Genomic DNA, 43197 nt, shown 5'->3' on the forward strand with positions numbered 1-43197 from the left:
TTAACGACTTCGGATGCCAATTCTTGGTGAGTCCATTCATTGATTGGCCGCTGACTTTGTGAGGGATGTTCACAGGCCACTGCCACAATTTGGACAATATCATCTACCGTAAATCTGGCGGGCTTACCGGAACGAGGTTGATCACTTAAAATATCTACAATCAGTTGAATTAATTTTTGATCGCTAGTTGCGGAGGTTTCGGCGGACGCTAGAGTAGCTGAGGCATCAGCCCATCGTGCCCGCCACATCCGCACTTGATTCCCGTTAATTAGACATCTCCAAAAATTACAAGACCTGCTATAATAAGAGTGACTTGTATTTTTGTCCTGCCATGAGCGTCATTCTAAAATATATTGAAGAACACCCCGATTTAACCCCGAGACTTATAGGAATAACTTATAAGCAGTTCCAAGATTTGTGGAGGGAAGCGGACATTGTACACCTCCAAAAAAAAGCGGAGGCCGAGCGGTTAAAAACCACCAAGAATGTCAAAAGGGCAGGCCGGAAAATCACGTTACCGATTCAAGAACAAATTCTTCTAACTTTGTTGTATCTTTACCAATATCCTTCCTTTTTGTATGTGGGGGCTCAATTTGGAGTTTGTGAATCTACAGCTAACACCATTTTTCGGTATTGGTTACCAATTTTAACTGAGTTATTACCCCCCAGTATTTTAGAAAAAGTCAAAAAAAAAGTGGGAGACGAAGAAGTAGTTAAAGAAATACTCACTCTTCATGAGTTAACAGTAGATAGCACTGAACAGCCCATAGAACGGCCAACTGACAACGAAGAGCAAAAAGAGTATTTTTCAGGAAAAAAGAAAAATCATACTCTTAAAAACCAGTTAATTGTCCTCCCCAAAGGTGAAGATATTGTGGATATAAAAATCGGAGAAAAAGGACCCGTTAGTGATATCAAAATATTTAAGGAGCAGCAAAAAAAGTTTGACCCTAATCAAAAGTTTAAAGGGGACAAAGCTTATGTGGGAGGAGTCCAAATCTCTACTCCTCATAAAAAGCCTAAAAATCAAGAACTAAGTCTTGAACAAAAAGAAGAAAATAAAGTCTTGGGAGCTAACCGAATCTTTGTAGAACATTTAATTAGAAGACTAAAAAACTTTCGGATTGCTGCCGAAAGATTTAGGCTTATACGCTCAAATTACGAGTCGATAATTTCCACCGTGTGTGTGTGGTTTGGTAAGATGACGAATAGGAGCCTTAATTTTACCTAATTAAAACTTAGAAGTTCTCAACTGCATATACCGACTAATAAGCGAGAAGGATTTGGTAATTTTCAGCTCAAATCTCCTTAAAACCCTATATTCTCGTCAAAATTAAATGCAGATGAAAAGTAACCCCTAATCCTAGAATCATTGCCAGCTAATATTTTAGGATTTTTGGAGACGTCTATTTCCAACCGATTGGAGATTTCGGTATTATTGATTCCATCAGCAGCCAACAAGACTAACTTGGCTCTTTCTACTAACCGATGGGGATTAGTTGCCTTGCGCGATATTTGTTCTAATAACTGATGCTGCCTGTCCGATACTGTACAGACTTTAGCTTTTGGAGTAGGCATGATTGATTACGTCGAGATAGAAGCGTGAGGCGAGGGCCCTGATAGGGGTCCCTCTGCCTCTTCGTCTCATTATAGCTGATTATCTTCTTTTGCACATCTGCACTAGAGTGACAGAAGAGGGCTATTCATTCCTCTGACTTCCCCCTTCTTAAGGAGGACGGGAGGGGGATCTAAGAGGGACGGCTGCACCCTTGCACCCTTGCACCCTTGCACCCTTGCACCCTTGCACCCTTGCACCCTTGCACCCAATCCCCCTCAGCAGCGATCGCGGGTTTGGGTGGGATTGTGATCGCGTGGGTACGTTCAGGTACGGGTGAGTGGCCCCTGAGCCTGGACCCCATTAACTTGAGGAGAAAGACAAGGCGATGCCTTGTTATAAAACAGTATTGAATGTTCCAGTCGATCATTCGGATTTCCCTGACTCCGGTTATCGGTTGGGAGGCAGCCGTACTGATCATTCCGCCCAATATTTCACTCCAGAGTAACATCTATTCACTAGGAGAACGGGTGAATCGTTGATCTATCTCAAGAGTGAGATATTTTATCTATCTCATGTAGCATTCCCAATTTTCTCTTTTAAAATGCGTGATTAGCTTACGGGAGAACTAAGCCAATTAAATGTAACCTTAGAAAGATGAAAAGTATCTCCCTATTAGATAGGATTAGAGCATAAGTTACTCCAATCTGGTTCACGAATTTAGAGGTATCCCATGTAAATCATCTAACTCTTGATGATACCTAGTAAAAAAGTGGTGAATTACCACCCTTTCCCCGGAAAATTTTCCGATTTTTATCTGCCCGTGTTAGCGGTGTAATATTCCAAGCAGCACTGATAATTCATTGAGCAGGGATAAAGAATCGATAAAGAAACGAGGGATTGCATCACGTTAGTTCCAGATTTTTTCCAAAATTGGTGGAAACTTCCACTGTTTTTTCCATTAATAAGAAAGTTCAAGCAAGAAAACAAAGAGGTTTTATGAGCGAGTACAAGAGTATTGACAAAAGACGGACTGCTAATCCAGGCGATCGCATTGCCGATGAAGAGCAAACCATTGAAGAAAAAGCTAAACAACTGGCGGTAGATTCTCCCGATATTACCGGAGACCATATTCAGGTTCCTACCTATTTTATCGTGGAAGATGAAGAGGGGAATCAGGAAGCCCTTCATCATGTCAAAGATGCAGAAGAAATTTCTGATGTCATTCGACAAGCACGAACCGATGATGATGGGAATCGGAAGTGGTGGTAAACTGATTGGATTCTAAAACTAGGATATTTTCAGCATTCCTGCTGAACACCAGACGTACCTGAATGGTACCTCTGGTGAGGTATCTCTTCTAACAGAGGAGATGAATAATCTTTAAAGTCCAAATCAGCGCTTTGCTCCCTTACTTCCATCCACAAAATATCGTATTCTCCCTTCGTCTCAAGAGGGGAGAGTTAGGAAGGAGGTTCGGGAAAACTCCTTCCTTCCAACCCTATTTCTTGGGGAGGTAACCCGATCGCGATGTAGGAGGAGCAGTCTCTATACTGCTCCTCCTCTCAACGGAGAGGGATAACTCCTACATCATGGAGATTCCTTCTCAAGAATCAGAAAATTGTGCCTCGGGAACTCTTTTTAAGTCATCACTTCTTCATTGCTACAGTAATCCGGACATTCTGTCGCTTCTGTACGAAGAACTTTATCCGGTTGGACGGCACATTTTAGATAAGGATTATTTTTAAAATATTTACAATTAGTACAGGGTAATTGGCTCACGGGTGGTAAGTTAGAGAGGCGACTCCGGACTGACTTCCAAAAATTAAAATGCATAACAAATAGCACAACCCAGACGACTGCGGCAAAGGAAAGCGGCACTAATAACAAGTCGCCGGTAGAAAAGCTTTGCTGGGGTCTCATGGGAGACTGATAGGCTGGAATTTCTATTTGTTCTGAAGCCTTGAGCTCCTGCGACCCTACGCGAGAGAGGGTGACGCGAGTTGGGGTGTCCTGATAGTTTGAAATCTGATTCATCTTTTTTAACTCTGTATGTTTAGGAGGGTTTAGGCAAATATATCTGTCTTGAAACCTTTAAGAAAATTTTTTCTAAAAGCCAGCGGATCTCTAGCTAGGGACTCTCCGGATGGGTTCGGGAAGAGTCTAGCCAATTTCACAGAAATGAGGGACAAGAGTGGGATTCACTCTCACCCCTAAATTCTTCCCCTGAGTCCCCTTGCTCTCCATCTTGTAGGGCTTTAGTTTCCCTAAACTTCACCTTTTTGTCACCAATTCTTTCTCTCAGGTAATCCTTCCAGAAAACTGGGATGCTGATTGGGCGTAAGGGGATTTAGGAGAATCCTTGATGGACTTCATCCCAAGGATAACGCGATCAAGACTTATAAAAAAGAAAGCGCGTTCACTGGGTTAATCAAAATATAACTCAGGAACAAATCCGCTGATCTCTTTCTCTGGTTGGGTTTATCTCTTCCTCTCAATATACCCCTAGACTGAAGTTGAGTTTTTAGCCGATCGCCGGAATTTTTATGCGATTAAATTGAGGAGATAATTTACCCGATAGATTCCTCGAACTCCCCTTAATCTGAGTGTCTTTTAAGGTAAAGCTAATGAGCAATTTAATACCTGGACTGGGATAACATTCCGATAAATTTCTCTAGGGGTTTGTAGGGGATACCGGGAAAGTTGAGCCGATCGCCCCAGGAGTAATGTTGTGGGGACTTGACCTGGGTACAGGGGGTCAACTGCCTCACCGAACTTGTATTCTCGTAGTTTATCCCGAGGGTCAACCGCCAGAATCCCTCTGAGGATAGATTTAAAACCCCTCTTCCCAGAGGTAGTAGGGGAGGGATATTTTTCCCGGGAATTAGGGGGCTAAAATGGCATTGAGCAATTTCTCGGGTCCGAACCGCACCGGATCCGTGCAAGGGAGTCCGGTTTCGGCTTCAATTTGCTGAATCGTCTTGCGGGAAGCTGCCTCATCCAAATCCCGAGAATTGAGGGCGACTGCTACCACCCGGGAGGGAGTCAAAGCCCCCGCCGCACTCGCCACTTGTTCATACAAGGCGATCGCCTCCGGCAATCCGGGAATCGGCACATGGGGATGATTTTTAATGTGAGTTTGTCCCGCCCGATGCACTAAAACTAAGTGAGTTGGCTGACTGCCCCGCAACAGGGGTAAAGTCGCCGTAGAACCGGGATGAAACAAAGACCCCTGTCCCTCGACTAAAATCAAGTCACAATCTGTTGCACATTGCATCACCGCTTGTTCCACCGCCCCAGCGGCAAAGTCTACACGCACCGCATCCAGGGCGACCCCGGTACCGGCAATCATCAACCCCGCTTGACCCGTTGCCACAAATTGCGACTGCAACCCCCGCTGTTGGGCGAGGCGATGAATTTCCAAACAAGTAGACATTTTCCCGATCGCCATATCGGTTCCCACGGTCAATACTCGGGGACAAGTCAGTTGTCGCGCCTGAGCACTACCGATTTTGAGTCCTGTGGGTTCTTGTCGGACATCCCAAATCCACTGTCCTTCCCGCAACGGAAATGGCAGTTCTGGATGATGATTTAACGGGGTATGCAACCCATTCACAATGGATAATCCCGCCGAAACAGCAAGACGGAGTTCCTCAACCCACTCCGCAGGAACCGCACCTCCAGGGGGTGCAATTCCGATCGCCAGGACATCCGGATTCATGGCGAGGGCAGCATCCACCGAGGCAACAATGGGCACATCCCGGGCAATTCCCGTAAGTTCTTGTAGCGACTGTCCCGCAGATTCGCGATCGATGACGGCAACCATATTGCCTTCGCTGTATCTCAACAAGGTTAACCCGGTTTTGCCAATCGAGCCTAGAATGCCTTGATGTTGCAGAATGGCGACGCGATGATTAGCTGTGATACGCACGGCGTTGTACTCCTAAACCCGGTAGATTATTCGGCAGCAACCGTCCTTCTTGGACGATCGCCCCCGTAAACGGATCGTCAATTAAATTCAGATGACTATCTAAATCCAGATAATCCGCTAAAGGTGAGAGGTGAGACAGGGCAGTATTTGCCACCACACTATCGGAATAACACCCAAACATCACCTGCAATCCGCAGGCATTGGCGGTGTGAATCATCCGCATGGCTTCTGTTAATCCCCCACATTTCATTAGTTTAATATTAATTCCATGAACGCGATCGGCTAAGGGGATAATATCAGCCCGGGTAAAGCAGCTTTCATCCACAAAAATCGGTAACGGAGATTCCCGATAGAGATGCTGTAATTCCTCTTGTGCTGCCACTGGGAGGGGTTGTTCTAAATAATTAACCCCGCGATCGCTCAACCAGTGACTCATAGTGATTGCGTCTTCTAGGGTCCATCCGCCATTGGCATCAACGCTAAACCCTGAACCGGGTGGGGCTTCCTCTTGGACCACCAAGAACATAGCGCGATCGGCAGCAATTCCAGCAGGATTGCCCAATTTCACCTTAATCGCACAACCTTGGGTGGAGGGGATTGCCTCAGTTTCCAGACTGTCTGAGTCTAAATTAAACCAATGTCGGACCCGGGTTCGGGCCGCCTCTGGACTACTAATGCCAATGGTGAGGGAAGTAGGGACAATTCGATTGCGATCGAGTCCCCACAATTGCCATAAAGGGAGTCCGACTTTTTTCCCTAACCAATCCTGTAACGCCGTATCTAAAGCGGCTTGGGCAGCAGAGGGAAAGTTACCCTCGGTTGTGAGAGTCTTCAAAAACCCTTCTATTTCCTGGCGATCGAGGGGACTAAACCTTTCCAATTGTGGGGCAATAGTCTGTAATGCGGCCACAATTTCCGGCGTGGTTTGAGGCGTTCCCCCAGCAGAAAACGGCGATGCTTCCCCCCATCCCGTTATCCCTTCAGCTTCTACTTTAACTAAAACATTCGTACTTTGAGCGGTCGTTCCGCGACTAATTGTTAGGGCAAATCGTTTATGAACTGTAAAAGTTTCAATCTGAATTTTCATAAGTGTTTAGTCACAATTTCATATAAAATCTGGTCCTGATAATTCTATAAAAACCCGCAGCGTCAAGGGTGGGGCTATACGGACCGAGCCTCTCCGGCGCGGGCTAATAGATAAACACTACTTTTGATAACGCGATTGAGTATCAGTTGGTCTCAATTGTTCGTAGTCATGACTTCAGTCGTTTTCAATTGTTCGCAGTAACACCCAATCGGGTTATCAGAAGTCAGTTTTCTCTTCAGCCTGCGCAGGCAGGCTTTGTCCCTGATTCCGTATAACATCTCCTAGCCTGCGACTGACTGGGGATAACGACTAAAGTCGTGACTACAAACTTTCTAATTGATTGCGGCTGAAATTACCGCAATCCTAACCAGGTAAACAGGTCTTGATGGGTGACGGCTTCGAGTAAGAGCAAGGCGAGAAAAGCAATCATAGCAACTCGTCCATTCATGCGTTCTGCATATTCGGTCCATCCAAAAGCCGGTTCAGGTTCGGCGGGTAAATCTTGAACGGGGGGTTGAGTTGGGGTTATTTTTGGCTGAGTCATCGGGGTTATTTTTTAGGAGCTTTCGAGGATTTAGATTCGAGTTCTTGAACAGATTCAATCAGCGATCGCACTTCTTTTGTGCCTTCGGAGGGTTCAAAGGTTACAGGCATTTTACCCCGTTTGATGGACTGAAATCCCACCGGAGCAAGGCTTAATAATCCTTTGATATCCCGGAAGAAATTACCAACGACCATCACAGCAAATTTCCGTTCATCGACCCATCCGCCTTTTTTGACTAAATCAATTAAGACTTTGCGATGACGAATGGAACGACTAGCTTGATCATCGTTGCGTTCGAGAATTTCATCCTTAATTTTACCAATTTTATCCAGGGGTTCGACGCCCATTGGACAAACGGAATTACAGTAAAAGCAGCGGGTGCAACTCCAGACTCCGGAGTTAGCTTGGTTATAGTTTTGTAAGCGGGATTCGGTTTGGTCGTCGCGATCGTCTTCCACCATGCGATAAGCTTTGGCGAGGGCATGGGGACCGACAAAGTTGGGGTTGACTTCTACGGCATTACATTCAGAATAACAGGCACCGCAGAGGATACAATTGCCGCTTTCCTCTAGGCGCGATCGCTCCTCGGGAGTTTGCAGAAATTCTCGTTCTGGGATTTTTCGGGCACTATTACTCACATAAGGATCAACGGCTTCGAGATTGTTCCAAAACCGCTGCATATCTACCACCAAATCTTTGACAACGGGCATATTTCCCATTGGCGCAATGGTAATTTCTGGAATGGCTCCCGGTGCAGTCGCCCTGGGAGGTGCGCCCGGTAAGGCATTCAGTGCCGAGTTTTCGGTTTTTTGGCGATCTTGGGAGGCGGACTCGGTTTCGATACTCTGTTCCGCAATTTGGTTCAATCGCGCCACTTCAGCACCGATATTCTCTTTGCAGGCGAGGGCGGAACGGCCATTAATCCGCATTGAGCAACTGCCGCAAATGGTATTACGGCAATTTTTACGAAAGGCGAGGGTTCCGTCTTGCTCCCATTTAATTCGATTCAGACAATCGAGGATGGTATTCCCCGGTTCTACATCAAGTTGATAGGTCTGGATCCGAGGGCCAGTATTTTGGCTTTGTCGAACGATTTTAAATAAAACTTGCATGATGGCTACCCAATCCCGTCAGGGAACTGCTTCGATTATATATTGTACGCTGATTTGTGGGGATCAGGAGCAGGGATTTTCTCTCCCGGTTCGGATGCGGGGTTCAAGGGTTTGTGGGGGTGGGAATTCGGGGGACCCGATGGAGGATTCAGAATCTTTAGAGTATGGGTTTTTCATCACCCCAGGGACCCGACTGCACCCGGTTTCCGACAAAAGGAGGACTATGTTTCGCGGGTGTATGGGTTCTATTTGGGTGGATCTGGGCGACATTGAATGGGCAGTTGAAGGGTAAACGTTGTTCCAGTTCCGGGCAAACTTTCACAATCGAGGGTTCCCCCATGTCCTTCTACGACAATTTGGTAAGAAATGGATAATCCTAATCCGGTGCCATATCCGACCTGTTTTGTGGTAAAAAATGGGTCAAAGACTTGCTGTTGTAATTCCGGTGTCATTCCAGGACCATTATCGGCAATGGAGATAGTAACAGTGTTTTCCGTAGACTGTGCAGTGTTAATCCAGATGGTGCGGGAAGGAAGTTCGGGACCGATCGCTTCTGGGTTATGGTTATTCGGGAGGGAGTGGGGATGGCGATCGCCCGACTCTAAAGCATCGATCGCATTGGTGAGTAGATTCATAAAAACTTGATTCAGTTGCGCGGCATAGCACCGGACGAGGGGGAGTTGAGTATAGTTTTTAATGACCGTAATTCCGGGGCGATCGCCACTCTGTTCTAGGCGATGCCCTAACATCATTAATGTACTCTCCAATCCTTCATGAAGGTCTACGGATTTCAGTTCTGCTTCATCCAGTCTGGAAAAATTGCGCAGAGATTCCACAATTGTGCGGATCCGTTCGGCTCCCCCTTGCATGGACATGACCAATTTGGGGAAATCTTCTACGAGAAAATCCAGCTCAATTTCTTCTTCCAATTCTTGGATTTCGTCGGGAATTGAGCCTAATACCTGCCGATACTCCTGAATTAACCCTAATAATTGTTTCACATAAGTTTTGACATAAACTAAATTACCGGAAATGAAATTAACGGGATTATTGATTTCATGGCAAAGTCCCGCGACTAATTGACCGAGACTGACCATTTTTTCATTTTGAATCAGGTGACTTTGAACCTGTTTTAGGTCGGTTAAGGTCTGTTCTAATACTCGATTTTTGTCCACCAGTTCGATTTGGAGCGATCGCAATTTTAATTGATGCTCCACGCGGACTAAAACTTCGGCCTCTTGAAACGGTTTAGTAATATAATCATTTCCTCCCACTTCAAACGCTTTGATTTTATCAAAAACATCATCAAGGGCACTAATAAAAATAATGGGAATTTCCTGGGTTTTAGGGTTAGCCTTCAGCTTGGAACAGACCTCATAACCATTCATTCCTGGCATATTAATATCCAGCAAAATTAGGTGAGGTAAACTTAGCTCTACAGCATTGAGTGCTAGTTCAGGGGTAAGGGCTTTACGAACCCGATACCCTTGACGGGTGAGAATAATGGACAAAAGTCGCAGATTAGCTGGGGTATCGTCAACCAGGAGAATATCTGAAGGTTCGAGGCGAGTGTTATTTTGATTCATCAGATGCTAAAGGCTCAGTCAATTAATAAAATTTCAAAAACTTGATGCGCTTCAGTTTATCAAACTTTAAAGAGTTTGTCTAGGAAATTATCCTCAATTCTTTCCCCTGACCTGAACGAGAAGATGACCGAATTTCTGGCTCAAGTTATAGGGGGCAAACTTGTCAAAATAACTAGCAATTGGGATATTTATTTAAGCTGTAAATTAACAATCTAGTCTGGCATTTTTTTAGAAAACCCATATTGATAATTTTCACATTGAAAGGCTTCCCCTTCCGGTTGATGGAGGTAGGTACAATAGCAATTTCTACCAGCTTGTTTGGCTTGATAAAGGGCTTTGTCTGCGCTTAAAATGAGGGCATCAATGGACTCTTGTCCCGTGGGAATCAGGGTACAAATTCCGAGGCTAATGGTCACGATATCGCAGACATCAGATGCACAATGCTTGATATCTAGCTGCTGGATTTGCCGCTGAATTTTGCGGGCGACGGACAAGGCCCCCGTAGAATTCGTATGGGGGAGGATAGCGGCAAATTCTTCGCCGCCATAGCGGGCGACTAAATCTGCCGGACGTTTGACAGCCTGACAAATGGCTTGGGCGACCTGTTTTAAACACTCATCTCCAGCGGGATGACCATAAGTATCGTTATAGGCTTTAAAATAGTCAATATCGCATAAAATTAAGGATAAAGGATTATGTTGACGCCCTAAACGGACCCATTCTTGTTGGAGATGTTCATCAAATTTGCGCCGGTTTGAAACTTGGGTCAACCCATCAATACAAGCGAGTTGCTGTAATTTTTCATTGGCTTTTTGTAAATCGCTTTCTGCTCTTTTGCGGTGGTCAATCTCTTGCACAAGGAGGATATTTTTTTCTTCTAAAATTCGATTTTTCTCTTGTAGTTCCGCTTGGAGTCGTTTAATTTTAAGTTGATTTTCAATGCGGGCAAGGACTTCTTCTAGCTGAAATGGTTTGGTGATATAATCAATTCCACCTACTTGGAAAGCTTTGACTTTATCCAAGACATCATCTAAAACACTGATAAAAATAATGGGAATATTTTGAGTTTTTTCGGATTGTTTTAAGGCGGTACAGACTTCATAACCATTCATATAGGGCATATTAATATCCATGAGAATTAAATCGGGGATTAAGGCATGAGCAGCGGTAATTGCCATTTCTCCATTTAAGGCTTTACGAAGATGATAGCCATGCTTCGTCAAAATTGAGGATAAGACCCGCAAATTATCCGGGGTATCATCCACGAGCAAAATGTTTCCTTTACCGGGGGTATCCAATCCTTCAATCATAATCTGTACATCCTTTTTATGATTCAAACTCCCCAGAAATGAGCGGGTTGAGCGCGGATGTAGATTGTTTGAGATCTGTGAAATTGAAGGGGACTGGGATAGATTGAGCCGGTGATAGCATACCCCTGAATGTTGTTGTTTTTATCATGTTGGCTATCTCCCCATTTTTAAAATATTGATTGGTCTAGGTGATAGACTTAAAAAGTCATCAGTCTTAAAAGGTTTAAAAGGATAGCATTTGAATAGTTAATCAACCAATGGATGAGAATCATTTCGGATAGAACCTGAACAATCACCCTTGTCCGTTCAAGATATTAGGGCCGGGAGGGTAAAATAAAAGGTGGTCCCTTCTCCTTTGATGGAACTAAACCAGAGTTTTCCGCCGTGACGTTCGATGATTTTTTTGCAGAGGGTTAATCCAATGCCAGTCCCGGGATATTCATCGTAGGAATGCAACCGATAAAATGCGTCAAAGATGCGATCGCCTTGATCCGGGTCGATGCCAATGCCATTATCCTGGATTTCAAACTGCCATTCTTCTGGATGATTCAGATTACAGGAAATTTCAATTTTGGGGGAAACCTCGGGTAGTCTAAACTTAATGGCGTTAGCCATCATGTTTTGAAAAAGCTGCATTAATTGAATTTCATTACCGCTAATGGTGGGGAGGTGGGAATGGGTAATAATTGCCCCACTTTTAGCAATTTCTCCACTTAAATTAGCCAGGGCTTCTTCTAAGATAAAGTTGCAATCAATCGATGTAAAATTAGGGGTAGGAACGCCGAGTTTGGAGTAGGTGAGTAAATCCTGAATCAGGTGGGTCATTCTCCCAGAAGCTTGGATAATATTGGTGAGATAGCGATCGCCATCGGGACCGAGTTGGTTTTCATATTTCCAGGTGAGCAAATCGGCATTGCCAATAATCACTTGGAGGGGAGATTGTAAATCATGGGATGCAACCTGAGCAAATTGCTCCAGTTCAAGATTAGATTGCACCAATTGAGCATTTAAGGCTTGCAATTCAGCATTTTGAACTTTGAGTTGATATTGGAGGGTTTGAAGGGTGAGGTGATGTTTAACTCGGGCGAGGACCTCTTCAATCTGAAAGGGTTTGGTAATGTAGTCTGACCCCCCACTTTTAAACGCTTTAACTTTATCCCATTCATCTTCCAGGGCACTGATAAAAATCACGGGAATATCCTGAGTTTTGGGGTCAGCTTTTAGTCGTTGACAAACCTCATAGCCATCCATTTCCGGCATCATAATATCTAGTAAAATGACATCGGGTAAAACATTTTGACAAGCGGTCAGAGCAATTTGACCATTTAAGGCTTTGCGGACTTTATAGCCGCGATCGCTCAGAATTTTAGCCAGAACTCGCAGATTGATGGGGGTATCGTCAACAATCAAAATATCTTTATGGATCCGATCAAGGGGGTCACAATTCATAATTTCTCCTGTTGCGTCAGTGCCATTACCGTTTCAAATTGAAAGTTATTTGCCAGTTCCATGAGTGCCTTCGCGAACAGCTCATTCCCCGGGGGAATTTCCTCAATTAACTCCAAAATCATATCATCACTACATTGGCAGGCTGCATCATAAACGCGGACCACCCAATCGCGGGGCATGAGTTGGAAAGATTGAGCATCCAGGATAAAGGCAGAATCCTCCATTAAACCTTGAATCCTGTTGTCAGAGTCTGATTCTATTGGCTCATCATAAATATATCGTACCCCTATATGCTCGCCCACCTTGGAGAGCAAAACTTCTTCCCGAAAAGGCTTGTGAATAAAATCATTACATCCCGCAGCAAGTACCAGTTGGCGGTCTTCTTCAAAGGCATTCGCCGTTAAAGCAATCACCACTGTGTTTTGACCCTTTGGAGTGGCTTTAATCAGTCGAGTGGCTTGAAATCCATCTATGTCCGGCATCCTCATATCCATCCAAATTAAATGGGGATCCCAGCTTTCCCAAATTTCCAGGGCTTCGCGACCCGTAGCCGCACCCCGGACAGAAAACCCTAATCCAGAGAATAGGGTAATCAGCAGCAGACGGCTTTCAAAGGCATCATCAACGGCTAAGATTCGATATTCCGGTTGATTGGGTGCTAAAGCGATCGCCCGGGGTTTAGTCTGTCGCTGAGGACTCTTTACGGGTTCCCCTGGACCCGGGGTCAGGTCAAAGGAAAACACGCTTCCTTGATGGGGGATACTCCGAACCTGAATTTCTCCCCCCATCAGTTGGACAAATTTCTGACTAATAGGTAACCCCAATCCCGTGCCTTGTCCAGATTTCATCCCGGTTTCGGTTTGTCCAAAGGGTTCAAACAGCCGGTGCATTTCGTGGGCGGCAATGCCTGGGCCCGTGTCTTCGATTTCAAAGTAAAGTTTTGGGAGGCGATCGCCTAGAACGGTTTCCCCCGGTTCTGTCCCCTCGTCGGTAGCGAGTCGGACCCGCAGAAAAATCCCCCCAGTTTGGGTAAATTTAATGGCATTTCCCAGAATATTAAGTAACACCTGCCGCAGTTTTCCTTCATCGGTACTGATAAACTGGGGCACTTGGGGAGCAATCTCAAAATCAAGCTGTAACCCTTTAGATTTAGCCTTGAGTCGCAACATGGTTTCTAGGTTCTCTAGCAAATCTAAGAGGTCGAAATTGGTTTCATGAAAAGCGGTGCGGCCTGCTTCAATTTTAGACATTTCCAAAATGTCATTAATTAAATCCAACAAATGTTCTCCGGCGCGATTAATAATCCGTAATTGTTCCGCCTGTTGGCTATTCAAGGAGCGATCGCGGGTCATCACCTGGGAAAAGCCAAGGATAGCATTCAGGGGAGTCCGCAATTCATGACTCATATTAGCTAAAAATTCGCTTTTAGCCCGGTTAGCAGTATCAGCGGCGATCGCGGCTTTTTGCAGGGCCTGGGCTTGCTGTTGCATCCGTTCCAACAGTTGCGCTTGCTGCAAAGCTACCCCTAGTTGGGTGGCAATTTGGATGGCAATATTCACATCCGCTTGTTTCCAATCCCGGGGACCGCTATTTTGATAAATTGCCAAGAGTCCCCAGAGTTGATTATGGGCAAAAATCGGGACGATCAGATACCCTTGCACTTGCAATTGATAGAGATGGGGCAGTTCTTCGGGGTTTAAATGGGCTTGCTGGACATTCGGGATCACCAGGTAAGGCAAATCCGACGGGTGGGGATAGAGGGGGTCCGGTGGGCGATCGCGCTGGTCCAGGGATTCTAAGGTCAATGTCCAGGCACTCAGGGCCGATTGAGCATCCTTCAATCCTTGATCTCGCAGATGTTTCCTCGGGGGTTTCCCCTCCGGTGCCGCCATCAGGGGAAGCCATTCGGGACCGACGGACTCCCAGATAGAGTTCAGATCCGGTTCCGGAGGGCATCGATAGACGACAACGCGATCGCTTTCTAGGAGTTGTCGTAAATCCTCCGTCGTCGCCGCGAAAATCTGGTCTAGTTCCAAGGTTTGGCGCATCCGTTGGAACAGGGTAAAAATGGCCCGATCGCGTTCTGACCGTTCTAAGAGGTCATTTTCTGCCAGTTTGCGATCGCTGATATCGGAAATGGTGCCGATGTATCCTTTCAGAGTTCCATCACCGTTGAGTTCCGCGATCGCCTGACCGATGACCCAGGTAATTTTGCCATCGGGACGCAAAAACCGATATTCGGACTTAAACGGGACTTGATTTCTTGAGGCTGTATGACACTCCTGAATGACCCGTTCGCGGTCTTCGGGATGTAAGGTTTTCATCCATTCGGGTCCGATGGATTCCCCCGGGGACAGGCCGGTAATTTCACTCCAGCGTTGATTCACATAGAGACAATTGCCTTCGGCATCCGTATGAAAAATCCCCACGGGAGAGGCTTCAGCGAGGGTTTGATAGCGGCGCTGACTGGTTTGGAATGCCTCTTGTGCGATTTTACGTTCCGTGATATCGATCCAATACCCCACGCACTCCCGGGCATTGCCGGTTTCATCCCAGACTAATCTCATGCGATCGTCAAACCAGCGATAGGTCCCGTCCGCATGGAGAAACCGATATTCCCCGCTGAAACTGCCTTGAGAGAACAGGTTGGGGAGTTTTTTGAAGAGGCGATCGCGGTCTTCGGGATGAATCCGATCGTACCAAAAATAGGGGTCTTCTAAAAATTCCCTCGCTTCGTATCCCAGGATCATCTGGATGTTTTCACTCATAAAAGTGGCGCGGTAGGGTCCGACAATTTCCGCACTATAGATAATAGCGGGACTGGAACTGAGCAAGTATTGCAGGCGTTCTGTGGTATGTTGTAACTGGACTTGAGCCTCAACGCGATCGCTGATGTCTCGTCCTTCGGGGATGATCAAGATAACTTTTCCCTGTTCGTCGAGGACGGGTTTGAGGGAAAAGTCCAAGGTAAGAGTCATCCCTTGAATCCCGGTCGCTTCGACTTGATAGCGGATAAATTCCCCTTGGGATGCCTGGGATATGGCGGCGATCAATTGCTGTTGCAGGGCTGTTGACCGATTCCACCAAGGCAGTTGCCAGAAGGGTTGACCGACCACTTGGGTTTGTTCTAAGCCGATAAAATCTAGGGCGGTTTGATTCAGTTCCAAGATGGTGCCATCGGGGTTGAGGAGGCCGATAAATTGGAACATGGAGTTGAAAATGGCCCGGAATCGTTGCTCACTTTGTTGCAGGGCTTGCTCCGATTGCAGGCGTTGAATTTCCGCAGCAGCGCGATCGGCAAAGAGTTTTAAAATGGATTCGGTGTGAGCTGTGGCAAACATGGGCTTGACATCGAGGATCGCCAGATGTCCGATGATTTGCCCGGTGGCGGTTTGGATGGGCAGACCCAGATAACTCTCGGCATGGAGGGCAACGAGATCGAGATCCCGGGGAAATAGAGCCTGTACACCCTGGGGATAATAGCCGGTTTGGCCGGTTTTAAGGACGATTTCACAGGGGGTTCCAGCGAGGTCATACTCCAGGGTTTCACTCCAGTCCGTTCCGGCCCAAAAGGCCAAGGAACGCACCTGCTGTTGGGTGGAGTCGGTACATTCGACCAGCATGGCATACTTGACTTGTAGCACATTGGCGATGGACCGAACACAGGCGCGGAAATATTCGATGCCAGCCAGGGCAGCGCTGCCTTCGACCATTGCTCGCAAGGCTTCTTCCTGCTGTCGCCGTTCGGTGATATCGAGGGTGGTTCCGGTGGCCCCGCGAATCCGCCCTTCGGAGTCTCGTAAGGCGATCGCATTCACCAGGACGTAAATCTGTTTGCCATCTTGGCGCTGATAGCGGCTTTCATGTTGCAGCAAGGGTTCCCCGTCTTCTAACAGCCGTTGCAGGACCTTTCTTTCTGACTTGCGGTATTCCGGGGCAACAAATTGAGTGAATTTACAGCCGATGGTTTCGGTCGGACTATAGCCGTAAATTTTTTGGACGGCTGGGTTAATATAAGTATAACATCCCCGGATGTCTATAGACCAGATGACATCTTGTGAGGCATCGACTAAGGCTCGATATTTCTGTTCACTGTGCCGGAGGGCTTCTTGGGTGATCCGGCGTTCACTGATTTCTCGTTGTAAGTGGATATTTTGTTGTTGGAAGGCGCGTCGGGCTTGTTTTTCTTCTTCGAGGAGTTGCGCTTGGGCGATCGCGATTCCCAGTTGTGCGGCGATCGCCTCAATCAGTTCCACCTCTTCTGGAGTCCACTGGCGAAAGCGATCGCACTGATGCAAGCTAATCATCCCATTGGCTTGACCTTGATAAAAAATCCCCACGGATAGCATCGATTTAATGGTGACTTGCCGATGCAGGGAATTGGCACTCTCTAGCCTGGGGTCGGTATTCACATCATCGTAAGCGATCGCCCGTTCTTCTCCCAGTACCCGTTCTAAGCCGGGATTGTCTGCTAGATAAATGGTTTGGGGTTTTAGGGAGGAATGGCCGGGGCTTAAATATTCTCCAATTACGGGAATCATCGGCACAGGTTCGTCTACATAGGTATGAATCAAGCACCGACAGACTTTAAACGCCCGTCCGATTACATGGGCAGCCGTCTCAAAGACTTGCTGGGTTTCAATTTCGCTGCGAATGCGATCGGTGACTTCCCTCAGCAAATTACTCCGCTGTAATTGTTGTTCGATCGCGAGTCGGTTGTGTTCGCGATCGGTGATATCTTTACTAAAAGTCAAAACCCCGGGATTCCCATCTAGGTCAACGAATTCGGCACAGATCAGGATAGTTTTGATTTCCCCGGTTTTAGTGCGAACTTGGGTTTCTACATTGCTGAGGCTACGTTGCTCACAAAATTGCGCCTGAAGCGCCTCAGCAGCTTCAAAATTGACGATGAGATTGAGTTCTTGAGAGGTTTTTCCGAGGATTTCTGCCCGGGAATAGCCCCGTTGCTGACAAAACCCATCGTTGACTTCTAAATACCGCCCTTCGGGCCAAGAAAGGATCGCGATCGCATCGGGAGAAGCCCGAAACGCTAAGGCAAATTTTTGTTCCATCAACCGACGCTGGCGATCGGCCTGTTGTCGTTTGGCCCCTTGCAGGGTAACGGCAGCTAGGTCCGCCAGGGAACGAATGAAGTTTTGCTCTTCCGGGGTCCAGAGGCGATCGCCGGTGAACCTAGCACTTTCTAAAAAGCCAATGGTTTGACCGTCCTGGCGGATTGGGGCGAGTCTCAGGGAACCTTTGGACCTGGATTGCGGGGAAGCCTCTCTGGGGTTCTGGGGGTCACCGTGACCGACAAAGGTGAGGGAATGGTTGGAGGATGCTGCTTCCGAGGCTAAATAATCCCCTAAACTGTCCGGATTGACTGCCTCTACTCCTTCTAAAATTTTTTCAAAGCTGGCTAGTCGTTTGAGTCTCGTTCCCTGTTCGTCATACAACCATACCCCGGCGCGATCGAGGTCTAAATAGGTGACCGCAGCGGCGATCAGTTCGTGAAAAGCGGCTTCTAAATCTCCTTGATAGAGGTCTGGACTTTTGGCAAGGTCGGTTAAGAGGGTATTTTGGATGCGAAGTTCTTCGGCCCGGTCTAAGAGAGCATTTTCGGCAATCAGACGATTTTGGATTTCTTGTTGGAGGTGATAATTTTTCGATTCCAGTTCTTTTTGCAGCGATCGCAAGCGCAGTTGATTTTCAATGCGGGCAATGACTTCTTCTACCTCAAACGGTTTGGTAATATAATCCACCGCCCCTAGAGAAAAGGCTTTAACTTTATCCAGGGTATCGCTTAAAGCCGTTATAAAAATAATCGGAATATCCCGAGTCCTAGGATCAGCTTTCAGGATTTGGCAGACTTCATATCCATCCAGTTCCGGCATTAAAATGTCAAGCAAAATAAGATCCGGGGGGTGGACAACCGCAGCGGCGATCGCGGATTTCCCCTCTAGGGCCGGACGAACCACATACCCCCGCTGGGACAAGACTTGGTTTAATAGGCGAAGATTTTCCGGAGTATCATCTACAACTAATATATTATCGGCACTTTGAGATCTGTTCATTTTTATAATTGACGCTGACGAATGAAAGACAAAATACTTTGATAATCAAATTCATCGACCCACTGGTGCAGGGCCTTGGCGATCACCGCATTTTCCTGGGGGGGATGGAGGGCAATCTGGGCGATCGTCTTGTTCATTGCCGCTACATCTATGCAGATGGCTGCCTGTTCCAGTTCTTCGAGAATCCCCCCCGGCAGGTCCGACAGCAATGCTTGATTTAGTAAAATCGGCGGCCTGAAGCGAGAGGGTTTTGCATGGGATTTTTCTTCATAAATAAAGCGCACACCGATATAATTCTCTATTATCTCAAAGATAGTCGATTCATCCACGGGTTTGCCAATCCCATCGTCGCATCCTACCGAGAGAATACGGGCGGTTTCGGAGGCGAGGATACTCGCCGTAACGGCAAGACTCACCGTCTGGGAATCGGAGGCGATCGCCTTAATCTGTTGGGTGGCTTGATAACCATCCAGAACCGGCATTTGCAGATCCATAAAGATCAGATGGGGGTGCCACGCTGACCCGAGGGCGATCGCCTCTTCCCCGTTTTTCGCTTCCCGCCGTTCAAAAAAGAATCATTAAAACCGGGTGAAGAGGGACCTATTTGACCCCGGGGGTAACCCAAGGGGCGATCGCATTCTTGAACATAAATCATCAAGATCATGTCATTAATAATCTGTACTTAGTCTATCCCGAAATTCCCTCTTTCAGATATTTAACGAAGATTCATAATTCCTCTCGTTTTAGCCTCCTCCCGGCAGGTATAAATCTTCAATCCCTAACCCCTAATCACTGGATTCCCCTGCGCTATACTTCTGGCCCAGTTCACCTGGAGTTAGATTTAAAATCACCTCTCGCGCCACCGCTTCTACTACATTAATACTTACCGAATTTCCCAACTGATAATAAGTGCGATCGGCCTTGGGATGTAGCCTAAATTCATCAGGAAACCCTTGCAATCTCGCCGCTTCCCTCGGCGTAATCTTTCTCACTCGACCCTGATAATAAACCCCTAAGCGATTCCCATCACTCGCCACTAGAGTTACCGCAATTTTATTCGGGTCTAAAAATTTATAAACTTCAAAGGAAAAATTTCCTGCCACTGGCTTATATTTTCCCTGAATTAACTTCAGATAATTCTTCGCCACCAGAGACGCTAAAACAGTCCCCAACTGAGGCGAATCAAAAAATGTAGCAATTTGCGCTTGATTCAACAATTTCCCATCTTGGTCTTTTCCAAACTCCGCATGACGACGCTTTAGAATAAACCGATTCATTAACTCGATTTCTTCTTCACTACATTCCCCTCGCAATCCCAACTCCCAAGAATGAATCGAATTCCCCCCCCGATAGTCGAGTAAGCGCATCCCATGTAACCGATTCAAATCTCCCCCCAATCGAGTTTTTAACGCCTCAACTAATTGGGGGGAACAATTATAACCTTCTGGGGCATCCTCTTCTAAAATATCGGCCACCGTTACTTTTTTTCGCGTCCAGTCAGACTCCGAAAGCGGCTGAACATTGTAAGCATGAGAATCTTTAGGTCCCGGGTCAGAAAACAAGCTAAATTGGGGACAAGCATTCAATACACCCACTAGATAAACCCGCAACCGATTTTGAGGTAGCTCAAAATTGGCACTATTCAGCAATAACACCTGAAAACTATAGCCGATCGCTTCAATATCCTGCTGAATCGTTTTGAGGGTCTGACCACCATCATTCGTTAACAGACCCCTCACATTTTCAAAGATAAAGGCTTGAGGGCAATCGGATTTAATTAAGCGGAGTATTTCAAAAAATAACGTTCCCCTTCTATCGTTAAATCCCGCTTGTTTCCCGGCTAATGAAAACGATTGACACGGAAAACCTGCTAATAAAATATCATGATTGGGTAGCTTTTCTAGGCTACGAATATCCCCCAGGGGAGACTCGCCAAAATTCTGCTCATAAACCCAGCAAGAATCGGCATTAATTTCGCTACTTAACATACATTGAGTTTGAATTCCCAATTTTTGAGCAGCTTTCTCTAAGCCTAATCTCATCCCCCCAATCCCTGCAAATAAATCAATAAAACGAATCGTTTTCATGGGTTCAGGACGTCGGTACTGTATTTAAAAACTCGGACAGGAAACCGGGATAATGGCCCGGATTTGTGGCAAATGAGCAAAAATTCTGGGCTAGTGAAATTTCATCCTAAAGGATGATTAGTTGGTAATTGCTCTTTTATAGAATAGCTGATATCAATCCCACCTGTAGAAGCCATCAACATATAGGGGGAGAGGCGATCGCACCCTTAACCTTACTACCTAATGTGCCAACCTGTTGGCAAAGACTGACCCCTAGTTCGCCCACTATTGACACTACCCTGTGATTCCTCATCCCAGAAGGGATCTATGGGAAATAATCAGCCCCTGTTTGTCCCCACAAAAGCCCTGGTTGGGGGGTTAATCCCCTCAGTTATTGATTACCTCCTTCATTTGTGAATGTCAATGATCGAGATCTCCGAAATGACCCGATCAACCTCATGGGTTTTGTATGCTGGCGATCGCATCCCCTCCCTGGAACTCACTTCATACTTGAAACCGTAGAGTTTTTCTAAATAACTATGACTTACGGGGAAACACTGCACCGAACCACTCATAAAACGCCCATCTCAACGGATGAAATTCTCGAAAAAATTTTTAAATTTCGCCAGATTACACGGTTGGATCAACAACTGCTGATGTCAGGCTTGTTATCGAAAGAGGCGATCGGCGAGACCGATTGGTATAAAATTAACCAGGTATTTGACCTCATCCATCAGGGTTTAATTCGAGTCGTGGATTAAACCCTCTAAGGTTTCGAGGTTCCATTTTAAAGCCATGCAAAGGACTCTAACCGGAGTCAAATTATCCCATTTTTTCACTCTTTTTAACGGACTCTCACACCATAATTCAAGCAAAAAGCTGATTTAGTCAAGAAAAACTGGCTTTTGGCAGACCCTTGATCCCGGGGGAATAGCTATCCGACGCACTCAGGACGTAGATAGGCGGTGGGTACTGCCGCAGGAAGTATAGAACAACGTGGGAATGGCTTCCCGACGCCTTTCCCGCCATTGTGGGTAAATCCTGACTTATTCAAGCCGGACCCTAATCTCGTTAGGGATTTCCATAAAAAAAGTTCTGCATTAGAAGTTTTGCACAATTGGAAAAGCCGATTGGCGTTCTTAAGGGGGGTTGGGGGGATCTCTCCGAGAAGATTTTATTTGTTGGAATACCCTTACAGATTCAGTGGGTGGAGGGATTCCGAGGGCTTGATCCGGGCAATGGCTTCCTAAACGAAGATTTCAGGGGGAGATACTTAAAATTTGGCAACTTGTCAGTGATAGGGATCACCAAAGTTTTGCCAAATGATCGCTGTTTCTAGGTTTCTGTGTCACACAACATCCCCGCAAAATCACGGATATTGACCCTAAGTCAGGGGAAATCATTCGTATTTTTACGCAGAGTTAGGAATGGGCATCCAACACACTCTCGCCGATTCTAAAGAGACAGACCAATCAATAGAGGAGATTTGTATGAACGTGGTCATTCAGCCCCAAGGGAATTTAGACTTAAAAGCATCGGCGATGCTTCAACAAAATGTAGCTCGTTTAGCCTGGGAAAAATACAATCGCTGGTTCATTGATTTAGGGGAAGTCACGACGGTGAGTCATTCAGGATTAATGGCTTTAATCTCCGCCAATCAACTGGCTAAAAAAACAGGCCGACGTTTAAGCTTGTGTAACCTGAAAGGATCGGTGATGTATCTACTAGAAATTACCGAACTGGATGGGTTACTGGATATTGTATCTGATGACGAGGAACCTGCGGGGGTTGTGGATAAAATTGTATTTTGAAAAGTTGGCGATCGCCCTGGTTATAGGGTGTCTCAGGGTGATATTGCGATCGCCAATTTTTCCTGACTGGGCAAAAGATAGAGGTTCTAGCTTACACTTCGAGGGTTTCTTTTTCCCGTTCGGGGAGATGATAATCCCCTCGCCCATCAATTTCAATTAACATTTTGGCCTCTTCTCCGGTAATGAGTCGCGCTCCCCGTTTCCGGGTAAAATAGTTCCAACCCCACTGAATCATCACGATTAATTTATTGTCAAATTCAATCAAAAAGTAAATATGCACAAATACCCAAAATAGCCATGCAATAAACCCAGAAAATTGAATAAATCCTAAATCCACAACCGCTGCATGATGTCCAATCACGGCTAAACTGCCAAAATCTACATAATGAAAGGGCGGATATTCCTTCTGTTTAAAGCGGTGTTGAATCACCTTCGCCACATATTCCCCTTGCTGCATTGCCACCGGCGCAACCCCGGGTAAAGGTTTGCCATCTTGATGAGCAAAATGCGCCAAATCCCCGATCGCAAAAATATTCGGATATCCCGGTAAACTTAAATCTGCCTCCACAATCACCCGTCCAGTGCGATCGCGTTCAACTCCCGTCCGTTGGGCCAAAATTTCACCCAATCCCGACGCTTTTACCCCTGCCGCCCATAATAAAGTGCGAGTAGGAATGATTTCCTCGCCATCACCGCGCCGGACTGTTACCGCATCCTCTGTGACATGGGTAACCAAACTCTTAGTTTGCACGGTCACCCCTAATTCATGTAAAGATTTTTCCGCTTTCATAGAGAGTTCCGGAGGATAAGGCGGCAAAATTCTCTCCATCCCTTCTAACAGCAAAATTTTCGCTTCAGTGGTGTCAATATTGCGAAAATCTTCTTTTAAGGTATTATGCGCCAGTTCCGCGATCGCCCCGGCTAATTCTACTCCCGTCGGTCCCCCTCCAGCGATCGCAAAGGTTAACCAAGCTTGCCGTTTTTGCGGGTCCGTTTCCTTTTCAGCGGCTTCAAATGCCATAAAAATTCGCCGCCGCATTTCTAACGCATCTTCCACCGTTTTTAACCCCGGCGCTTTGTCTTCCCAGTGGTCATTTCCAAAATAATGATGACTCACTCCTGTGGCAACAATTAACGTATCATATCGAATTTCTTCCCCTAACAACTTCAATGTTTGCTGTTGGGGGTCAATATCAACTGCTTCTTCCAGAAGCACTTTGGTATTCTTATTTTTACTAAGCACCCCCCGCAAGGGAGACGCAATATCTGCCGGGGAAAGGGTTCCCGTTGCCACCTGATAAAGTAGAGGTTGAAATAAATGAAAATTGCGTTTATCAATCAAAGTGACTTGGACAGGAGCACGCCCTAAAGACTGGGCGGCATACAGTCCGCCAAATCCACCGCCCACAATTACCACCTGATGAATCGGTGTTGTCGATTTTACATCTACCATGAGTTATATATTTCTATTTTTAGAGGGAATTTATCCCCACAGTCTACCCCTAACTCCCGCAAGAACGAGGGTGAGATTGAGGACTGCTTCCACTTTAAAAGAAATTCTTAACAATGGTAGTAGTGACGGTTACAGACTTTGAGCCTTATGAGTCGAGGAGTCCATTAATTTGACCCTTAAAACCATAGACCTGACGACTCCCGACAAAGGGAACTAATTCCACTTCTCGCTCATCTCCCGGTTCAAACCGCACCGCAGTTCCTGCGGGAATATCCAGGTGCATTCCTCGGGCGGCATTCCGATCAAAATTCAAGGCTTCATTGACCTCAAAAAAATGATAATGGGAGCCGACTTGAATCGGGCGATCGCCCGAATTAGCCACCCGCAGTCGGACGGTTTTTCGGCCCGCATTTAGCTCAATTTCTCCAGGTTTAACAATAATTTCTCCAGGAATCATTCTCACCTCTTACCTATAATATTTAAACTTAACTTGGTTCAAATTACCGAATTGGATTGTGAACCGTTACCAATTTTGTCCCATCAGGAAATGTTGCTTCTACCTGCACTTCTGCCACCATTTCCGGTATCCCTTCCATCACGTCCTCCCGGGTGAGTAAGGTTGCACCATAGCTCATCAAATCAGCGACCGTTCTCCCATCTCTCGCCCCTTCTAAAATAGCAGCAGAAATATAGGCAACAGCTTCAGGATAATTTAAAAGTAAGCCCCGATTTTTACGGCGTTCGGCAACTAACGCGGCGGTAAAAATCAATAATTTGTCTTTTTCTTGGGGAGAAAGTTGCATAGTAATTCCTTCAAATCGGCCACACTCGCGGAGGACAACTCGGACGGCCTATAAAACGCAGGCGCAGGAGTTGCCAAACTTCACTAAACCAGTTTCGCACTTCTGGGGTCGAAGATCCACGATATCGGCATAATAGTCCATGAGTGAGCCTCGTGACGCCCGCTTCGCCTTCGGAGGAACTGGAACGCGCCTCCCACAGCGATCGCGCTTCCTGGACCAGTTCCGGGGTCACCGGGTCCCCAATCCAGGCGAGAGTTGCCACAATGGGGAAACCCGCTAAAGCGTGGTCCGAGGCAACGGTGGACTCACTACCCTGGAGATGTTGGCGATCGATCCACAGGGGACGACCCTCTTGCCAGATTTCTGTCTGCGATCGCCACTCTCCTTGGACAAACCTTTCCCCCCTAGCACTCCGTCCAAATCGATTGATTTCCCACAACAATAAGCGGGCATCGTTGGCTAAATCAATGCACAAATTTTGGCGATAAATTGCTCCATTAAAAATAATACTTTCCTGGGGTAGCCATTCACAATAAGCCCCAGAATCTATTTTAATATTAATAGTTTGTCTTGCAATTTCTCCCATACTGCGATAAATTTTAGCTGCCGCTGCGGTAGTAATTAAAGCCTGAGCATTCTCCTGGAGGTGAATCGATTGCCCCAGGGAATCACCCCCCACAATTCCCCCCGCCGTATGCAAAATTACACTATGACAAACCCCTTCCCCCTCCGGATAAAAGGGGCGCTGTATCTTGAGAGGGGCGGTGGCTTTTGCGGATACCATTTGGGTGGCTGTTCCCAATTGAGCATAGGCTAAGTCTAAGCTACCATGCCATCCTTTAACCTCTGGATTTTCAGTCAGACTATTCTTCACAATTTCTCGGATTCAGGTTACATCAAATGTTACTATACCCTGCGGTTTTACCAGAAATCCAGGGGTCATAGTTTGTAAAACTTAGACTTTCGGATTACACCGCTAGAAATCGTTGAATCACTTCATTACTGAGGTCGTCAGTAGAACCAGAGGCAACAATTCCTCCTTTTTGCATGGCATAATACCAATCGGCTTCTCGGACAAAATGCAAATGCTGTTCCACTAACAGGACAGAAATACCTTTTGATTGGATAATTCGACGCACTGCCGCCTCAATTTCTAAAATAATCGAAGGTTGAATCCCTTCTGTGGGTTCATCGAGGATGAGTAAGCGGGGATTTCCCATCAAGGCGCGGGCGATCGCCAGTTGTTGTTGTTGTCCCCCACTCAAATCTCCACCCATCCGATGCAACATTTTATTTAAAACGGGAAATAATTCAAAGATTTCATCAGAAATTTCTGGGTTTTTAGGCCGTGTGGGTCGCGCTTCTAAGCCCAAAATTAAATTTTCTTTCACCGTCAACCGGGGAATGATTTCTCGACCTTGTGGGACGTAGCCAATGCCCATTTTAGCACGGCGATCGCTCGATTTATCGAGGATGGGTTGACCCTCTAAATAGATTTGCCCCTTCCGAGGTTGGAGCAATCCCATAATCGTTTTTAATAGAGTGGTTTTGCCAACTCCATTCCGTCCAATTAGGCAGACCATTTGTCCCGGAGATACGTTTAAATCCACATCCCGCAAAATGTGACTTTCTCCATAATAAACATTCAGTCCGCAGACTTGTAGCATCCGATTGGGTGAGGGTTCTGTTAGGTAAGGTTTTTCCAGGCTGTCAATTGAATTCATCAACTTTATTCTCAGTTTTTATAGGGTTTTAATTGGGCTTATTCTTCATGTTCCTCGGTACTTCCCAAATAGACTTGAATCACTTTGGGGTCATTTTGCACTTCTTCAATACTCCCTTCACAGAGGACCGAACCCTCATGCAATACCGTGACTTTACGGGCAATTTGCCGCACGAATTCCATATCATGTTCAATCACAATAATGGAATGACTTTGAGCCAAGGAAATCAGTAATTCCCCCGTGAGGGCGGTTTCTTCATCGGTCAACCCTGCCACGGGTTCATCGACTAGCAATAAATCGGGAGATTGAGCCAGTAACATCCCAATTTCTAACCATTGTTTTTCCCCGTGGGAAAGTAATCCCGAGGCAATGTCGGCTTTGGCAACTAACCCAATGGTTTCCAGCAAGGTTTTGACTGTATTATGCTCCGATGCCGGGGTCGGTTTCAATAAGGTTTGAAATACATTTTTATTCCGATTACAGGAAATTTCTAAATTTTCCCGAGGGGTGAGATTGAGGTAAACCCGTGGAGTTTGAAATTTTCGCCCGATGCCAAACCGAGCAATTCTATCTTCAGAATATTTCCGGAGGTTTCGCCCTTTAAAGAAAACTTTCCCTTGGGTGGGTTTCACTTTTCCGGTAATCACATCTAAAAAGGTAGTTTTTCCGGCACCATTGGGACCAATAATGACCCGTAATTCCCCCGTATTCATCGTGAAGGTCAAGTTATTAAGGGCATTAAATCCGTCAAAACTAACCGTTAAATTTTCAATTTCTAAGATATTTTCGTTCACGGACTCTCTCTCTGAAACTTGATGACTAGACTATTTGCCAACTTAACTCATCGCGAGTCAATGGGTTTAAGGCTCCAGGGTTTCACGCTCCTGTTGAATTTCCGGGTCTTCTGCTAACTTGGGATAGGTAATCACATATCGCCGACGTCCGGTAATGATGCGAATGAAATTACCCGCTTCAGTCCGCAACCAGCCCACGATGCCATTGGGAAGAACTAAAACAACAATCAGGAAAAGTGCCCCTTGGAAAAACAGCCAAATTTCTGGGAATTGTTCGCTTAAAAAACTTTTTCCATAGTTGACTAATAAGGCTCCGAGGATGGCTCCGATTAAGGTGGCTCGACCGCCGACGGCAACCCAAATGACCATTTCAATGGAAAACGCAATATCCATTGCTCTAGGGGAAATAATACCGGCTCTGAGGGTAAATAATGCACCTCCGAGTCCAGCTAAAGCGGCAGAAATTGCAAAGACTAAGACTTTATATCCGGTGGGATTGTAACCGGAAAACCGGACGCGGCTTTCATCATCGCGAATGGCAATGAGTAAGCGTCCGAAGCGTCCCGAGGTTAACCAGCGACAGAGGAGATAGGAAGCAGCTAATAGGATAACGGTGAGAACATAAAACCCATATTGAGTGTTGGGATTAGAGATGGAAAATCCTAACAGGGTTTGAAAATCTGTGAGCCCATTCGTGCCATTGAAGAGTTTTTGTTGTCCGTTGAAGAAGTTAAAAAAGACGATGGTAGCAGCTTGGGTGAGAATGGAGAAGTACACGCCTCGAATGCGGTTTCGGAAGACGAGATATCCGAGAAAGGCGGCGAGGATACCTGGAATTAATAAGATGGCGATCGCCGTCAAGGGAAAGGAGGAAAAAGGTCCCCAAAACCAAGGTAGTTCCGTCACCCCATAGAGTCCCATGAAGTCGGGAAGTTGACTGCTGGCAGTTTCAGGAATTTGTAATTTGATATGCATGGCGATCGCATATCCCCCGAGGGCAAAAAATATCCCATGTCCCAAACTCAACAATCCCGTATAACCCCAAATCAAATCAATCCCCAAGGCAACGATCGCCAAAGCTAAATACCGATGTAACAAATCCAAGCGAAAATCTGACAAGATGAGCGGCATGATGGCAATCAAGATTAAAGCCATGACCCCAATTGCCGAGAGTTCAAATAATCGTGGTTTTTGCTTCACAACCTGATTAAATTTTGATTTTAATCGGGTAAATTTTTCAAAAAAGCTGGATTCCTCTAAGCTTTTTTTATCGGGTTTGTCTTCCCATTCGTCTGGAAATTTATCGTTGTTCATGCAGATTTTATTACCTCGTTTAACTGACCTCTCAATCTAGGCATCAACGGTGCGTCCCTTCTGCGGGAACAGTCCGGCTGGACGGAGTTGTAAAAACAGAATAATTAGTATAAACACCATGACTCGTGCCATACTGGTTGTAGCAAAGAAGGTCAAGAAATTAAATAAAGCACTGTCGGGGGAAACCATAGAAATGAAAATTCCTGAACCAATAATGTAGTTCACCAATCCAATAGCAAGTGCGGCTACAACGGTTCCAATAATTTTGCCAACTCCCCCAACAACGACTACCATAAACGCATCAACGATATAGTTTTGGCCCGTATTTGGTCCTACTGAACCGAGCAAACTAATGGCACAACCGGCAATTCCAGCTAATCCGGACCCGATCGCAAAAGTCAACGCATCCACTTTTTGAGTGGGAATTCCCAGACAAGCACTCATGCTGCGATTTTGGGTCACTGCACGAATTCGTAATCCCCAGGGCGATCGCAACAAAAATAGGTAAATTCCGACCACACAAACCACCGTTAAGGCAATAATAAATAACCGGACATAAGGGAGTTGAAATGTGCCAATAGGAATCCCCCCGCGCAACCAACCCGGTGCCGTCACATCGACCCCTTGTGCGCCAAACCAAGGTTGAGTGAGGGCTAATCCCGCCGATTTACCTAAAATCGAACCCAATGCTATGGTAATTCCCGCAGAAAGGGGCAGTAAAATGGCGATCGCCCCGTTACGAATCCGCTCAAAATCTGGACGCCGTTTTACCCCCCACAATCCGCCAAAAAATAGCAGACAAAACACCCCAATTTGAATACAAATCAGCCCGCTAATACTGCGGACCAATTGTTGCAAAATTAAGCTAACCCCCCAGGTTGCCAGCAGGGTTTCTAAAGGGCGGCCATACAGATACCGAATTACCCCCCGTTCTAGGAGTAAACCGGCTGCCGCTGCCACCAAAAAGGCCAGAGGAAGGGCGGCAATAATATAAAACCCAAACCAGGGTTCTCCCAATCCTCTAAACACATTTTGCACAACAAAGGTTGTATAGGCCCCCAGCATCATCAATTCACCATGAGCGAGATTAATCACCCCCATAATGCCAAAGACAATAGCTAATCCTAATGCTGCAATTAATAAAACCGATCCAATGCTAAGGCCATTAAATAGACTCTGTAAAAATAGTGCCATTATAGTTTACTTAAATAATCTCCATAAAGCGGCTAACTGACTCTACATTGTAATTGTTTAGATTGGAATTCAATCCCGGGAAAAGAAAGATTTAGAAACCGGGTTTCTGGACAGAGGTTTTCCTTTTTTTAATAAATAGGAAATAAAAACCCGGTTTCTTGTCTTTTGTAGCTAAAACTTTATCCGTGATCGAGGTCAAGCCAAATTTTCTTTGGCTTTTCTCTTCTCAACTCTAAACGTTACGATCGCCCATTTTGAGGCATCTTTTAGATCGGGTACTTGCCACCTTTAGAGGGGTCTGACCAGTCGCAGGAATAGCCCTTAGTATCTGCCACATATTGATTCCAAGGAATTGGGTCAACCGGGGCCGGAGTTTCGGAGACAATTTTAAACATTCCATCCTCCCCAATTTCACCAATTCGGACCGTTTTTGAGAGATGATGGTTGTTTTGGAGGGTGACTAGACCTCCGGGGGCTTGGAAAGTTTGTCCCACAGCGGCTTTACGGACTGCCTCAATATCATCTGCTGTTCCGGCTTTTTCCACCGCTTGTTTCCACAAATAAACCATAATGTAAGCGGCTTCCATTGGGTCATTTGTCACCCGATTTTGACCGTATTTTGACTTAAATGCCTGGACAAACTTTTGGTTTTCGGGGGTATTGACGGATTGGAAATAATTCCAAGCGGCATAATGACCTTTGAGATATTCGGTCCCGATCGCCCGGACTTCTTCTTCTGCAATACTCACGGACATGGTGGGATATTTGTCCGCCGTTAATCCCGCCCCTTGCATTTGTTTGAAAAAGGCAACATTGCTATCCCCGTTGAGGGTATTAAAAATCACACCGCCATCAGGCAAAGCCGCTTGAATCTTGGTAATAATCGCGGTAACTTCTGTGCCACCCAGGGGGATATAATCTTCTCCAACAGTTTGTCCCCCTTTGGCTTCCAGTTGAGCCTTAATAATCGTATTGGCGGTCCGAGGAAAGACATAATCCGAACCCACGAGAAAGAATTGCTGGCTTTTATTTTCTAACAGCCAATCTACCGCTGGTTCAATCTGTTGATTAGGCGCTGCCCCGGTATAAAAAACGTTCTTAGAACATTCTTGCCCTTCATACTGTACGGGGTACCATAACATATGACCACTCGACTCAAATACCGGCAAAACTGCCTTACGAGAGGCGGATGTCCAGCAGCCAAAAACCGTCGCCACTTTATCGCGATCAATCAGTTTTCTAGCTTTTTCTGCAAAGGTCGGCCAATCTGATGCCCCATCTTCGACGATCGCCTCAATTTTCTTGCCGAGAACCCCTCCAGCATTGTTAATTTCTTCGATCGCCAACTGTTCTGCATTAACGACACTTTGTTCGCTAATCGCCATCGTACCACTTAAAGAATGGAGGATTCCTACCTTAATCGTATCTACGCCACCACCTGCCTCCGGAGTTGCTGCATCCGTCGTTTCTGGTACATCCGCCTCGGTACAAGCTTTCAGCAAAATGCTGCTTCCTAGGGCAGCGGTCCCATAAAGCAAAAATTTACGCCGTCCAAGTCGATGGGTCATCCTATTTTTCCACTCCTACTCGTATAAACTCGCTCCTATCAGAGCCTTGATATTAAAGCGATGTTCTCAGGAACAAATTGTATTTATCGATACCGAAAATTTACAACGATTCAAGGCTTCGACCTCTAATATTTAGTCTAAGCCAATTTGTGACAATGTTGCGATTTCTAACAATTGTGAGGTCGAGGGCTAACGGTAGCTTTATGCAGCTTAACATACCCTCTAAGCACCGGGTTAAGAGATGCATCAGTTCAGGGGTTTGATCGCCTCAAGTGCGATCGCCCACCCTGAACCCCCTCTGAAATATCGCTACAGTACCGGGACAAAACTACCAATTTTTAAACCCGATTAGCCACAATAAAATCAATCACCGCTTGCAGTCCTTCTTGAGTCTTCAAATTGGTAAACGTAAAGGGCCGACTGCCGCGCATTTTTTGGCTATCCCGTTCCATCACCCCTAAATCGGCCCCGACTAAAGGGGCCAAGTCAATTTTATTAATCACTAACAAATCAGATTTAGTAATTCCTGGCCCTCCTTTGCGAGGAATTTTATCCCCGGCAGCAACATCAATGACATAAATCGTGAGATCGACTAATTCTGGGCTAAAAGTTGCCGCTAAATTATCACCCCCACTTTCTACAAATATCAAATCTAAAGTAGAAAATCGCCGTTCCAGTTGGGCGATCGCCGCTAGATTCAACGAGGCATCTTCCCGAATCGCCGTATGAGGACAACCGCCGGTTTCTACCCCCATAATTCGCTCCTTTTCCAGGGCCTGCGATCGCACTAAAAATTGCGCATCTTCCTGGGTGTAAATATCATTGGTTACGACGGCCAAATTATAGCGATCGCGCATTGCCTTACACAACGCATCCACTAACGCTGTTTTTCCTGAACCCACGGGACCCGCAATACCAACACGAAATGAACTCATAATCAGGTTAAAGTTTAAAGTTATAGGTTATTTAGCAACAGGGCTTCAACTTCTAAATAATCGGGAATATTGAGTTTCATGCTGCATACTGGCTAAACTTAGCCCCCAAGTGCAACTACTGAGATCATCATCTTCTACCCTTAAAATTGTTTGAACTGCCGTTACAAGCTTCGGTTGTAAATTAAATAATAGCTGTTGTCCCGCCGTTTGCCCCAGAGGAATCAGTTTCACCCCAGCCCCAATAAAATTACAAGCCCAACTCTGTAAATATCCCAATAAAGCCACATCCGGGGGAATTTGCCAATAGGAAGCAGCAATCCCAAAGGCGATTGCAAAATTACACTCCCCCTCACTCAACGAGGTCACTTCAACTCGGTCCTCTAGCGGCCAAAGAGCTATTAATAATCGTAGTAAAGCATTTCCCATCTGCCAACTTTGTTGCCGCAATTCTTCCGTTTCTCGGGTTGCCGATGACCAGTGATTCCACTCTTTTACCTTCCCCCAATTCCCTGCCTGAGCTTCAGTTAAGCCTCTCACCATCACCGCTGCATCTAAAGAAATCGCCCCTTCTTGCAATTCCCACTCAATCCAATTTTGGAGGGTTTCTGCATTGTCAATAATGCCCTGTTCAACTAACATTTCTAACCCTTCAGAGTAGCTATAAGCCCCAACAGGTAATGCAGGACTCGCTAATTGTAACAAGGACAATAATGAAAAATTACTTATCATAAATCAAAGTATGATATTAGTTGAATTGTGAATTTTTAGGATATTCATTCGCGGCTTATTCCACCAATAGTTTATTAATTAAAACAGTCATCAATGACCATGAGGGGCGTGATACGCTCCTATTTCTGGATGAAAGGGTGCGGTTTCTTCTTGAACCGTTAATCCTAATTGTTCTACGAGAGTTTTTAAAACCGGGTCAACAGTCAACCGTAAATAATCCGGTTTAATTTCTAAAGGAACGTGACGATTTCCTAAATGATAGGCAGCGCGTAATAAATCCAGGGGAGTATTAGCAGTAACCATCAGGGTGGGTTCCGGTTTGGCGGTGACAAGAACCATAATGTTTCCCGAGTCATCGGTAAGGCGATCGCCCTGACTTAAGACAGTCCCTCGGGGTAACTTGAGATGAACCTCTTCTCCTTCCTCAGTTTCAAATCGATGGCGACTGCGCGTGCGATCGTCTGCGGTGAGGGAAAGGGTCAAAGCGATCGCCGCCTCGGGATCCGGTGGCAAACAGTGGGTTAAGGTCAACATTAGCAATAGATCAGCAGCAAACTGTCAACTTGTGGGATTGGGTTAGACCAAATCCTACCATTGGGGCGATCGCCTTTGAATCCAACCCTGATTTTTGTAAGGGATTTCCCTGGGGTTAAGGGACCAAAAACCCAGTTTCTTGCGGAATTTTTGGGACTTGTCACAGATAGGGTCAAGAAGCCGAGTTTTTCAACAGGGGTCTTACCTTGACTGTAAGAGGCGTTTTAGTGACGGTTCAAAAATTCCTGAAAAATATCTGCTAAACCCTCTAGCCAACTCAAAAAAAGCCTGCTACAATCATTTAATGTCAGTCATGCCGATGTAGCTCAGTGGTAGAGCACTTGATTCGTAATCAGGCGGTCGCGGGTTCAAATCCCGCCATCGGCTTTCATTAAAAATCGCTAAAATAGCATCCAAAGGCGATCGCCCGTCACCCAGGGCGAGTCTCTCAGCAGTCACCCTGCCCAGACTGACGCCTTGGACCTGAAACCCTGTAGGGCCATCCAAGCACATCGTATCCACAGATATAGCGGCAATGCAGACGTCCTATCTACTCTGAAACCCGGCATAATTGGGGTCAGAAACCGGGTAAAAATTACTCAAAACTATGGCTAAGATAGGATTGCGATCGCGTTTATTTTTATCCCATCTCCTCGTTTTAATGGTTGGGGTGACCGTCCTTGTAATTACCGGCAAACTCTCCTCCCCCCGCCTATTTATCGTTCACCTGCAACAACTTGAAGGGAAAGGATTTAACCTCCATTACGTCCGCACTTCTTTAGTCGATGTCTTTGAAACCACCTGGAATCGTGGCACATTTTGGTCTGTAATTGTGGGAACAACCGGGGCCGGTTTGCTCAGTTACTTTGTTGCCAAACGAATTACCAAACCCATGACTCTCATGGAACGAGTCACCCAAAAATTTGCCGCAGGAGAACTCCATCAGCGAATGCCTGCCAGTGAAATTCCTGAACTCAACCGCCTCAGTGCCAGTTTTAACCGCATGGCAGCCAGTATCGAAAATGTTGAACACCGCCGCCGGGAACTGATTAGCGATTTGACTCATGAATTGCGAACCCCCTTAACCATTATTCGCGGCAATTTGGAACAACTCGAAGATGGCACTCTGCCACCAGACCCCGATATTTATCACCGTCTTGCCAAAGAAACTCGGCGTTTGGAACGGTTAGTCAATGACTTGCAGGAACTCTCCAAAGCGGAAGCCGGTTATTTACCCATTGATTTGCAGCGGATGAATGTGCGTCCTTTATTGGAAACCTTAATCGAACGGTTTTCCGATTGGATAGTGGAAGAAAACCTCGTATTGCAATTAGACTGTCCTCCTCAACTCCCGTGGGTCATGGCGGACCCCGATCGCTTAGAACAAGTGCTGGTCAATCTTCTGGGAAATGCCTTGCGTCATACGGCGACAGGTTCGATTTGTCTGCGAACCTGGACCAGTGCTGGTTATCTGTGGATTGCCGTAATTGATACGGGGTCCGGTATCCCCCCGACTGAACTGCCTCATGTGTTCGATCGCTTCTGGCGCGGGTCCAGTGGCAGCAATGGCACCGGCATCGGATTAGCCATTTCTCGGCGGTTAGTGGAACTCCAAGGGGGTCAGATTCAGGTAGAAAGTGAAGTGGGAAAAGGCAGCCGGTTTCAATTCTCCCTTCCTTTAGCTTGAGTCAGTGGGGTGAATTTTTTCAAAAATCCGTTTAATTACTTCGGATAAAACCCTCTAACCGGGATTGAAGATAACCGGCTTCAGGGGGTTGTATAATCACTCAAGTCAAAGCCTTATCAAGGGAGTTTTTAAACGGAACTTAAGCCGTTGAAAAGGGGATAATCGTAGAACTGTGGGTCAACGCTTTGGGAAAATTTTTGAAAAATCTGATACAGCGGTTCAAACGATACCAACTGGTGACGGCTACCCGAACTATGATGTTCCTAAAGGACAAAGGACGGAATCAGGAATCAGGCGTAATGAAATAAAATGCATACCCTATTTTCTAAAAAATTGCATCTGTCTAAAGGATGACACTGGATTTATAGTCAAGATATAATAGAAACGTTTAGCGGAGTACCCTGTCATGACAATTGAGCCATCGACAAACCTGACTTGTGTAAAGACTAAATTTTATCAAGCCGATGAAGATGAGCCAGAGCCGAACCCCTCTGTGCTGTGGGAGGTGGAAAGACTGCGCCTGAAACTTGATAAATTTAAGCAAGAAAAAGCCAAACTACTCTGTACCCAAAAGACCTTAACGCTCCAAACACAGACCTTGAGCGCTTTAGTCTCGGAGTTGACGCAAAAATTAGAAGCCGAACGATGCGATCGCCAGCAGAGTGAATCTATATACCAGTTTCTGGTGATGAACTTGCTCCGAGAAAAGGCTGATTTAGAAATCATGCTCGATACGATCGTCGAACATTCTGACCTCATGGAAGAGTTATTGCATGAGCAGTGTATTCGCGATCCGTTAACGGGTTTATTTAACCGCCGGTATTTAGCTAAATCTTTAGAACGGGAACTGTGTCGGGCTCAACTCACTGAGCGATCGCTCGGTCTGATTATGCTAGATGTTGACCATTTTAAAAACTTCAACGATAGCTACGGACATGAGGCAGGGGATGTCGTTTTACGAGAACTGGGATGGTTACTCAAAACGGAAAGTGGTGCCCTTGATATTGCTTGTCGATATGGGGGAGAAGAGTTTATGGTTATTTTACCCGAAGCGACTTTAGAGAAGACTCAGCAACAGGCAGAGCACCTGCGCCAACAGGTTAAAGGCTTAAATTTGACCTATTTAGATCAAGACCTTCCTAGGGTCAGTATTTCCGTGGGTGTGGCTGTGTTTCCCCAACATGGGTTAAGCGGAACCCAACTCATGCAAGCAGCGGATGCGGCGTTATATCAGGGGAAGACCCAAGGACGCGATCGCGTGGTGATTGCCACAGTTTAAAAGCAGTAATCTTAACCAAGAAACCAAATTAAGGAAAGCCGATATTACCCCAATTAAATCTCCTAGTCATTAACCCTTACAAAAAATATGTTCCGACTTTATCAGATGAGTTGTTCAGGCAATTGTTATAAAATTCGTCTGCTCTTAACCCAACTACAAATTCCTTTTGAAATCATTGAAATTGATATTTTAAAAAAAGAAAGTCGCACCCCAGAATTTTTAGTTAAAAACCCTAACGGTCGGATTCCCGTTTTAGAAACGCCCGACGGTAAATTCTTGGCAGAATCTAACGCCATTATGTTTTATCTCAGTCAAGAGAGCGAATTTTTTCCAGCGGATAAATGGGAGCAAGCCAAAGTGATGGAGTGGCTATTTTTCGAGCAATACAGCCACGAACCCTATATCGCTACTTCTCGCTATTGGATTACTCTTTTAGGAAAAGCGGACGAATATCGCGAGGCTCTTAATCAAAAAAAAGAACCCGGTTATGCCGCTTTGCGAGTCATGGAAAAACACTTAGAAAAAAATCGGTTTTTTGTAGGCGATCGCTACACTATTGCTGACATTGGTTTATTCGCTTACACCCACGTGGCTCCAGAAGGAGGCTTCGATTTAACCCCATTTCCCGCAATCCAAGCTTGGATACAACGAATCATGACTCAACCGCGATATCTCAGCATTAAAGATAATGGTTAATTGTTAAGGGATTTCCATAAAAAAAGTTCTGCATTAGAAGTTTTGCAAAATTGGAAAAGCCCCCCTTTTTAAGGGGGGTTGGGGGGATCTCTCCGAGAAGATTTTATTGGTTGGAATACCCTAATAGAACCTTTTTAACCTACCCAATGTAGGCTAAAAAAAAGTTGGCTCTGTTAGGAAGTCTTATAAACTGTTCCCCAACAGAGCCAAATAAAAATGATTGAAATAAGTTAAACTCAGTGCTAATTAATTACTAGCTTGGGAAGGGAAAGCACCCGGTTGTACTGCCAAAGTCATGGGTTGACCATTGCGAATCACTTGCATTTGTAATTCGCCCCCCACACGACTGCGTTCTACCTGCTGTTGTACCGCATTGGCATCCGCCATCGGTACCCCATTAATCGAAACAATTACATCACCGGCGCGGAGTCCACCACGAACCGCAGGAGAATCCGGCATAACTTGAGCAATTAAAATGCCTTTGTCTTCGGTAACCGTTAACCCGGCATTGGGATTATTGTTAATTTCATTTTTGAGTTCTGGAGTCAACTGCACCATTTGAATGCCGAGATAGGGATGTTGAACTTCCCCATTCGCGATCAATTGTTGAGCAATATCTTGAGCCCGATTAATGGGAATAGCAAATCCCAAACCTTGGGCACCTTGAATAATCGCGGTATTCATGCCAATGACTTCACCGCGCTGATTGAGCAAGGGACCGCCGGAGTTACCCGGATTAATTGCCGCGTCAGTTTGAATAAAATTCACCCGCTTATCGGGGACCCCCACTTGAGAACTCGATCGCCCGGTGCCGCTAATAATGCCCACGGTTACCGTATTATCCAAACCGAGGGGATTGCCGATCGCGATCGCCCATTCACCGGGTTGCAATTGCTCTGAATCTCCCACAACCGCTGTCGGCAAATCGGTCGCCTCAATTTTAATCACCGCCACATCCGTGACTGGATCGGCCCCCAGAACTTGCCCGGTAAACGAGCGACCATCTTTGAGGGTGACTTCCACCGTATCCGCACCAGCAACGACGTGGGCATTGGTGAGAATTTGTCCATCCTTACTCATAATAAACCCCGAACCCGTCCCCCGCTCTACGCGCTCTTGAGGTTCAATCGGCAATCGGGACCCAAAAAATTGCCGGAAAAATGGATCATTAAACGCATCGGGAATTTGGGTGGTCACGGTACGCGAGGCATTAATTCGGACCACCGCCGGACCCACATTTTGCACCACCTCAGTAATAAAATTACTGTCTGCGATCGGCAATCTGGCCTGAACCACTGGGGTTGTCGTTTGGACTTGAGCGGGAGAGGCCGCCCTAACCGGGGGTGAAACCAGAGTTTGTCCATTCAGAAATTGGGTTGCGGACCAAGTAGCACTCGCACCGAGGAGAAAGATAGAAAAATAGGTAAGGGGTTTTTGCCAACCGGGGGCCGACCCCTGATGAGCAGAATGCTTCAATGGTTCTGAGGGGGTATTGAACTGATCCTGTGTTGTTTTCATTCGGGATAACTCCTGCTGCAAAACTCCTGCATTACCTTAAAAATCGAACGTTCTTGCTTGCAGTCGGGATAATATAGCTCGGGGAAATCAATCAGGAAGAATCTAGGAAAAAGCTGCCTGCTTTTATGTCCAAGTTAGACCCAGAGGGAACCGAGTCCGACTTCCTGAAGGATCTAGACTCGCTATTTTATAGACCGTTCTAGCATAAAGTCAAGACCGGCATCAGCACGGGTTGAGATCGTTTCAACCGGGTTAAAGGGCTGACTATTTTTAATGTAAAAGGTAGATATGACGAGGATGTGACGAGGATATCGCAGGGTTGTGGATCGGGTTGAGGGGCTGGGAATTAGGCGGTAACTAGGGGACAGAGAGATAATTGAAGTCCCTAGAGTGGCGGGATTTGTCAAGAGCGTGCAGACCAGATTATTCTGGAAAGGGCTATTCTGCTATGGAAGGGCTGGGAGAGGCTTTGTTTGATAACCTGGAATCGTTCTTTAAACCTGAGTTCATCGCACGAAAGGGCGATCGCCATCCCTATGATGGTTGGTCGTTAAACCTGCGTGACCCCCAGGTAATTCAATCTTTGATGCCCCAATGGGGATGGGCGTACCACCACTATTTTCGGGTACAAACCGACGGATGGCATCACGTTTTACCCGAGGGAAAAATGCTGGTGGTGGGTTCTCACAACGGGGGACTCGCGGCACCGGATATGTTTATGTTTATGTATGATTGGTTCCTTCGCCAAGGGTTTGAGCGCCTCAGTTATGGACTGATGCACCCGACGGTTTGGGATATCTTTCCTGAGATGGTGGTTCGTCAATTGGCTGAATGTGGGGCAGTGCGGGCGCATCCCAAAATGGCGATCGCGGCCTTACAAAAGGGAGCAACCGTTCTAGTCTATCCGGGAGGTGCAGAGGATGTGTTTCGACCCCATCACCTTCGAGATAAAATTTATTTTGCAGGCCGCCAGGGGTTTATTAAGTTGGCCCTGCGGGAAAATGCCCCGATTTTACCGATTATTTCTTATGGCGCTCACGACACCCTATTTGTGATGGCGGATATTTACAAACAAATGCGCCAGTTGCATGAAGAGTGGGGGATGCCTTGGTTATTTGGGATTGATCCGGTGGTGTTTCCGATTTATTTGGGTCTGCCTTGGGGGATTGCCTTTGGACCTTTGCCGAATTTTCCTCTACCGGCGCAGATTCATACCCGGGTTTGTGCGCCGATCGCCTTTGAGCGGTATGGACGAGAAGCAGCCAGCGATCGCGAGTATGTCAATCAATGCTATCAGTTGGTTTGTACTCAGATGCAACAGTCTTTGGACCAGTTAATTGCGGAAGTGGGCGATCGCTCATAGGTTGCCGGTGAGTTTATCGGAGTGCCAGGAAGAGACTAATCAGGGCGATCGCGACCACGGCGATCGCCCCCGGATGTCTCCTCACCCATCGATTCAGAGCCGAAAAGGACCCCACCTGAGAATAGGGCGTTTGAATCACCGGGACCAGAGGCTGAGATTTATCGTGATAAAGCGTACAGGTTTTGGCGTAGGGTCGCTGGGGATAGTTGCAGGTATCGTCCTCATGGTACGTGCAACTCTCGCATAAAAACTCGTCTGAGTGGGCCTGATGCAGGGGAATACCCGGGTGACCAAACCCTTTGAGCGGGGTTTGACAGTAAGGACATTTGAGAGCTTGATCCTCAACAGATTGATGGCACTGCGGACAGTCAGACATGATGGCAAACGGGGGTTTGATCCGGTAAGGGGCTAATCCATGAGTGCGGGTTTCCTCACTCTATAGATTAGCCCCTGATTTTATCCTACCCTAAGTATCTGGGCTAAAGGCAGTCTGCCTCAGAATGGAAACCCTACAACCGATGAGGTAGAACAGCCGCAGAATCAAGATACGATATCCCACAATAGAAGAGTGGGCCAAAATAGAGCCAGCGATCGCACGCTTTAGAAGGCCCGCGCTATCGTAGATGATATTTTCACAACCCCAGTCAGAGGAAAACAATAAAACAATATGGATGCAAATAATTTGCTCAAGCAACTGCTATTAATCGGCATCGGTACCACCTCTCTAGTCGCCGAGAAAATCAAAGAGGTTAGCGATCAGTGGGTCCAGGATGGCAAACTCAATCCTGACCAAGCGAAACATTTTGTAGACGATCTCATGCAGCAGATGAAATCCGAACAGGGGAATTTTGAAACCCAGGTCCAGCGCCAGATTCGCAACGTTATGCAAGACCTGGGAGTACCGCGCCAAGCGGAAATGGACGAACTCAGAGGACGCCTCGATCGCCTAGAACGTCAAATTCGGGATTTAGAAAATAAGCAGTGGCGGTAAGTCCGTTGACTCCCCTCATCGGATACTCAATTCAGAAAACCGGGACGACCCGGGGACATTTGGCGTTAGAGTAGGGATCAGGCTACAATCGCTCGGTTGTCAATCCCTAACCAAACGATTGGAGCCATAAGAGGCTACTCAGGAGGACTGATTTTGCGAGAAATTTTAATCAGCTTGGGGGTGATGCTGGCCTGCGTTTTGGTGCTGGTGGTCGCTCAGTTTACCGATCGCTCAAGTCAGGCGATCGCGTCCAACCTTAACCCGACTCAAACAACAACTGAAGTACCAATGCCCAGCAAATCCCTGCTGGCGCAACGGTTGACCGCTCAGACGCAAATCGCCAGCGCTGACACCACACAACAGGAGACAACGACAACTATGGTAACAACACCTTCGGGTCTGAAATATACGGAAATCGCCGAAGGAACCGGCGCAACCCCTCAAAAAGGGCAAACCGTTGTAGTTCATTACACCGGAACCTTAGAAGATGGCACAAAGTTTGACAGTTCCCGCGATCGTAATCAGCCCTTTTCCTTCAAACTCGGCGTCGGTCAAGTCATCAAAGGTTGGGATGAAGGTCTCTCCACCATGAAAGTTGGCGGACGTCGCGAATTAGTGATTCCCGCAGAATTAGGCTACGGTGCACGCGGTGCCGGTGGCGTTATTCCCCCCAATGCCACCTTAATTTTTGATGTAGAACTGCTCAGAATCGCTGGATAATAGTTCCCCGATTTCTAACCTTACATCGTCAGGACACGGCTGCTGCCGTGTCCTTAATTTATATCAATTTGGATGGCAACCTGTACCGATTCCGCCACGCGATAGGCTAAAGGTGGAGGAACCGCATTACCAATTTGTCCTAATGCCATGTAAACGACTCCCTCGATCCTCCAAGATTCTGGAAATCCTTGAATCATTGCACAGTCAGCTATGGACAATCGAAAATGACCATTTTTCGCCACAAATAAATGAGCTTGTTCTCGATTTGCAGCCACGCCATTGGGCCAGATTTGTAGTTTCTCCCAGGTTTTTTGAGCGGAAACACTACTCAATACTGAAGTGGTATGTCGGGGTCCAGTCAGTCCACTTCTAATCGTCGGTGCTAAAGCATCAAAGCCAATATCCGGTAATCCTAATGCTTCTCGAATCCCCATACATCGAGGGAGTTGGGAAGGCTCTCTCGGGGAAAATAAATCCAACTGTATAGCTTGATTTGGACCTCTATCTTTCCCACTTTCCCAGTAGTGAGTCGGTTGAGGCGGCTGATATTTTTTTGCCATTTTATCCGTTTTAAATCCAACAAAAAAAACACGCTTGCGAATTTGTGGAATTCCAAAATCGGGGGCTGACAAAATAAATTTAGATAAATGATAGGTTTCACTGAGGGGTTTTTCTATTTCTTCCTCTACATAAGAATTGAACTTTTTTCCCAGTAGTGCCGTGACATTTTCGGCAACAAATGCTAAGGGTTGAATTTCCAAGACAGCGCGAACGAATTCGGAAAACATATCCCGGCGATCGGCTTTTCCTTTTTGATGACCGGCCACGGAAAAAGGCTGACAAGGAGGACCGCCATGAATCACATCAACTAACCCACAATAACTGCGCCAATTGATTTGGGTGACATCCCCTGCTTCCCCAGCAAACACAGTCCAATGCGGGCGATTTTGAGTTAAGGTTTTACCGGCCTCTGGAAGAATATCATAGCTGGCAACATGAGTAAAACCCGCGCGATCAAACCCTAAATCTAAACCCCCTCCGCCACTGAACAAAGACAGCGATCGCAATCCATGAAACGGCAATTGCGGCATCAAGTCTTCCGGATACAACGTCGGCACATTAATCAAATGAATCGGTTTCGGTCCCTCTCCCCGCAATGCCTTCGCCTTCGCCTCACTCGATGCCTGAGAACGGTTTCGATAAGTAACTAGCCAAAATTAATTACATAGTTTTCCCCAAATTCTTAGAGAATTGTTTCAATGGAGTTTACGAGGGATCCCCAACATGAATAAGCATCTAAATTGAGCCATTCATATTTAATAAACCGCCACAAAATTTCAATTAGATTCAAATGAGGAGAATAAGTAGGT

General features: G+C 46.3%; 38 protein-coding genes, 1 tRNA gene and 1 pseudogene. 11 read left to right on the forward strand and 29 right to left on the reverse strand.

The genetic code is table 11. The annotated features are described in order from the left end of the window. On the reverse strand, positions 1-248 hold a 248-nt coding region (locus NG796_RS23070), incomplete at its 3' end, for a helix-turn-helix domain-containing protein (protein WP_261209513.1). A gap of 83 nt (positions 249-331) precedes the next feature. Here NG796_RS23070 and NG796_RS23075 point away from each other — a divergent pair. Next, complete coding sequence (locus NG796_RS23075) at positions 332-1231, forward strand: transposase (protein WP_261209514.1); 900 nt, start codon at positions 332-334, stop codon at positions 1229-1231. Between the two features lie 77 nt (positions 1232-1308). Here NG796_RS23075 and NG796_RS23080 read toward each other — a convergent pair whose 3' ends face one another. Continuing rightward, on the reverse strand, positions 1309-1578 hold the full coding sequence (locus tag NG796_RS23080; RefSeq protein WP_261209515.1) for a hypothetical protein: 270 nt from the start codon (positions 1576-1578) through the stop codon (positions 1309-1311). Positions 1579-2554: 976 nt separating this feature from the next. On the opposite strand from NG796_RS23080, the gene NG796_RS23085 reads away from it, so the two are divergent. After that, positions 2555-2827, forward strand: a complete 273-nt coding sequence (locus tag NG796_RS23085; protein ID WP_261209516.1) for a hypothetical protein — start codon at positions 2555-2557, stop codon at positions 2825-2827. 369 nt (positions 2828-3196) lie between these two features. On the opposite strand, the gene NG796_RS23090 is transcribed toward NG796_RS23085, so the two are convergent. The 11 genes and pseudogenes from NG796_RS23090 to dcm form a co-directional block, all read right to left on the reverse strand. Continuing rightward, on the reverse strand, positions 3197-3592 hold the full coding sequence (locus tag NG796_RS23090; RefSeq protein WP_261209517.1) for a hypothetical protein: 396 nt from the start codon (positions 3590-3592) through the stop codon (positions 3197-3199). Positions 3593-4439: 847 nt separating this feature from the next. Continuing rightward, positions 4440-5486, reverse strand: a complete 1047-nt coding sequence (locus NG796_RS23095; protein WP_261209518.1) for a DUF1611 domain-containing protein — start codon at positions 5484-5486, stop codon at positions 4440-4442. After that, a complete protein-coding gene (locus NG796_RS23100; RefSeq protein ID WP_261209520.1) occupies positions 5470-6573 on the reverse strand; it encodes a dipeptide epimerase in 1104 nt (367 codons plus the stop codon). The genes NG796_RS23095 and NG796_RS23100 overlap by 17 nt, the downstream gene beginning before the upstream one ends. A 352-nt stretch (positions 6574-6925) precedes the next feature. Then, the gene (locus NG796_RS23105; RefSeq protein WP_261209521.1) at positions 6926-7117 is read right to left on the reverse strand and encodes a chlorophyll a/b-binding protein; all 192 of its coding nucleotides are present in this window, start codon (positions 7115-7117) and stop codon (positions 6926-6928) included. Positions 7118-7122: 5 nt separating this feature from the next. Continuing rightward, positions 7123-8229, reverse strand: coding sequence for a succinate dehydrogenase/fumarate reductase iron-sulfur subunit (locus tag NG796_RS23110; protein WP_261209523.1), 1107 nt, complete (start codon positions 8227-8229; stop codon positions 7123-7125). A 245-nt stretch (positions 8230-8474) separates the two neighbouring features. Then, complete coding sequence (locus NG796_RS23115) at positions 8475-9815, reverse strand: response regulator (protein WP_261209525.1); 1341 nt, start codon at positions 9813-9815, stop codon at positions 8475-8477. A gap of 212 nt (positions 9816-10027) precedes the next feature. Further along, a complete protein-coding gene (locus NG796_RS23120) occupies positions 10028-11152 on the reverse strand; it encodes a PleD family two-component system response regulator (protein ID WP_317619345.1) in 1125 nt (374 codons plus the stop codon). A gap of 279 nt (positions 11153-11431) precedes the next feature. After that, entirely contained in the window at positions 11432-12574 is a 1143-nt protein-coding gene (locus tag NG796_RS23125) for a response regulator (RefSeq protein WP_261209527.1), read from the reverse strand. Continuing rightward, positions 12571-18648 carry a PAS domain S-box protein gene (locus tag NG796_RS23130; RefSeq protein ID WP_261209529.1) on the reverse strand — a complete coding sequence of 2026 codons (6078 nt, stop codon included), beginning with the start codon at positions 18646-18648 and terminating at the stop codon, positions 12571-12573. Before NG796_RS23130 ends, NG796_RS23125 begins: the two co-directional genes overlap by 4 nt. A 2-nt stretch (positions 18649-18650) precedes the next feature. Further along, positions 18651-19196 (reverse strand): annotated as a pseudogene (locus NG796_RS23135) (response regulator); the annotation flags it as partial. Between the two features lie 237 nt (positions 19197-19433). After that, on the reverse strand, positions 19434-20735 hold the full coding sequence (gene dcm / locus NG796_RS23140; RefSeq protein WP_261209531.1) for a DNA (cytosine-5-)-methyltransferase: 1302 nt from the start codon (positions 20733-20735) through the stop codon (positions 19434-19436). Positions 20736-21253: 518 nt separating this feature from the next. Between dcm and NG796_RS23145 the strand changes: the two genes are divergently transcribed. Together NG796_RS23145 and NG796_RS23150 are read left to right on the forward strand one after the other, a co-directional pair. Beyond that, complete coding sequence (locus NG796_RS23145; protein ID WP_261209532.1) at positions 21254-21475, forward strand: hypothetical protein; 222 nt, start codon at positions 21254-21256, stop codon at positions 21473-21475. Between the two features lie 729 nt (positions 21476-22204). Beyond that, positions 22205-22525, forward strand: a complete 321-nt coding sequence (locus tag NG796_RS23150) for an STAS domain-containing protein (RefSeq protein WP_261209533.1) — start codon at positions 22205-22207, stop codon at positions 22523-22525. A 91-nt stretch (positions 22526-22616) separates the two neighbouring features. Here the strand turns inward: NG796_RS23150 and NG796_RS23155 are convergent, their stop codons facing one another. From NG796_RS23155 to ureE, 12 genes are all read right to left on the reverse strand, one after another. Further along, on the reverse strand, positions 22617-23978 hold the full coding sequence (locus NG796_RS23155; protein ID WP_261209534.1) for an NAD(P)/FAD-dependent oxidoreductase: 1362 nt from the start codon (positions 23976-23978) through the stop codon (positions 22617-22619). 145 nt (positions 23979-24123) lie between these two features. Further along, positions 24124-24435 (reverse strand): urease subunit beta, encoded by a 312-nt coding sequence (locus tag NG796_RS23160; RefSeq protein WP_261209535.1) that lies wholly within the window; start codon positions 24433-24435, stop codon positions 24124-24126. A gap of 43 nt (positions 24436-24478) precedes the next feature. Then, on the reverse strand, positions 24479-24781 hold the full coding sequence (gene ureA, locus NG796_RS23165; RefSeq protein WP_261209536.1) for an urease subunit gamma: 303 nt from the start codon (positions 24779-24781) through the stop codon (positions 24479-24481). 10 nt (positions 24782-24791) lie between these two features. Then, positions 24792-25655, reverse strand: a complete 864-nt coding sequence (locus tag NG796_RS23170) for an urease accessory protein UreD (protein ID WP_261209537.1) — start codon at positions 25653-25655, stop codon at positions 24792-24794. Positions 25656-25749: 94 nt separating this feature from the next. Continuing rightward, complete coding sequence (gene urtE / locus NG796_RS23175; RefSeq protein WP_261209554.1) at positions 25750-26448, reverse strand: urea ABC transporter ATP-binding subunit UrtE; 699 nt, start codon at positions 26446-26448, stop codon at positions 25750-25752. A 95-nt stretch (positions 26449-26543) separates the two neighbouring features. Beyond that, positions 26544-27299, reverse strand: a complete 756-nt coding sequence (gene urtD / locus NG796_RS23180) for an urea ABC transporter ATP-binding protein UrtD (RefSeq protein ID WP_261209538.1) — start codon at positions 27297-27299, stop codon at positions 26544-26546. Between the two features lie 66 nt (positions 27300-27365). Beyond that, positions 27366-28454 (reverse strand): urea ABC transporter permease subunit UrtC, encoded by a 1089-nt coding sequence (gene urtC, locus NG796_RS23185; RefSeq protein WP_261209555.1) that lies wholly within the window; start codon positions 28452-28454, stop codon positions 27366-27368. A gap of 195 nt (positions 28455-28649) precedes the next feature. Then, the gene (gene urtB, locus NG796_RS23190; protein WP_261209539.1) at positions 28650-29807 is read right to left on the reverse strand and encodes an urea ABC transporter permease subunit UrtB; all 1158 of its coding nucleotides are present in this window, start codon (positions 29805-29807) and stop codon (positions 28650-28652) included. A 266-nt stretch (positions 29808-30073) separates the two neighbouring features. Continuing rightward, a complete protein-coding gene (gene urtA, locus NG796_RS23195; RefSeq protein WP_261209540.1) occupies positions 30074-31375 on the reverse strand; it encodes an urea ABC transporter substrate-binding protein in 1302 nt (433 codons plus the stop codon). A gap of 338 nt (positions 31376-31713) precedes the next feature. Beyond that, a complete protein-coding gene (gene ureG / locus NG796_RS23200; protein ID WP_261209541.1) occupies positions 31714-32310 on the reverse strand; it encodes an urease accessory protein UreG in 597 nt (198 codons plus the stop codon). 45 nt (positions 32311-32355) lie between these two features. After that, positions 32356-33039, reverse strand: coding sequence for an urease accessory protein UreF (locus NG796_RS23205; protein ID WP_261209542.1), 684 nt, complete (start codon positions 33037-33039; stop codon positions 32356-32358). A 90-nt stretch (positions 33040-33129) separates the two neighbouring features. Beyond that, positions 33130-33573, reverse strand: a complete 444-nt coding sequence (ureE, locus tag NG796_RS23210) for an urease accessory protein UreE (protein ID WP_261209543.1) — start codon at positions 33571-33573, stop codon at positions 33130-33132. A gap of 315 nt (positions 33574-33888) precedes the next feature. Between ureE and NG796_RS23215 the strand changes: the two genes are divergently transcribed. From NG796_RS23215 to NG796_RS23230, 4 genes are all read left to right on the forward strand, one after another. Then, a tRNA-Thr gene (locus tag NG796_RS23215) sits at positions 33889-33960 on the forward strand. Between the two features lie 220 nt (positions 33961-34180). Continuing rightward, complete coding sequence (locus NG796_RS23220; RefSeq protein WP_261209544.1) at positions 34181-35260, forward strand: sensor histidine kinase; 1080 nt, start codon at positions 34181-34183, stop codon at positions 35258-35260. A gap of 406 nt (positions 35261-35666) precedes the next feature. After that, complete coding sequence (locus NG796_RS23225) at positions 35667-36539, forward strand: GGDEF domain-containing protein (RefSeq protein WP_261209545.1); 873 nt, start codon at positions 35667-35669, stop codon at positions 36537-36539. A gap of 87 nt (positions 36540-36626) precedes the next feature. Then, a complete protein-coding gene (locus NG796_RS23230) occupies positions 36627-37235 on the forward strand; it encodes a glutathione S-transferase family protein (RefSeq protein WP_261209546.1) in 609 nt (202 codons plus the stop codon). Between the two features lie 246 nt (positions 37236-37481). Here NG796_RS23230 and NG796_RS23235 read toward each other — a convergent pair whose 3' ends face one another. Next, complete coding sequence (locus tag NG796_RS23235) at positions 37482-38753, reverse strand: HhoA/HhoB/HtrA family serine endopeptidase (RefSeq protein WP_261209547.1); 1272 nt, start codon at positions 38751-38753, stop codon at positions 37482-37484. A 448-nt stretch (positions 38754-39201) separates the two neighbouring features. Here NG796_RS23235 and NG796_RS23240 point away from each other — a divergent pair, with 448 nt between their 5' ends. Next, a complete protein-coding gene (locus NG796_RS23240) occupies positions 39202-40116 on the forward strand; it encodes a glycerol acyltransferase (RefSeq protein ID WP_261209548.1) in 915 nt (304 codons plus the stop codon). A 13-nt stretch (positions 40117-40129) separates the two neighbouring features. Here the strand turns inward: NG796_RS23240 and NG796_RS23245 are convergent, their stop codons facing one another. Further along, entirely contained in the window at positions 40130-40492 is a 363-nt protein-coding gene (locus NG796_RS23245) for a zinc ribbon domain-containing protein (protein WP_261209549.1), read from the reverse strand. 291 nt (positions 40493-40783) lie between these two features. Here NG796_RS23245 and NG796_RS23250 point away from each other — a divergent pair, with 291 nt between their 5' ends. Continuing rightward, entirely contained in the window at positions 40784-41107 is a 324-nt protein-coding gene (locus tag NG796_RS23250; RefSeq protein WP_015149625.1) for a phasin family protein, read from the forward strand. 153 nt (positions 41108-41260) lie between these two features. After that, on the forward strand, positions 41261-41827 hold the full coding sequence (locus tag NG796_RS23255) for an FKBP-type peptidyl-prolyl cis-trans isomerase (protein ID WP_261209550.1): 567 nt from the start codon (positions 41261-41263) through the stop codon (positions 41825-41827). Between the two features lie 53 nt (positions 41828-41880). On the opposite strand, the gene NG796_RS23260 is transcribed toward NG796_RS23255, so the two are convergent. Both NG796_RS23260 and NG796_RS23265 read right to left on the reverse strand, forming a co-directional pair. Beyond that, positions 41881-42984, reverse strand: a complete 1104-nt coding sequence (locus tag NG796_RS23260) for a DNA cytosine methyltransferase (protein ID WP_261209551.1) — start codon at positions 42982-42984, stop codon at positions 41881-41883. An 86-nt stretch (positions 42985-43070) separates the two neighbouring features. Then, positions 43071-43197 (reverse strand): transposase (locus NG796_RS23265; protein WP_261209556.1); only part of this gene is annotated, 127 nt, incomplete at its 5' end.

The sequence above is a fragment of the Laspinema sp. D2d genome, from assembly GCF_025370755.1.
In the GTDB taxonomy this organism is placed as follows: Bacteria; Cyanobacteriota; Cyanobacteriia; order Cyanobacteriales; family Laspinemataceae; genus Laspinema.

Coding starts and splice junctions, on each gene's coding strand:
- NG796_RS23130 (WP_261209529.1), bottom strand. CDS start 18,648: ATGAACAGATCTCAAAGTGCCGATAATATATTAGTTGTAGATGATACT.
- NG796_RS23230 (WP_261209546.1), top strand. CDS start 36,627: ATGTTCCGACTTTATCAGATGAGTTGTTCAGGCAATTGTTATAAAATT.
- NG796_RS23235 (WP_261209547.1), bottom strand. CDS start 38,753: ATGAAAACAACACAGGATCAGTTCAATACCCCCTCAGAACCATTGAAG.
- NG796_RS23220 (WP_261209544.1), top strand. CDS start 34,181: ATGGCTAAGATAGGATTGCGATCGCGTTTATTTTTATCCCATCTCCTC.
- urtE (WP_261209554.1), bottom strand. CDS start 26,448: ATGCTACAAGTCTGCGGACTGAATGTTTATTATGGAGAAAGTCACATT.
- NG796_RS23250 (WP_015149625.1), top strand. CDS start 40,784: ATGGATGCAAATAATTTGCTCAAGCAACTGCTATTAATCGGCATCGGT.
- urtB (WP_261209539.1), bottom strand. CDS start 29,807: ATGGCACTATTTTTACAGAGTCTATTTAATGGCCTTAGCATTGGATCG.
- NG796_RS23225 (WP_261209545.1), top strand. CDS start 35,667: ATGACAATTGAGCCATCGACAAACCTGACTTGTGTAAAGACTAAATTT.
- NG796_RS23155 (WP_261209534.1), bottom strand. CDS start 23,978: ATGGTAGATGTAAAATCGACAACACCGATTCATCAGGTGGTAATTGTG.
- NG796_RS23085 (WP_261209516.1), top strand. CDS start 2,555: ATGAGCGAGTACAAGAGTATTGACAAAAGACGGACTGCTAATCCAGGC.
- ureA (WP_261209536.1), bottom strand. CDS start 24,781: ATGCAACTTTCTCCCCAAGAAAAAGACAAATTATTGATTTTTACCGCC.
- NG796_RS23080 (WP_261209515.1), bottom strand. CDS start 1,578: ATGCCTACTCCAAAAGCTAAAGTCTGTACAGTATCGGACAGGCAGCAT.
- NG796_RS23115 (WP_261209525.1), bottom strand. CDS start 9,815: ATGAATCAAAATAACACTCGCCTCGAACCTTCAGATATTCTCCTGGTT.
- NG796_RS23150 (WP_261209533.1), top strand. CDS start 22,205: ATGAACGTGGTCATTCAGCCCCAAGGGAATTTAGACTTAAAAGCATCG.
- ureG (WP_261209541.1), bottom strand. CDS start 32,310: ATGAGTTCATTTCGTGTTGGTATTGCGGGTCCCGTGGGTTCAGGAAAA.
- NG796_RS23245 (WP_261209549.1), bottom strand. CDS start 40,492: ATGTCTGACTGTCCGCAGTGCCATCAATCTGTTGAGGATCAAGCTCTC.
- NG796_RS23240 (WP_261209548.1), top strand. CDS start 39,202: ATGGAAGGGCTGGGAGAGGCTTTGTTTGATAACCTGGAATCGTTCTTT.
- urtA (WP_261209540.1), bottom strand. CDS start 31,375: ATGACCCATCGACTTGGACGGCGTAAATTTTTGCTTTATGGGACCGCT.
- NG796_RS23105 (WP_261209521.1), bottom strand. CDS start 7,117: ATGACTCAGCCAAAAATAACCCCAACTCAACCCCCCGTTCAAGATTTA.
- dcm (WP_261209531.1), bottom strand. CDS start 20,735: ATGAAAACGATTCGTTTTATTGATTTATTTGCAGGGATTGGGGGGATG.
- NG796_RS23125 (WP_261209527.1), bottom strand. CDS start 12,574: ATGAATTGTGACCCCCTTGATCGGATCCATAAAGATATTTTGATTGTT.
- NG796_RS23075 (WP_261209514.1), top strand. CDS start 332: ATGAGCGTCATTCTAAAATATATTGAAGAACACCCCGATTTAACCCCG.
- NG796_RS23205 (WP_261209542.1), bottom strand. CDS start 33,039: ATGATAAGTAATTTTTCATTATTGTCCTTGTTACAATTAGCGAGTCCT.
- NG796_RS23160 (WP_261209535.1), bottom strand. CDS start 24,435: ATGATTCCTGGAGAAATTATTGTTAAACCTGGAGAAATTGAGCTAAAT.
- ureE (WP_261209543.1), bottom strand. CDS start 33,573: ATGTTGACCTTAACCCACTGTTTGCCACCGGATCCCGAGGCGGCGATC.
- NG796_RS23100 (WP_261209520.1), bottom strand. CDS start 6,573: ATGAAAATTCAGATTGAAACTTTTACAGTTCATAAACGATTTGCCCTA.
- NG796_RS23145 (WP_261209532.1), top strand. CDS start 21,254: ATGACTTACGGGGAAACACTGCACCGAACCACTCATAAAACGCCCATC.
- NG796_RS23110 (WP_261209523.1), bottom strand. CDS start 8,229: ATGCAAGTTTTATTTAAAATCGTTCGACAAAGCCAAAATACTGGCCCT.
- urtC (WP_261209555.1), bottom strand. CDS start 28,454: ATGGCTTTAATCTTGATTGCCATCATGCCGCTCATCTTGTCAGATTTT.
- NG796_RS23090 (WP_261209517.1), bottom strand. CDS start 3,592: ATGAATCAGATTTCAAACTATCAGGACACCCCAACTCGCGTCACCCTC.